General features: G+C 71.2%; 53 protein-coding genes and 1 pseudogene (2 of these 54 running past the window's edge). 39 read left to right on the top strand and 15 right to left on the bottom strand.

The annotated features are described in order from the left end of the window. The 5 genes in view from P9K36_RS12775 to P9K36_RS12755 are tightly spaced (at most 37 nt apart) and all read right to left on the bottom strand, a layout consistent with a single transcriptional unit that may run on beyond the window. A protein-coding gene (locus tag P9K36_RS12775) for a response regulator (protein ID WP_043757440.1) crosses the window boundary here: on the bottom strand, positions 1 to 1,873 show its 5' portion. Its footprint begins 368 nt before the window's first position; the window shows 1,873 of its 2,241 coding nt (coding positions 1-1,873); the start codon lies at positions 1,871 to 1,873; its stop codon lies beyond the left edge, outside the window. Between the two features lie 13 nt (positions 1,874 to 1,886). Continuing rightward, on the bottom strand, positions 1,887 to 3,560 hold the full coding sequence (locus P9K36_RS12770) for a methyl-accepting chemotaxis protein (RefSeq protein ID WP_043757437.1): 1,674 nt from the start codon (positions 3,558 to 3,560) through the stop codon (positions 1,887 to 1,889). Between the two features lie 37 nt (positions 3,561 to 3,597). Beyond that, the gene (locus P9K36_RS12765; protein WP_043352543.1) at positions 3,598 to 4,170 is read right to left on the bottom strand and encodes a chemotaxis protein CheW; all 573 of its coding nucleotides are present in this window, start codon (positions 4,168 to 4,170) and stop codon (positions 3,598 to 3,600) included. Beyond that, entirely contained in the window at positions 4,170 to 5,720 is a 1,551-nt protein-coding gene (locus tag P9K36_RS12760; protein WP_111473918.1) for a protein-glutamate O-methyltransferase CheR, read from the bottom strand. The genes P9K36_RS12765 and P9K36_RS12760 overlap by 1 nt, the downstream gene beginning before the upstream one ends. 7 nt (positions 5,721 to 5,727) lie before the next feature. Then, positions 5,728 to 6,222, bottom strand: a complete 495-nt coding sequence (locus tag P9K36_RS12755) for a chemotaxis protein CheW (RefSeq protein ID WP_043352540.1) — start codon at positions 6,220 to 6,222, stop codon at positions 5,728 to 5,730. A gap of 206 nt (positions 6,223 to 6,428) precedes the next feature. On the opposite strand from P9K36_RS12755, the gene P9K36_RS12750 reads away from it, so the two are divergent. From P9K36_RS12750 to P9K36_RS12720, 7 genes are all read left to right on the top strand, one after another. Then, the gene (locus P9K36_RS12750) at positions 6,429 to 6,674 is read left to right on the top strand and encodes a hypothetical protein (protein ID WP_051044842.1); all 246 of its coding nucleotides are present in this window, start codon (positions 6,429 to 6,431) and stop codon (positions 6,672 to 6,674) included. A 269-nt stretch (positions 6,675 to 6,943) separates the two neighbouring features. Next, a complete protein-coding gene (locus P9K36_RS12745; RefSeq protein ID WP_043352536.1) occupies positions 6,944 to 7,765 on the top strand; it encodes a DeoR family transcriptional regulator in 822 nt (273 codons plus the stop codon). Positions 7,766 to 7,849: 84 nt separating this feature from the next. Next, positions 7,850 to 9,382 carry a glycerol-3-phosphate dehydrogenase gene (gene glpD, locus P9K36_RS12740; protein WP_043352535.1) on the top strand — a complete coding sequence of 511 codons (1,533 nt, stop codon included), beginning with the start codon at positions 7,850 to 7,852 and terminating at the stop codon, positions 9,380 to 9,382. 55 nt (positions 9,383 to 9,437) lie between these two features. Further along, complete coding sequence (glpK, locus tag P9K36_RS12735; RefSeq protein WP_043757431.1) at positions 9,438 to 10,943, top strand: glycerol kinase GlpK; 1,506 nt, start codon at positions 9,438 to 9,440, stop codon at positions 10,941 to 10,943. A 280-nt stretch (positions 10,944 to 11,223) separates the two neighbouring features. Then, the gene (locus P9K36_RS12730) at positions 11,224 to 11,955 is read left to right on the top strand and encodes an MIP/aquaporin family protein (protein ID WP_043352530.1); all 732 of its coding nucleotides are present in this window, start codon (positions 11,224 to 11,226) and stop codon (positions 11,953 to 11,955) included. Positions 11,956 to 12,092: 137 nt separating this feature from the next. Continuing rightward, positions 12,093 to 13,076 (top strand): lipoyl synthase, encoded by a 984-nt coding sequence (gene lipA / locus P9K36_RS12725; protein WP_043757429.1) that lies wholly within the window; start codon positions 12,093 to 12,095, stop codon positions 13,074 to 13,076. A 15-nt stretch (positions 13,077 to 13,091) separates the two neighbouring features. After that, positions 13,092 to 13,550, top strand: coding sequence for a type II toxin-antitoxin system RatA family toxin (locus tag P9K36_RS12720; RefSeq protein WP_043352527.1), 459 nt, complete (start codon positions 13,092 to 13,094; stop codon positions 13,548 to 13,550). A gap of 73 nt (positions 13,551 to 13,623) precedes the next feature. Here the strand turns inward: P9K36_RS12720 and P9K36_RS12715 are convergent, their stop codons facing one another. Together P9K36_RS12715 and P9K36_RS12710 are read right to left on the bottom strand one after the other, a co-directional pair. After that, entirely contained in the window at positions 13,624 to 14,841 is a 1,218-nt protein-coding gene (locus P9K36_RS12715; RefSeq protein ID WP_043757428.1) for an FAD-dependent oxidoreductase, read from the bottom strand. Between the two features lie 22 nt (positions 14,842 to 14,863). Then, positions 14,864 to 15,361 (bottom strand): nicotinamide-nucleotide amidohydrolase family protein, encoded by a 498-nt coding sequence (locus tag P9K36_RS12710; protein ID WP_043757425.1) that lies wholly within the window; start codon positions 15,359 to 15,361, stop codon positions 14,864 to 14,866. A gap of 101 nt (positions 15,362 to 15,462) precedes the next feature. Between P9K36_RS12710 and P9K36_RS12705 the strand changes: the two genes are divergently transcribed. The 4 genes from P9K36_RS12705 to P9K36_RS12690 all read left to right on the top strand — a co-directional run bounded on the left by P9K36_RS12705 (position 15,463) and on the right by P9K36_RS12690 (position 18,178). Continuing rightward, complete coding sequence (locus P9K36_RS12705) at positions 15,463 to 15,861, top strand: MAPEG family protein (protein WP_043757423.1); 399 nt, start codon at positions 15,463 to 15,465, stop codon at positions 15,859 to 15,861. 105 nt (positions 15,862 to 15,966) lie between these two features. Continuing rightward, positions 15,967 to 16,881 (top strand): LysR family transcriptional regulator, encoded by a 915-nt coding sequence (locus P9K36_RS12700; RefSeq protein ID WP_043757421.1) that lies wholly within the window; start codon positions 15,967 to 15,969, stop codon positions 16,879 to 16,881. A 120-nt stretch (positions 16,882 to 17,001) separates the two neighbouring features. Next, entirely contained in the window at positions 17,002 to 17,748 is a 747-nt protein-coding gene (locus tag P9K36_RS12695) for a glucose 1-dehydrogenase (RefSeq protein WP_043757417.1), read from the top strand. Positions 17,749 to 17,779: 31 nt separating this feature from the next. Beyond that, the gene (locus tag P9K36_RS12690; RefSeq protein WP_043757415.1) at positions 17,780 to 18,178 is read left to right on the top strand and encodes a cupin domain-containing protein; all 399 of its coding nucleotides are present in this window, start codon (positions 17,780 to 17,782) and stop codon (positions 18,176 to 18,178) included. 144 nt (positions 18,179 to 18,322) lie between these two features. Here the strand turns inward: P9K36_RS12690 and P9K36_RS12685 are convergent, their stop codons facing one another. After that, on the bottom strand, positions 18,323 to 19,654 hold the full coding sequence (locus P9K36_RS12685) for a bifunctional 2-C-methyl-D-erythritol 4-phosphate cytidylyltransferase/2-C-methyl-D-erythritol 2,4-cyclodiphosphate synthase (protein ID WP_043757413.1): 1,332 nt from the start codon (positions 19,652 to 19,654) through the stop codon (positions 18,323 to 18,325). A gap of 171 nt (positions 19,655 to 19,825) precedes the next feature. On the opposite strand from P9K36_RS12685, the gene dusB reads away from it, so the two are divergent. From dusB to ntrC, 3 genes are read left to right on the top strand one after another with little or no spacing between them, the layout of a single operon-like run. Then, positions 19,826 to 20,851 (top strand): tRNA dihydrouridine synthase DusB, encoded by a 1,026-nt coding sequence (dusB, locus tag P9K36_RS12680; protein WP_043757410.1) that lies wholly within the window; start codon positions 19,826 to 19,828, stop codon positions 20,849 to 20,851. Beyond that, complete coding sequence (locus tag P9K36_RS12675) at positions 20,848 to 21,990, top strand: ATP-binding protein (protein ID WP_043384443.1); 1,143 nt, start codon at positions 20,848 to 20,850, stop codon at positions 21,988 to 21,990. Before dusB ends, P9K36_RS12675 begins: the two co-directional genes overlap by 4 nt. A gap of 48 nt (positions 21,991 to 22,038) precedes the next feature. After that, positions 22,039 to 23,505: a nitrogen regulation protein NR(I) gene (ntrC, locus tag P9K36_RS12670; RefSeq protein WP_043384440.1), complete on the top strand. Its 1,467-nt coding sequence runs from the start codon at positions 22,039 to 22,041 to the stop codon at positions 23,503 to 23,505. Positions 23,506 to 23,593: 88 nt separating this feature from the next. On the opposite strand, the gene P9K36_RS12665 is transcribed toward ntrC, so the two are convergent. Next, positions 23,594 to 23,863 (bottom strand): hypothetical protein, encoded by a 270-nt coding sequence (locus P9K36_RS12665; protein ID WP_043757407.1) that lies wholly within the window; start codon positions 23,861 to 23,863, stop codon positions 23,594 to 23,596. Positions 23,864 to 23,952: 89 nt separating this feature from the next. Between P9K36_RS12665 and P9K36_RS12660 the strand changes: the two genes are divergently transcribed. The 11 genes from P9K36_RS12660 (at position 23,953) to P9K36_RS12610 (ending at position 37,826) form a co-directional block, all read left to right on the top strand. Further along, a complete protein-coding gene (locus P9K36_RS12660; RefSeq protein ID WP_164706383.1) occupies positions 23,953 to 24,126 on the top strand; it encodes an Rmf/CrpP family protein in 174 nt (57 codons plus the stop codon). A gap of 107 nt (positions 24,127 to 24,233) precedes the next feature. Beyond that, positions 24,234 to 25,424 (top strand): cystathionine beta-lyase, encoded by a 1,191-nt coding sequence (gene metC / locus P9K36_RS12655; protein WP_043757405.1) that lies wholly within the window; start codon positions 24,234 to 24,236, stop codon positions 25,422 to 25,424. Between the two features lie 88 nt (positions 25,425 to 25,512). Further along, a complete protein-coding gene (locus P9K36_RS12650; RefSeq protein WP_043757402.1) occupies positions 25,513 to 27,246 on the top strand; it encodes a glycosyl transferase in 1,734 nt (577 codons plus the stop codon). Next, entirely contained in the window at positions 27,243 to 28,010 is a 768-nt protein-coding gene (locus P9K36_RS12645) for a glycosyltransferase (RefSeq protein ID WP_043757399.1), read from the top strand. The genes P9K36_RS12650 and P9K36_RS12645 overlap by 4 nt, the downstream gene beginning before the upstream one ends. Beyond that, positions 28,004 to 28,336, top strand: a complete 333-nt coding sequence (locus P9K36_RS12640) for a lipid-A-disaccharide synthase N-terminal domain-containing protein (protein ID WP_043349371.1) — start codon at positions 28,004 to 28,006, stop codon at positions 28,334 to 28,336. Before P9K36_RS12645 ends, P9K36_RS12640 begins: the two co-directional genes overlap by 7 nt. Further along, positions 28,333 to 28,935, top strand: coding sequence for a pyridoxamine 5'-phosphate oxidase family protein (locus tag P9K36_RS12635; protein ID WP_043349369.1), 603 nt, complete (start codon positions 28,333 to 28,335; stop codon positions 28,933 to 28,935). The genes P9K36_RS12640 and P9K36_RS12635 overlap by 4 nt, the downstream gene beginning before the upstream one ends. Positions 28,936 to 29,179: 244 nt before the next feature. Then, entirely contained in the window at positions 29,180 to 30,871 is a 1,692-nt protein-coding gene (locus P9K36_RS12630; protein WP_043757397.1) for a methyl-accepting chemotaxis protein, read from the top strand. A gap of 116 nt (positions 30,872 to 30,987) precedes the next feature. Next, positions 30,988 to 31,884, top strand: a complete 897-nt coding sequence (rarD, locus tag P9K36_RS12625) for an EamA family transporter RarD (protein WP_278307131.1) — start codon at positions 30,988 to 30,990, stop codon at positions 31,882 to 31,884. Between the two features lie 53 nt (positions 31,885 to 31,937). Further along, positions 31,938 to 34,328 (top strand): PAS domain-containing hybrid sensor histidine kinase/response regulator, encoded by a 2,391-nt coding sequence (locus tag P9K36_RS12620; protein ID WP_043757393.1) that lies wholly within the window; start codon positions 31,938 to 31,940, stop codon positions 34,326 to 34,328. Further along, positions 34,325 to 34,606: a hypothetical protein gene (locus P9K36_RS12615; protein ID WP_043757390.1), complete on the top strand. Its 282-nt coding sequence runs from the start codon at positions 34,325 to 34,327 to the stop codon at positions 34,604 to 34,606. The genes P9K36_RS12620 and P9K36_RS12615 overlap by 4 nt, the downstream gene beginning before the upstream one ends. 859 nt (positions 34,607 to 35,465) lie before the next feature. Then, entirely contained in the window at positions 35,466 to 37,826 is a 2,361-nt protein-coding gene (locus P9K36_RS12610; RefSeq protein WP_111473921.1) for an EAL domain-containing protein, read from the top strand. A gap of 342 nt (positions 37,827 to 38,168) precedes the next feature. On the opposite strand, the gene P9K36_RS12605 is transcribed toward P9K36_RS12610, so the two are convergent. Continuing rightward, entirely contained in the window at positions 38,169 to 38,435 is a 267-nt protein-coding gene (locus P9K36_RS12605) for a hypothetical protein (RefSeq protein WP_051044832.1), read from the bottom strand. Positions 38,436 to 38,553: 118 nt separating this feature from the next. Further along, the gene (locus P9K36_RS12600; protein WP_053609792.1) at positions 38,554 to 39,576 is read right to left on the bottom strand and encodes a P1 family peptidase; all 1,023 of its coding nucleotides are present in this window, start codon (positions 39,574 to 39,576) and stop codon (positions 38,554 to 38,556) included. Between the two features lie 110 nt (positions 39,577 to 39,686). Between P9K36_RS12600 and P9K36_RS12595 the strand changes: the two genes are divergently transcribed. Beyond that, on the top strand, positions 39,687 to 40,553 hold the full coding sequence (locus P9K36_RS12595; RefSeq protein WP_043352276.1) for an NAD(P)-dependent oxidoreductase: 867 nt from the start codon (positions 39,687 to 39,689) through the stop codon (positions 40,551 to 40,553). A 45-nt stretch (positions 40,554 to 40,598) separates the two neighbouring features. On the opposite strand, the gene P9K36_RS12590 is transcribed toward P9K36_RS12595, so the two are convergent. Next, positions 40,599 to 41,456, bottom strand: a complete 858-nt coding sequence (locus P9K36_RS12590) for a S49 family peptidase (protein ID WP_043757384.1) — start codon at positions 41,454 to 41,456, stop codon at positions 40,599 to 40,601. A gap of 219 nt (positions 41,457 to 41,675) precedes the next feature. On the opposite strand from P9K36_RS12590, the gene P9K36_RS12585 reads away from it, so the two are divergent. From P9K36_RS12585 to P9K36_RS12550, 8 genes and pseudogenes are all read left to right on the top strand, one after another. Beyond that, positions 41,676 to 41,993, top strand: coding sequence for a hypothetical protein (locus tag P9K36_RS12585; RefSeq protein ID WP_078947154.1), 318 nt, complete (start codon positions 41,676 to 41,678; stop codon positions 41,991 to 41,993). A 187-nt stretch (positions 41,994 to 42,180) separates the two neighbouring features. Continuing rightward, positions 42,181 to 44,943, top strand: a complete 2,763-nt coding sequence (gene gyrA, locus P9K36_RS12580; protein WP_043384503.1) for a DNA gyrase subunit A — start codon at positions 42,181 to 42,183, stop codon at positions 44,941 to 44,943. A 61-nt stretch (positions 44,944 to 45,004) separates the two neighbouring features. After that, positions 45,005 to 45,508 carry a pantetheine-phosphate adenylyltransferase gene (gene coaD, locus P9K36_RS12575; protein ID WP_043352282.1) on the top strand — a complete coding sequence of 168 codons (504 nt, stop codon included), beginning with the start codon at positions 45,005 to 45,007 and terminating at the stop codon, positions 45,506 to 45,508. Positions 45,509 to 45,524: 16 nt separating this feature from the next. Next, positions 45,525 to 46,073, top strand: a complete 549-nt coding sequence (locus tag P9K36_RS12570) for a peptidylprolyl isomerase (protein ID WP_043757382.1) — start codon at positions 45,525 to 45,527, stop codon at positions 46,071 to 46,073. A gap of 7 nt (positions 46,074 to 46,080) precedes the next feature. Next, positions 46,081 to 46,578: a hypothetical protein gene (locus P9K36_RS12565; RefSeq protein WP_043757380.1), complete on the top strand. Its 498-nt coding sequence runs from the start codon at positions 46,081 to 46,083 to the stop codon at positions 46,576 to 46,578. Between the two features lie 77 nt (positions 46,579 to 46,655). Continuing rightward, complete coding sequence (locus tag P9K36_RS12560; protein WP_043352288.1) at positions 46,656 to 47,114, top strand: peptidylprolyl isomerase; 459 nt, start codon at positions 46,656 to 46,658, stop codon at positions 47,112 to 47,114. A 94-nt stretch (positions 47,115 to 47,208) separates the two neighbouring features. Then, positions 47,209 to 47,574 carry a type II toxin-antitoxin system RelE/ParE family toxin gene (locus P9K36_RS12555; RefSeq protein WP_193376724.1) on the top strand — a complete coding sequence of 122 codons (366 nt, stop codon included), beginning with the start codon at positions 47,209 to 47,211 and terminating at the stop codon, positions 47,572 to 47,574. After that, positions 47,552 to 47,875, top strand: a pseudogene (locus P9K36_RS12550) (DNA-binding transcriptional regulator). Before P9K36_RS12555 ends, P9K36_RS12550 begins: the two are co-directional and overlap by 23 nt. On the opposite strand, the gene mobA reads toward P9K36_RS12550, so the two are convergent. The 3 genes from mobA to P9K36_RS12535 form a co-directional block, all read right to left on the bottom strand. Continuing rightward, positions 47,826 to 48,416, bottom strand: a complete 591-nt coding sequence (gene mobA, locus P9K36_RS12545; protein ID WP_236952986.1) for a molybdenum cofactor guanylyltransferase MobA — start codon at positions 48,414 to 48,416, stop codon at positions 47,826 to 47,828. The pseudogene P9K36_RS12550 and the gene mobA overlap by 50 nt on opposite strands. Positions 48,417 to 48,474: 58 nt before the next feature. Then, a complete protein-coding gene (apbC, locus tag P9K36_RS12540; protein WP_043757376.1) occupies positions 48,475 to 49,623 on the bottom strand; it encodes an iron-sulfur cluster carrier protein ApbC in 1,149 nt (382 codons plus the stop codon). Positions 49,624 to 49,781: 158 nt separating this feature from the next. Further along, on the bottom strand, positions 49,782 to 50,054 hold the full coding sequence (locus P9K36_RS12535) for a hypothetical protein (protein WP_043757373.1): 273 nt from the start codon (positions 50,052 to 50,054) through the stop codon (positions 49,782 to 49,784). Between the two features lie 143 nt (positions 50,055 to 50,197). Here P9K36_RS12535 and P9K36_RS12530 point away from each other — a divergent pair, with 143 nt between their 5' ends. The 5 genes from P9K36_RS12530 to hisN all read left to right on the top strand — a co-directional run. After that, positions 50,198 to 50,701, top strand: a complete 504-nt coding sequence (locus P9K36_RS12530) for a pyridoxamine 5'-phosphate oxidase family protein (RefSeq protein ID WP_043352302.1) — start codon at positions 50,198 to 50,200, stop codon at positions 50,699 to 50,701. Positions 50,702 to 50,823: 122 nt separating this feature from the next. After that, entirely contained in the window at positions 50,824 to 52,116 is a 1,293-nt protein-coding gene (locus tag P9K36_RS12525) for a nicotinate phosphoribosyltransferase (protein WP_278307130.1), read from the top strand. 113 nt (positions 52,117 to 52,229) lie between these two features. Continuing rightward, positions 52,230 to 53,684 carry an MmgE/PrpD family protein gene (locus P9K36_RS12520; protein ID WP_278307129.1) on the top strand — a complete coding sequence of 485 codons (1,455 nt, stop codon included), beginning with the start codon at positions 52,230 to 52,232 and terminating at the stop codon, positions 53,682 to 53,684. Between the two features lie 114 nt (positions 53,685 to 53,798). Continuing rightward, positions 53,799 to 55,853 carry an AI-2E family transporter gene (locus P9K36_RS12515; RefSeq protein ID WP_278307128.1) on the top strand — a complete coding sequence of 685 codons (2,055 nt, stop codon included), beginning with the start codon at positions 53,799 to 53,801 and terminating at the stop codon, positions 55,851 to 55,853. A gap of 106 nt (positions 55,854 to 55,959) precedes the next feature. After that, on the top strand, positions 55,960 to 56,460 hold the 5' portion of the coding sequence (gene hisN / locus P9K36_RS12510) for a histidinol-phosphatase (protein ID WP_043384389.1). It continues 288 nt past the right edge of the window; only the first 501 of its 789 coding nucleotides appear in the window; its start codon is at positions 55,960 to 55,962; its stop codon lies beyond the right edge, outside the window.

The following is a 56,460-nucleotide window of genomic DNA, read 5'->3' as shown; positions in this document are numbered from 1 at the left end:
GGGCGGATGCGCGCGGCGACACGGGAGTCGTCGAACGTTGAGCCGGCCCCATCGTTCCGAGCGACCCGCCCGGCGCCCCGGCCAGGGCGCGAACCGCGATCCCCTCGGGATCGAGGACCAGGACCGGCACGTCCCCGTGCAGGACCGCCGTGCCGGCGATCAGGCCCGGATCGGCCCCGAAGGCGGGCGCGGGCAGGACCAGGAACGGACGGACGTCGTGCAGACGATCGACCGAAAGGGCCAGACGGCCGCCGCGGGTCCGCAGCACCACGGCGGTCAGCATGCCGGGATCGGCGGGATCGGCCGACTGTCCGAGGATCGCGGCGAGGTCCGTGACCGGGTGGCTCGTCGCCGCATCCCCCTCACCGAGCCGCAGGATCGTCCGCCCCATCGCGACCGGGAGTTCGCCGCGCTTGAGGCGCAGGAGGCGCTCCACGGCGCCCCCCGGCAGCGCGTAGCTGCGCCCGGCCGCCTCGACCAGCAGCAGGCTGCGCCGGGCCGCCGAGAGCGGCAGGCTGAAGATCAGGGCGGTGCCGGCCGGATCGCGCGGCTCCAGGCGGACGCTGCCCATGAGCTGGCGGGCGGCGTCCGCGGCGACCGAGAGGCCGTAGCCGCGCCCCGACAGGGTATCGACCGCCTCGGCGGTGGAGAAGCCGGGCTCGAAGACGAGGCGCAGCAGGGTCTCCGGGTCGGCGGCGGCCGCGGGGCCGAGGAGGCCGCGGGCCCGGGCCGCCGCCTCGATCCGGGCGAGGTCCGGCCCGGGCCCATCGTCGAAGACGGTGACCTGAAGGCGGGAGCCCTGCACTGCGACCGCGAGCCCGAGGCCCAGGGCCTCCGGCTTGCCGGCCGCGCGCCGCACCTCCGGCGCCTCCCAGCCGTGGCTGAGGGCGTTGCGGAGGGCGTGGAGCAGCGGATCCTTCAGGGCCTGCAGCGTGCCACGCTCCACCGGCAGGTCGAGGCCCCGCAGGTCGATATCGACCTCGCGGCCCTGCTCCCGGGCCGTCTCGCGCAGCGACCGGGCCAGCGGCGCCAGCACGGTCTCGGCCGGCACCAGGGCGAGGCGCTCGGCGGCGGCCCGGACGCGGGTCGCCGCCCCCTCGACCGCGCTGGTCGCAGAAGCTTGGCGCCGCGACAGATCCGCGGCCTCCCGGGCGAAAGCGTCGGCGCGGGCCGCGAAGGCGCGCCATTCGGGCCGCTCCGCGCCGGCCCCGGCGGCGATGGTCTCCGCGCCGAGGCGCAGGTCGCGGGCGAGGCGGGCGAGGCGGGCGAGGCCGTCGGCTGCGGGCGCTTGGCCCGCCAGGGTGCTGGCCAGATCGTGGCTCGCCCGGGCCAGCGCCTCGACGGCGTCCGCCGGCACCCGCAGGATGGCGGCGGAGGCTTCGGCCGGCTCGGGGGCCGGCTTCGGCGCAGGCGCGGCCGGTGACGGGGTCGGTGACGGGGCCGATGGCATGGCGGGCGGGCTCGGGGCCGGAGCCGACGCCGGGCCGGGCGGCGGCGTTTCCCCGGGCAGATCGAGGAGGCGCCCGAGCGCCGCCAGGGCATCGGGCGGCATCTCCGGGCCGGCCCCGTCCGTGAGGCCGGCGACGTAGGACTCGATCCGGTCGAGGACGAGGTGGACGGCGTTGGCCGCCTCGCGGTCGAGGGCGGTGGCGCCGGTGCGCACGCCCTCGAACAGGGTCTCGAGGCGGTGGGCGACCGCCTCGACCGCGGGGAGGTCGACGGCGCGCGCCGCCCCCTTCAGGCTGTGGGCCCGGCGGAAGACGTCGTTCCAATCCGGCGTGGCGCTGCCGAGCGCCCCGCGGATCGCCGTGACGTGCTCCCGATGCTCCACATCGAAGGCGGCGAGCAGGAGCTTGCGGATGTCCTCGGCCAAGGGGCGCGCCGCCTCAGTTCCGGTAGCGTTCGGCGAGGGCCATGAGGGCCTGGGCGAGCTCGGTGAGGTTCGCGGAGGCGGCCTCGACCTGCCGGGTGCCGGCCGCGGTCTGCTGGCTGGCCTGGCGGATGTTCTGGAGCGCGCCCATCACCTGCTCGATGCCGAGCTGCTGCTGGTTGGTCGAGGCGACGATCTGCTGGAAGGTCTGGACGTTCTCCTCCACCCGGGCGGTGATCTCCTCGATGGTCCGCTGCGTCGTGTCCGAGCGCGTCTTGCCGGCGGCGGCGCGCTTGACCGCCTCCTCGGTGAGCATCACCGAGGTGTTGATGCCCCGCTGGATCTCGCCCAGGATCCCCCGCACCTGGCCGGTGGCCGCCTTGGCCTGATCGGCCAGGAGCTTCATCTCGGAGGCGACCACCGCGAAGCTGCGCCCGCTCTCGCCGGCCGCCGCCGCCTCGATGGCGGCGTTGAGCGCCAGCAGGTGCGTGCGCTCCGAGATGTCGTTGACCGTCTCGATGATGTCGCCGATCGTCTGGGTCTTCTCCGACAGGCTGACGATGTTGCCGGCCACCGCCTCCGCCTGCTCGCGGATCGCCTCCATGGCCTTGGCGGTGTCGGACACGGCGCGCAGGCCCTGGCGGGAGGTCTGCGCGGTCGCCTGGGCGGTGGCGATCACCTCGGTGGCCCGCTTGCTGATCTGCGCGCCCGAATGGGTGATCTCGTCGACCGTGGCCGCCGTCTCCTGCACCGCCGCGAATTGCTGCTCCACCGAGGCCGCCTGCTCCTGCGCCGAGGCGCGGATCTCCGCCGCCGCCGCGTTCAGATCCGCCGTCGCCGCCCGGTTGGTCCGCGCCAGATCCGACAGACCCGCAACCATCGTGTTGAGACGCGCGGAGAGCTGACCGATCTCGTCGCGGCCGCCCGCCGTCAGCTGGCCGGACAGGTCGCCCTCGCCGACGCGGGCGACGAAGGCCATGACCGATTCGAGGGGGCGCACCACCGCGCGGCTGATCAGCCACGTGATCAGGAGCGCCAGCAGCACCGAGGCGCCCAGGGTCAGGTAGATCGAGAGGCGCGAGCGCTCGTAGACCGCCTGCGCGGCGCGCTGGCCCAGGGCCATGCTGCCGTCGAGTTGCGACCGGAGGTTCTTGATCCCGTCGAGGAAGGGCGCCTGCAGGCGGCTGATCTCCGCGTTGCGGGCCTCGACCGCCGCGACATCCTGCTGGGCGATGGCGGCGAACTGCGCTTCGCCCTGGGCCTTGACCTCGCGGAAGAAGCCCTGGACCGTGTTCGCCGCGGCGGCGATGCGGTCCCAGGCCGCGATGCGCTCGGCGGAAATCCCCTGCGCCCGGTACTCGCCGGCGAGCTGGATCGTCGTGGCGAGCCGGTTCTCCACCTGGGCCGCGGTCTGGCGCCAGGCCGTGAGGGTCTCGCCGGTCTGGGCCGGGCGGCCCTGAGCCTGCATCAGCATCCCGATCACGGCGGTGCGGCGCAGGAGACCGAGATCGCGCGCCTCGTTCCCGAGATCGTCGAGCTGGCGCAGGACCGTCATGTCCCGCCGGACGATCGCGTCGGTCGTGTCGCGCACCGCTCCGATCTGCTCAAGGGCGTAGAGCCCGAGCGCCACCACCACGGCGGTGATGGCGAAGAAGCCGAGAAGGATGCGTTTTCCGATCGAGAGCGACACGGGCGGGGAGGGCTCCGGTTGGGGCAGGCGGCCCGTTTCAGGGCAGGGCGCGGCGCAGGAGACGGGGGAGGTCGATGACGACGAAGTCGGGGCGGCCGTCGCCGACCGCTCCGGAGGCGGAGCCCGGCGCATAGACCGAAGCGGCCTCGTTGCCCAAGCCGTCGGGATCGACCGCGGCCTCGCCGGAGGCGGCGACCCGGGCGATGCCGAGCACGCGGTCCACCGCGAGGGCGAGGGGCTGCGGATGGGGCCCGCGCAGCACGATCAGATGACCCTCCGACCCCGCATCCGATGCCGCGTCGGGCCGGCCGAGAGCCCGGGCGAGGCTGAGGACCCCGACGATCCGCCCGGACAGGGCGATGAGGCCGTCCAGCGCCGGCACCGCGCCGGGCATCGGCGTGCAGGGGCGTGACGGGAGGACCTGCGCGACGGCTGCCAGGGGCAGGCCATAACGCTCGCTGCCGCAGGCGCAGACGAGCTGGTCGATGTCCAGGCCGGCGGCCGCCGCGACCGCACCGCGGCGGGCGAGGGCGACCGCGCGCTCGGCGCGCAGATCCCGCTCCGGCCGCGTCCGCGGCCGGGCCTCCTGCGCACTCGGGCGTGCCCCCATCAGGACCTCCTGCTGTCGGTGACGCCGAGCGCGGCGCGGGCCGCGGCCGCACTGGCCGCGATCTCGCCGGCGGAGGCGCCGTCGCCCTCGGGCAGCGCCGTGTCCGGCCCGAGGGCTTGACTCAAGGCGACGGCATTGTCGAGGGCGCGAACGGCCTCGTGCGGGCGCTGCAGCGCGATCAGCAGCAGGCCGAGGTGATAGTGCGCCATCACGAAGCCCCGGTCGAGGTAGAGCGCGGCCCGAAGCGCCCGCTCGGCCTCGGCGTCGCGCCCGAGGGTATGGGCCAGCAGCCCCTCGTAGAAGCGCAGGGCCGTGTCGGTCGGATCTCGATCCAGCGCGGTCCGCAGGGCCCGCCAGGCCGCGCCGGTCTCCCCGGCATCGGCGAGCGTGCGGATGCGGTCGAGCCCTCCCGCCTCCTCCTCGGCCGACCAAGCGTCCGGGGGCCCCGTCTCGGCGGAGATCGTCTCGGCGGAGATCGTCCCGGCTGCGGCATCGGCAGCCGGGTTCGGGGCGGGATCGGCAGCAGCGTCGACGGCCGCGTCGACGGCCGCGGCGGACGGGGTCGGAATCCGGCTGGGCTTCTGGCCGCACGGCTCCGCCCCCTGTGGCGCCGGACGGGGCGGATCCGCCGCCGGCACGGCGGCCAGGGCGAGCGGCGGCGCCTCGGGGCGAGGGCGGTAGGCCACGGTGCCGGGCAGGCTGACGGCGTCGAGGAAGCTCGCGAAGGCGGGACTCGGCTCGGCGTGGCCGAGCAGCAGCCACCCGTCCGGCCGCAGCCTGCGGCCCAGACCGCGCACCACGGCGGCCACCGTCCGGGCCTCGAAGTAGATCAGCACGTTCCGGCAGAGGATCAGGTCGAACGGCTCGCCCTGCGACGGAACGGGGGCGGCAAGGGTGAGCAGGTTGCCCCGCTCGAACCGGACCGGTCCGCGGAATTCCGGCCGCAGGGCGTAGCCGCCCTCGCGCCGGATGCCCGGAGCGGCCGGCAGACGGGTGAAGTAGCGCAGCCGGTCCTCCGGCGGCATCGTCCGCAGGGCCCATCGGCCGTACTCGGCGGCGCGGGCGGTGGCCAGCGCCTCGGTGCTGATATCGGTTCCGAGGATCGAGACCCGCCAGTCGGGCAGGGCATCGCCGAGCAGTTCGTGCACCAGGATCGCCAGGGAATAGGGCTCGGCCCCCGTGGAGCAGCCCGCACTCCAGATGCGCAGGACGCGTTCGGAGCCCCGGGCGGCGATCAGCGCCGGCAGGATCGTCTCGCGCAGCGCCTGGAACTGCTCGGCGTAGCGGAAGAAGAACGTCTCGCCGACGGTGATCTCGGCCTCGAGCCGGGCCCATTCCGCCTCTCCCGACGCGCCGTCAGACAGGAGACCCGCGTAAGCGGCGCAGTCGGCCACGGCCGCGGCGCGGAAGCGGCGGTGCAGCCGCTCGATCAGCAATTCGTCCTTGTCGATGTAGTAATGATGGCCGGTGCGCGCGATGATCCGCGCCTTGAGGGGCGCGTAGGCGGGATCGGCACCCAGATCGGGACGGGGACTACCCGGACGGGCCATCGCGCGGTCAGACGGAGTGCGGCAGCGCGGCGAGACGTTCGGCGGCGGCCCGCGTCAGGGCGTCGACGCGGATGCGTTCCTGCGCGGTCAGGAGACGCTCCGGCGCCAGCGCGTGGACGAGGCGCTCGCCGAGGACCAGCTCGGCGGCGACGCAGCCGTTGAGGGTATCGGCCTCCTCGGCCTGCCGGATCGCGGAGTCCGGGACGGTCATGAGATCCGCGACGCGATCGACGAGATAGGCGACGGCCTCGCCCTGCATCAGCGCGAGGTGGGCGTAGAGGCCGGGCGCCGCGACCGCCGGGCGCAGGCCCAGCAGGGTCGCCAGATCGATCACCGGAACCGGCGCGCCGCCGAGATTGAGGAAGCCGAGGAGCCAGCCTCCGGCCGCGGGGGGCGTGTGGAGATCCGGGAGCGGCAGGATCTCGGCGACCGCGCTGCGGGGCAGGGCGCAGGCCGTGCCGGCGACATCCAGCAGGAGATAGGCCGAACCGCTGCTGGCCACCGCCACCCGCTCCCCTCGTGCTCGGTCGCGGCCGGGCCGGGACGGGACGCGACATAGGCCGAGTTAACGCTCCCGGCAATTGTGCGCTGCAAGGGCGGGGACTGCGGAACCAAGTCTCGTCTGGGCCGCTTATTTTCCGACGCAGCGGCAACGCGCCTGACGAGGTGCGACGCTTTGCCTGCGCCGGTCTACGCCAGGGATTGATGATGAGGAAACTTCTGTTGGCCGCCGCGTCGCTGACGCTCCTCGCGGGCTCCGCCTACGCCCAGGGTAACTCGCCCTACAACGCCTCTGGCGCGCAGGCCGGTGGCCCGCGCGGCGGCATGGAGCGCGCCGGCGAGGCCGCCGCGATGGAGCAGGGCGCCGCTCCGGCCCAGCGTCCGATGATGCGCAAGCGCATGAAGCACAAGAAGATGATGAAGCATCACCGCCGGATGCGCCACAACATGTGATCGAAGGGCCCCAGGGCGTGCCGAAGACGGCACCGCCCGGGTGGCTTGGCCTGTCGCATGCGCGGCAGGCCTTTTTTGTGCCCGCTCGCCGGCGGGCCGGGCGTCCGCGCACCCTTGAATCATAGTTCGGACCGACGGCGGTTGCGGGCCGGCCACAGGCGGTCCAAGCTTGCGCGGCGGCCTTCGACAACGAAAAATGTTCGCAAACGAACATCGGCCGAGCACCGTTACAGCGGTGCGGCGGCCGGAGGCAACGCGAGGGAGTATCGATGTCACGACCGCTCGACCGGAGATCCGACGACAGGGTCGAGGCGACCGGCGTCGAGGGGCGACGCAGCGCCATCGTCACGGCGGTGCGGCAGCGCGGCTTCGTCACCATTGAGGCCCTGGCGACGCAGTTCGGCGTCACCGTCCAGACGATCCGCCGCGACCTCAACGAATTGAGCGCCGAGGGCCGCCTGGAGCGCTATCGCGGCGGCGGCGGCCTGCCGTCGAGCGTCGAGAACATCGACTACGCCGACCGCCGCGTCACCCTGCTGCCGGAGAAGAGCCGGATCGGCCGCCTCGCGGCGAGCCGCATCCCATCGCATTGCTCGGTCTTCATAAACATCGGCACGACCCCGGAGGCCGTCGCCCGGGAGCTGACCCGGCACGACGATCTCAGCATCATCACCAACAACCTCAACGTCGCGATCTCCCTGGCCGAGGCCACCGAGTTCCGCATCGTCGTGGCCGGCGGGACCGTGCGCAACCGCGACGGCGCCGTGCTGGGCCAGCTCACCTGCGACACCCTCAGCCAGTTCCGCGTCGACGTGGCGGTGATCGGCATCAGCGGCATCGACGCCGACGGGGCGCTCCTCGACTACGATTACGAGGAAGTCCGGGCGACGCAGACCATCCTGGCCCATGCCCGCAAGACCTTCCTGGTGGCCGACCACACCAAGTTCGGTCGTCGGCCGATGGTCCAGGTCGGGCGTCTGGAGCAGGTGGACACCTTCTTCACGGACCGGATGCCGCCGGCCGAGGTGGTCGCGCTCATGGAGCGCCAGGGTGTCACCCTCGCGGTGGCCGACAGCGCGGACGAACCGTAACGAACATCCATTTTTTCGCTTGCGAAAACACACGGCCGTGTCAATATTATGCCAATCCGCCATCAGGGCGGCCTTGGAGGAACCATGGCGGCAGCAACGCGCCAGCGCGAGCCGTCCGACGCCTACGATCTCCTGATCGTCGGCGGCGGCATCAACGGCACCGGCATCGCCCGGGACGCAGCCGGCCGGGGCCTGTCGGTCCTGCTGGCCGAGCGCGGGGATCTCGCGGGATTCACGTCGTCCTCCTCGACGAAGCTGATCCATGGCGGCCTGCGCTACCTCGAATATTACGAGTTCCGTCTCGTCCGGGAGGCGCTGGCGGAGCGCGAACGGCTGCTGCGGCTCGCGCCGCACGTGATCTGGCCGCTGCGCTTCGTGCTGCCCCACGACGAGGGCCTGCGCCCGGCCTGGATGCTGCGGCTCGGCCTGTTCCTCTACGATCATCTGGCGCGGCTGCGGACGCTGCCGGGCTCCCACGGCGTCGACCTGCGCAGCTCCGATTACGGCGCGCCGCTGCAGAAGCGCCTCAAGCGCGGCTTCGTCTATTCCGACTGCTGGGTCGAGGACAGCCGCCTCGTCGTGCTCAACGCCATGGATGCCCGCGAGCGCGGCGCCACGGTGCTGACCCGCACCGGCGTCGTCTCGGCCCGGCGCGAGGGCGACGGCTGGGTCGCGACGCTGCGCGACGAGCGCGGCGGGACCGAGCGCACCGTCCGGGCCAGGGCGGTGGTGAATGCCGCCGGCCCCTGGGTCAGCGAGACGCTCGGCGGCACGCTGGGCATCAACAGCCGCGCGGCGGTCCGCCTGATCAAGGGCAGCCACATCGTGGTCAAGCGCCTGTTCGCGGGCGATCAGGCCTACATCCTGCAGCAGCCCGACAAGCGCATCATCTTCGCGATTCCCTACGAACGGGACTTCACGCTGATCGGCACCACCGACGTCCCCTACGAAGGCGAGCCCGGCCCGGTCTCGATCTCGCCGGAAGAGACCGACTACCTGTGCGGCTGCATCAACCGCTCCTTCGACACCAAGATCACCCCGGCCGATGTGGTCTGGAGCTATTCGGGCGTGCGCCCGCTCTACGACGACGCGGCCGAGAACGCCTCGGCGGTGACCCGCGACTACGTCCTTGACGTCGAGGACCAGGGCGGACGGGCGGCGGTGCTCTCGGTCTTCGGCGGCAAGATCACCACCTACCGGCGGCTCGCCGAGCACGCGCTGGAGAAGCTGAAGCCGTACTTCCCGGCGCTCAGGAAGACCTGGACCGGCGACGCGGTCCTGCCCGGGGGCGCCATGAAGGATGCCGATTTCGACCAGTTCCTCGCCAAGCTGAGGGCCGAGAAGCCGTTCCTGCCCGACGAGACCGCCCGGCGCCTCGCCCGCGCCTACGGCACCCGGGCCCGGGACATCGTCGGGACCGCGCAATCCATGGCCGATCTCGGCGAGGTCTTCGACGGCGGGCTCACGGCGGCCGAGGTCGATTACCTGCGCACCGAGGAATGGGCCGTGACCGCCGAGGATATCCTCTGGCGGCGCTCCAAGCTCGGCCTGCGCACCAGCGCGGACAGCGCGGCGCGCCTGACCGCCTACCTCGACCGCAAGGCCGAGGCAGCCTGATCTTTTCGGCCTCGATCCGGCGCCAGACCGGTCGGGCATCACAGGGGAGGGAACGATGAGCCGTTACGTCGGGGCCATCGACCAGGGCACCACGAGCAGCCGCTTCATCGTGTTCGACCGCGAGGGCAGCGTGATCGCGCTGGCCCAGGCCGAGCATGCGCAGATCTACCCGGCCCCGGGCCATGTCGAGCATGACGCCGGCGAGATCTGGACCAAGACGCAGGCGGTGATGCGCGAGGCGCTGGAGAAAGGCGGGCTCCAGCCCTCCGATCTGGCGGCCGTGGGCATCACCAACCAGCGCGAGACCACGCTGATCTGGGACCGGACGACCGGCAAGCCCCTGCACAATGCCCTGGTCTGGCAGGACACCCGCAACGACCGGCTGGTGGGCGAGTTTGCCCGCGACGGCGGCCGCGACCGGTTCCGGGATCTCACCGGCCTGCCGCTGGCGAGCTATTTCTCCGGACTCAAACTCCGCTGGCTCCTCGACCACGTCGCGGGGGCCCGGGAGAAGGCCGAAGCCGGCGACGTGCTGTTCGGCAACATCGACACCTGGCTCGTCTGGAACCTGACCGGCGGGACGGAGGGCGGCCTTCACGTCACCGACGTGACCAATGCCAGCCGCACGCAGCTCATGTCGCTCAAGACCCTCGACTGGGACGACGGCATGCTTGAGACCTTCGGCATCCCGCGGGCGATGCTGCCGAAGATCGTCTCGTCGAGCGAGGTCTACGGGGAGACCAAGGCGCCCTTCGCCGGCGTGCCGATCGCCGGCATCCTGGGCGACCAGCAGGCGGCGCTGTTCGGCCAGACCTGCTTCGCGCCGGGCGAGGCCAAGAACACCTACGGCACCGGCTGCTTCGCGCTGATGAACACCGGCACCGAGCCGGTCCCGTCGAAGGCCGGCCTCGTCACCACGCTGGCCTACCGCCTCGACGGGCAGAAGCCGGCCTACGCCCTCGAAGGCTCGATCGCCATCACGGGCGCCCTGGTGCAGTGGCTGCGCGACAACCTGCACATGATCAAGGATTCCGCCGAGGTCGAGACGCTCGCCACGACGGTCGAGGACAACGGCGGCGTCTACTTCGTGCCGGCCTTCTCGGGGCTCTACGCCCCGCACTGGAACGAGGGTGCCCGCGGCCTGATCATCGGGCTTACCCGCTACGTCAACCGCGGCCACATCGCCCGCTCGGTGCTGGAGGCGACCGCCTTCCAGACCCGCGAGGTGCTGCAGGCGATGGCCAAGGATTCCGGCATCCCGGTGAAGGAGTTGCGGGCCGATGGCGGCATGGTCGCCAACAACACGCTCATGCAGTTCCAGTCCGACCTGCTCGACGTGCCGGTGGTGCGCCCGAAGGTGGCCGAGACCACCGCGCTCGGCGCCGCCTACGCGGCGGGCCTCGCGGTCGGCTACTGGAAGGGGCTCGACGATCTCAAGCGCAACTGGGGCGTCGACAAGCGCTGGACGCCGAAGATGGATGCCGGCCAGCGCGAGAAGATCGCCGCGGCCTGGGGCCGGGCGGTGCAGCGCTCCTTCGACTGGAAGACCGACGAGGATTGACGAACGGCTCTCGGGCCCGTGCGCGGGCTCGGGGTCCGTCGTGATCCGATCCCGCCCGCCGCGACCTCATCCTGAGGTGGGGCGCAGCCGCCTCGAAGGAGGCCTCCACAGATCGCGCGGCCGGCTGGAGGCTCTTTCCAGGCGGCCGCTCCGCGCCCGCATCTCAGGATGCGGGTGAAGACCGGAAACGGTCGGACATTCGGTGACCGCCTTCGGCGGCCACACGCTCGCACAAGCTTTTAACTCTTACAAAAAAGCAGCGAACGGGGGAGACAAGACTATGACATCACCATTCCTGGGCGAATTTCTGGGTACGATGACCTTGATCGTGCTCGGCGACGGCGTGGTCGCGGGCGCCCTGCTCAAGCACTCCAAGGGCGAGAATGCCGGCTGGATCGCCATCACGGCAGGCTGGGCCTTCGCGGTCCTCGCCGGGGTGTTCGTGGCCAACGCCACCGGCAGCGCCGACGCCCACATCAACCCCGCGGTCACGGTGGCGGGCGCCGTCAGTTCCGGCGATTTCAGCAAGCTTGCCACCTACATTCCCGCCCAGATGCTCGGCGCCTTCGTGGGCGCCGTGATCGTCTGGCTCCACTATCTGCCGCATTGGGGCGCGACCCAGGATACCGGCCTCAAGCTCGCCTGCTTCTGCACCGGTCCGGCGATCCGCGACGCCAAGGCCAACTGGCTCTCCGAGATCATCGCGACCTTCTTCCTGATCCTGACGATCTCCGCCCTCGTGACCACCACGCTAGGTTCCGCGGGGGCGATCCCGCGGGGCGTCGCACCCTACATGGTCGGCATGCTGGTCTGGGGCATCGGCCTGTCGCTCGGCGGCACCACCGGCTACGCCATCAACCCGGCCCGCGACCTCGGGCCGCGCATCGCCCACGCGGTCCTGCCCATCGCCGGCAAGGGCTCCTCCGACTGGGGCTACGCGCTGATTCCCGTGGCCGGCCCCGTGGTCGGGGCCGTGCTGGCCGGGCTGTTCGTACGCCTGCTCGGGATCTGACGGAAATCCCGCACCCTCAACCGCCGCGGGGCGGCCCGGCGTCGCGGCGGTTTGCGGCGCGACGCCTTGGGCCTTAAGTCAGGGCGATCCCGACCGCGCCCACGGGCGCCTCCCCGCGGTGTGGCAGCCCCCGACCCATGGCCGTCGTCCTCGACATCCTGAAGAACGATCCGCGCACCGCGCGCCTGCGCCATCCCGAGAAGGCGCACCGGCCCGACCAGCCCGTCCAGGCCAAGAAGCCGGACTGGATCCGCGTGAAGGCGCCCGGCTCCAAGGCCTGGACCGAGACGCAGAAGATCGTGCGCGAGCACGGCCTCGTCACGGTCTGCGAGGAGGCCGGCTGCCCCAATATCGGCGAGTGCTGGGAGAAGCGGCACGCCACCTTCATGATCATGGGCGACACCTGCACGCGGGCCTGCGCCTTCTGCAACGTCCGCACCGGGCTGCCCGACGCCCTCGACGCCGGGGAGCCCGAGAAGATCGCCGATTCGGTGGCGAAGCTCGGCCTGCACCACGTGGTGATCACCTCGGTGGACCGGGACGACCTGAAGGACGGCGGCGCCGAGCACTTCGCCCGCACCATCGCGGCGATCCGCCGGGCGAGCCCCGGCACGACCGTCGAGATCCTGACCCCCGACTTCCTGCGCAAGGACGGGGCTCTGGAGGTCGTCGTCGCCGCCAAGCCCGACGTGTTCAACCACAACCTCGAGACGGTCCCGGCCAAGTACCTGACGGTGCGGCCCGGCGCCCGCTACTTCCACTCGGTGCGCCTGCTCCAGCGGGTGAAGGAGCTCGACCCGACGATCTTCACCAAGTCCGGCATCATGGTCGGGCTCGGCGAGGAGCGGAACGAGGTGCTCCAGCTGATGGACGACCTGCGCTCGGCCGACGTCGACTTCCTGACCATCGGCCAGTATCTACAGCCGTCGAAGAAGCACCACGAGGTCGTGCGCTTCGTGCCGCCCGACGAATTCAAGGCCTACGAGACCACCGCTTACGCCAAGGGCTTCCTGCTGGTCTCGGCCACACCGCTCACCCGCTCGTCGCACCACGCCGGCGAGGACTTTTCGCGCCTTCAGGCGGCCCGCCTCGCGAAACTGTCGCCCGCGCTCTCGGCCTGAGGAAATCCCAACACCATGCCGTCCTTCCGGGTCACCCGCGCGGTGAAGCACACGCCGCAGCAGATGTACGACCTCGTCGCCGACGTGGAGCGCTATCCCGAGTTCCTGCCGCTCTGCGAATCCCTGCGGATCATCCGCCGCCAGGACATGCCCGACGGCGGCCAAGTGCTGATCGCCGAGATGGGCGTGGGCTACAAGGCGATCCGCGAGCGATTCACCACCCGGGTCACCCTCGATCCCGCGAACCTCAAGATCGTGGCCGAGTATATCGACGGTCCGTTCCGGCATCTGGAAAACCGCTGGCTCTTCAAGGATGCGCCGAACGGGGGGTGCAACGTCGACTTCTTCATCACCTACGAGTTCAAGAGCCGCACCCTGGGGCTCCTCATGGGCACGATGTTCGACCGGGCCTTCCGCAAGTTCACCGACGCCTTCGAGGGGCGCGCCAACCGGATGTACGGCGCCGGAGCATAGGCCGCACCGTCAACGCGCCGCGAAGCCCGCAGGGCCGGCCCTGGATGGCTCCGCCGCGTTCGGGGAAGGGGCGTCAGGCGCGCAGCGGCGCACGCACGTGCTCGGGCCGCACGCCCATGCCGATCATCCGCGCCGGCAGGACCTGCAGTCGCGGCAGGGCATCGAGGAGGCGCAGCGCCAGGGGCGCCCGGAACGGCGCATCGGCCGCGAGGGACGCGGCGATCACCCGGGACTGGATCATCCGCTGGAGCGCCTGGGTCGCCCGGACCGGGAACATCCGCCGGGCCTGGACCCGGGCGAGATCGGCCTCCGAGAGCCGGCCGGCCCGCAGGGGCTCGACCAGGAGGTTGGCCGCCGCCACCGCATCCTGGATCGCCAGGTTGATCCCGACGCCGCCCACGGGCGACATCGCGTGCGCGGCATCGCCGATACAGAGCAGCCCGGGTCGGTACCAGCGGTCGAGCCGGTCGACGGTGACGGTCAGGAGCTTGACGTCGTCCCAATCGGCGATGGCCGCGGTGCGGTCGGCCAGGAACGGCGCGATCGCCGCCACCGCCGCGCGGAAGGCCGGCAGGCCCTTCGCGCGGAGCTCCGCGTCGCCGCCCTTCGGCACCACGTAGGCGCATTGCCATAGGTCGCCCCGGTCGAGGGTGATCAGGATCCGCCCCGGACCGAACCGTCCGGCCGCCGCCTCCGGGTCGCCATCCCGGCGCGGCAGGCGGAACCACAGCACGTCGATCGGCGCCCCGAAGGCCCGGGGCGTAAAGCCCGCGCGCGCGCGCATCCGCGAGTGACGGCCATCCGCACAGAGCACGAGATCGGACCGGATCTCCACCGGCCTATCCGGCCCATCGGCCCGCACGCCCGCGATCCGACCATCCGCCTCGATGAGATCGCGGGCCTCGGTCCGGCGGAGCAGCCGGAACCCCGAATACTGGGCCGCCGCGCCGGCCAGAAAATCCAAAAAGTCCCATTGCGGCATGAAGGACAGGAAGCGGTTCCGGGTCGGCAGCCGGCTGAAATCGGCGACCCGGTAGCTGCGTCCGTCGACGACGCCCGAAAAGGTCTCGACGCGCCGCTGGGGGAGGGCGCGGAAGCGCTCCGTGAAGCCCAGCTCGTCCATCAGGTCGAGGGTCGAGGGGTGGATCGTGTCGCCGCGGAAGTCGCGCAGGAAATCCGCGTGCTTCTCCAGGACGGTCACGTCGATCCCGGCGCGGGCGAAGAGCAGTCCGGCCATCATCCCGGCCGGGCCGCCGCCGACGATGCAGAGGCGCGTCGTCACCCTGTCCATGGACGTCCCTCCCGGGTTGCGGTCAGCCGCGAATGGCCTCCTCCAGAAGGCCGAGGGCGTCGGCGACCGCGGCGCAGCGGATGCCCGCGCGTCCGAGATCGCCGTAGCGACGCTCCAGAAGGCGGATGCCGCCCTCCCGCTGGGCGAGGCCGAAATGCACGAGTCCGACCGGTTTCTCGGCGCTGCCGCCGCCGGGTCCGGCAATGCCGGTGATCGCCACCGCGACGGAGGCCCGCGATGCGGCGAGTGCGCCCGCGGCCATCGCTCCCGCCACCGGCGCGCTCACGGCACCGTGCTGGCGGATCAGATCCATCGGCACGCCGATGGCTTCGGCCTTGGCCTCGTTCGAGTAGGTGACGAACCCGCGCTCCACGACGGCCGAGGAACCCGGTACCGCGGTCAGCAGGCCCGCCACGAGCCCGCCCGTGCAGGATTCGGCCGTGGCGATGGTGCGCCGGGCCGCCGTGAAGGCCGCCACCAGCGCCTCGGCCCGCGCGAGAAGCTCTGCGTCTTCGATCATCGCGAACGGGCTCCCGTCGGGCGGCCGCGCCCTATCTCGTGTTGTGACCCAAGGCCGAGCCCGGCTCAAGGACCGGCGGCCGCCATCGGAGACACCCATCCATGATCTTCCCCGCGACCACGGCCGTCTTTGCCGGGCTGCTCGCCCTCGTGTACCTCGGCCTCTCGGGCTGGGTGATGGCGAGCCGCGTCTCCGGCAACGTGCTGTTCGGGGACGGGGGCGACGAGACGATGCTCAAGCGCGTCCGCTCGCACGCCAATTTCGCGGAATACGTGCCCCTGGCGCTCATCGTCATCGGCCTTCTGGAGGCGGGCGGCGGCGGGCACACTCTGGTCCAGGCCCTGCTGATCGCCCTGCTGGTCGGCCGGATCCTGCACCCGATCGGGATGTTCGCGCCCCCGAACTCCCCGCGGCAGTTCGCCTGCCGAGGCGGCGGCATCCTGCTGACGATGGCGGCTTTGGCCATCGCGGCAATCGCGCTGCTGCTGCGGGTGGCCTAGGGCCGGCGGTCGCGCGGCTCGGCAGCCTCGGAGGCCGCTTTCGACACGGCGCAGTCGGGATGCGGCACGACTTGCTTTCCCGCGCGCCGGCCTTCCACTGCCTCGATGCGCATCAATCGGACCGAGCTCGCCGATCTCGGAACCTTCCTCGCCATCGCGCGCCATCGCAACTTTCGGCGTGCGGGCCTGGAGCTTGGCGTCAGCGCCTCCGCGTTGAGCCACGCGCTCAAATCGATGGAGGCGCGCCTCGGCGTGCGGCTGGTCAACCGCACCAGCCGCAGCGTCACCCTTACCGCGGCAGGGGAAGATCTGCTCGCGTCCCTGGATGCGCCTTTCGCAGCGATCGGCTGCGCACTCGACCTGCTCAATCAGCACCGCGAGCCGGCCAAAGCCACAGGCCGGATCCGCCTCAATGTGCTCGAACATGCGAGCACGCTGCTGCTCGCCCCTGTGCTGCCCCTCTTCCACGTACGCCATCCGCGGGTCGAGATCGACGTCCGGGTGTCCAACGACCTGCTCGACGTGGTGGACGCCGGAGCCGATGCGGGCATTCGGTATGGCGGAACGGTTCCCCAGGACATGGTGGCACAGCGCCTGTCGGCCGATCTGCGCTGGGTCGTGGTCGGTCGGCCGTCCTACCTTGAGCGCCACGGGACGCCCGATCATCCCCGCGACCTCGCGGCTCACCGATGCCTGCGCATCCGCCTCGGCGACGACAGCCTCTACCGATGGGAGTTCGAGAGGGAGGGCGAGACGATCGCGCTCGACGTTCCAGGGGCGGTCACGCTCGACAACACGCAATTCGCCCTGACCCTGGCGGCGGCGGGCGGCGGGCTTGCCTATCTTCCGGAACCCTGCGTCGGACCGTCAGTCGCCCGCGGCGAGCTACGCATCGTGCTGGCAGACTGGGTCGTCGCGGGGGCCGGCTTCCACCTCTACTATCCCGGACGTCGCCAGTTGCCGACGGGATTGCGGCTCCTCGTCGACCTGATCCGCGAGGTGAGACCGCTTGGCCTGTAAGGCCAATGCCATTCGGCGATGAACTCCGCTCATCGCCTCATTGAAGGGGACACGGCTGACCCGAACGCTGCGCGATGTCTACGTCAGGCCCCTCATCGAGGTCAGCGAGGACATCAGGACATGCGCCGTTTCCCAGGAAAGGTCGCTTTCGTCACGGGCGCCGCCAGCGGCATCGGCCGGGCTACCGCCATCGCCTTCGCGAGGGAGGGGGCTCAGGTCGCGATCACGGACCGCACCGAGGCGCCGCTGGAGGAGCTGCGGGCCGAGATCGAAGCGGACGGCGGCGCGGTGCTGGCGATCCGCTGCGACGTGTCGGTCCCGGCGGACGTGGAAGCAGCGGTGGCTAGCACCGTCGCGCAGTTCGGCCGCCTCGACTGCGCCTTCAACAATGCAGGCATCGAGAACAAGGCCGCTCCGGTCCACGAGATCGCTCTGGATGAGTGGGACCGGATCCTCGACGTCAACCTGCGCGGCACATTCCTGTGCATGAAGCAGGAGATCGCTCAGATGCTGCGCCAGGGCAGCGGCGTGGTGGTGAACACCGCGTCCGGTGCGGCCATCAGGGGCGTGGCGGGAGGGGCGAGCTATGCCGCCTCCAAGCACGCGCTCATCGGCCTCACCAAGTCCGCCGCCCTCGACTATGCGAAGTCGAACATCCGGGTGAACGCCGTCCTGCCGGGGAACATCGAGACGTCGATGATGGACCGCTTCACCGGCGGCGACATCCAGAAAGCCATCGCTCTTGAGCCGGTCGGGCGACTGGGCAAGCCCGAGGAGATCGCGGACGCCGTCCTATGGATGTGTTCGGACCTCGGTTCGTTTGTGACCGGCGCGTCGATCTCGGTCGATGGAGGCTGGTCGCTCTAGGCGACGTCCGGAACGCAGGAGAATCGATTCGATGGACATCAAGCGCAGCGGAAGCCAGCCGTCGGGTCAGGGACCGTCCGCGTGGTTCACCGGCACGGTCCGGATCGACCCACTTCACAGCGCCCCCGATCCGGCCCGGGTTGCCATGGCGAGCGTGACCTTCGAGCCGGGTGCGCGCACGGCGTGGCACACACACCCGCTCGGCCAGACGCTGATCGTCACGTTCGGGCGCGGGTGGGTCCAACGTGAAGGCGGCCCCATCGAGGAGATCGCACCGGGCGACGTCGTCTGGTTCGAGCCGAACGAGCGACACTGGCACGGAGCGACCGCGTCCACGGCGATGACACATATCGCCATCCAGGAGCGCCTGGACGGCGAGGCGGTGACGTGGATGGAACAGGTCACGGACGGGGCGTACGACGGTCCCTGAGCCCGTGATGCGAAGTCCGCCTTTGACGTTCGGCCGCCGACGGCAGACCGTCGCAACGCCACCCAGGGCAGCGCCTCCGAGGGTCGCGCCGCCGATCCACACCCGAGGCTTCGGGCTCGATGGGCCGCCGGCGCGCCGACGACGTCAGCCCTGCCGCATCGCGGTCTCGGCCTGCGCATCGAGGGCGGGACCGTCCTCCTCGGGCAGCCGCACGGTCGCGGCGGCCTGGGCGGCGAGGCCTTCGGCCCGGCCGACGAAGCCGAGCTTCTCGGTGGTCGTCGCCTTGATGGAGACCGCCGAGAGCGGCACGCCCGCGATGGCGGCGATGCGCGCGCGGATCTCCTCGCGGTGCTTCCCGATGCGCGGCGCCTCGGCCAGCACGGTGATGTCGAGGTGGTCGATGCGGCCGCCGCGGGCACGGACCAGCCCGCAGGCATGGGCCAGGAACTGGTCCGAGGACGCCCCGCGCCAGCGCTCGTCGGAGGGCGGGAAATGGGTGCCGATGTCGCCGTCCGCGATGGCGCCGAGCAGCGCATCGGTCAGGGCGTGCAGCGCCACGTCGCCGTCGGAATGGGCGAGGACGCCCCGATCCGCGGGGATCTTCACGCCGCCCAGCCAGACATGGTCGCCGGTGGTGAAGGCGTGCACGTCGAAGCCGGTGCCGAGGCGGGTCACGTAGGTGGTCATGGCGCGGGCTCCCGGCGCTGGCAATTCGGTGGTCTCGGTCGCGAAGGCGCGGTCCGCCTCGATCAGGTCGGCGGGCTGGGTGATCTTGCGGTTGGCGACGTCGCCCGCAAAGACCACCACCGGCAGGCCGGCCCATTCGGCGAGCGCGCCGTCGTCGGTGAAGCCGTCGAGGCCCTGCGCGGCGGCGTCCCGGTGGGCGGCGAGCAGCGGACCGAAGGTGAAGGCCTGGGGCGTCTGCACCGCGCGGAGGTGCTCCCGGGGCGGCGTCTCGTGCACCCGGCCGATGCCGGGCGCGATATCGACGACGCGCTTGACCGTGTCGGTCACCGGGACGCCGGGTACGGCCGCGCCGTGATCCCGCCCCGCCGCGATCGCCCGGGCGATGAGCGCGGCGTCCACATAGGGGCGCGCCGCGTCGTGGACCAGAACGATCTCGGGCGCCGACCCGACCGCCAGGGCTTCGAGCCCGGCGCGCACGGAGAGCTGGCGGGTCGCCCCGCCCGCCACCGGCGCCGTGATCTTCGCGCGGATTGCGGGTGGAAGTTCGTCCAGGCAGTTCCGGAAGAAGTCCGCCGCGTCGGCGGCGATCACCGGCTGGATGCGCGCGATCCCGTCATCCGCGGCGAGGGCCGCCAGGGTGCGGGTGAGGACCGCCTGTCCGCCGACCCGGCGGTACTGCTTGGGCGTGCCGCCGCCGATGCGGATACCGCGGCCCGCGGCCACCACCACCGCGGCGACGCCGGCTCCCGCGCTGGCGGGTCCGATGGCTGGCGTGCCGGTGGCGGACATGGGCGACGAACTCGTGAGGGCCTGAGGAGCGGAGGGGCGGCCGGCGCGCGGGCCAGCGCTGCCGCCGGAAGCCTGCCGCAGAGGGTGCCCGTCGTTTAAGCGGGGGAGGGCCCGAAATCAACGCGCGGTCCCGCTTGCCAGCGGGCCGGGCTTGCCTCATTGTTGTGCAGAATGACGACTGACCATTATTTGAGCGCGCTGCGCCGCGAAGGTGCGAAGGCAGGAGCGGCAGACGCCGCCCCGCTCTGCCTGCTTGCCCCGCTTTCGGGCGTCACCGACCTGCACATGCGCCGCATCGCCCGCCGCTGCGGCGCCGACGCGGTCATCTCCGAGATGGTGGCGGCGCGGGAACTCACCCGCGGCTCCGGCGAGGCCACCCTGCGCGCGGAAGGCTCCGGCGTCGACCTGCACGTGGTCCAGCTCGCGGGCTGCGAGGCCGCCCCGATGGCGGAGGCGGCCCGTCTGGCGGAGGCCGGGGGCGCCCACGTGATCGACGTGAACATGGGCTGCCCGGCCAAGATCGTCACGGGGATCGCGTCAGGCTCGGCGCTGATGCGCGACCTCGACCACGCCGAGCGCCTGCTCGCGGCCGTGCGGGGCGCGGTGTCGGTCCCGGTGACCGTGAAGATGCGCCTCGGCTGGGACGACGCGAACCGCAACGCCGCCGATCTCGCCGCCCGCGCCGAGCGGCTGGGCCTCAACGCCGTGACCGTCCACGGGCGGACCCGGCAGCAATTCTACAAGGGCCGCGCCGACTGGGCGGCGATCCGCTCGGTGGTCGCGGCGGTGTCGATCCCGGTGATCGCCAACGGCGACGTGACCGACCTCGCCAGCGCCCGGGCCTGCCTCGCGGCGTCCGGGGCGGCGGGGGTGATGATCGGCCGGGCGGCGACCGGCCGGCCCTGGCTGGTCGGGCACATCGCGTCGGCCCTGGCCGGGCGGCCGATGCCCCAACCGGCGCGGGCCGATCAGGCCTCCCTGGCCGCCGAGCACTATGCGGGGCTCCTGTCGCTCTACGGCCGGGACATGGGCGTGCGGCACGCGCGCAAGCACCTCGCCGCCTATGCCGAGACCGGAGGGGCGCTGGACCCGGCCGAGCGCGCGGCGCTGCTCACCACCACCGATCCGGCGACGGCCCAGGCCCTGCTGGCCCGCGCCTTTGCAGGCTCGGCGGATCCTGTCCAGGAGGCCGCGTGAGCGACGATTCCCTCCCGCAGGCGACCGGCAGCCGGCGCGACACCGCCGCCGAGGCCGTGCTCAACGCCCTGCCGCTGCCGGTCCTGACCATCGGCGGCGACGAGCAGATCCTCCACTGCAACCACGCCGCGGAGGCCTTCTTCGACTATTCGGCGCGGCTGATGCAGCGCCGGCGGCTCCGCGACATCATCCCCTTCGCCTCGCCGATCATCGCCCTGGTGGCCGAGGTCCGGCGGCGGCGCGCCAGCGTCAGCGAGTACCGGGTCGAGCTGACCCAGCCCCGCCTCGGCCTGGAGCGCAGCGTCGACGTGTTCGCGACGCCGCTCGGCGACGACGGCGACGCCGTGGTGATGATGCTCCAGGAGCGGACCATCGCCGACAAGATGAACCGCCAGCTCACCCATCGCGGGGCGGCGCGCTCGATGGTGGCGCTGGGCGCGATGCTGGCCCACGAGATCAAGAACCCGCTCGCCGGCATCCGCGGCGCGGCGCAGCTCCTGGAGAGCACCGGCGCCGAGGAGGACCGGCTGCTCACCCGCCTGATCTGCGACGAATCCGACCGGATCGTCCGCATCGTCGAGCGCATGGAGCTGTTCGGCGACGAGCGCCCCTCGGATCGCGGTGCCGTCAACGTTCACGGGGTGCTCGATCAGGTGAAGCGCTCGGCGCAGTCGGGCTTCGCACGGCATATCCGCTTCATCGAGACCTACGACCCGTCGCTGCCGCCGGTTCTCGGCAACCGCGACCAGCTGATCCAGGTGATCCTGAACCTCGTGAAGAACGCCGCGGAGGCGATCGGCCCGGACGCGGTCGAGGGCGAGATCACCCTGTCGACCGCCTTCCGCACCGGCCTGCGCCTGCAGGTACCGGGCTCCCGCGAGCGGGTCAGCCTGCCGATCGAGGTGGCCGTGCGCGACAACGGCCCGGGCATCTCGGCCGACCTGCTGCCGGACCTGTTCGATCCGTTCGTCACCACCAAGGCACAAGGCTCCGGCCTCGGTCTTGCATTGGTGGCCAAGATCGTCGGCGATCACGGTGGGATCGTCGAATGCGATCCTGCCCCGCGCCGCACGGCGTTCCGCATCCTTCTGCCGATGTCGAGTGCCCGGGACGGGCGCGAATCGGCGGTCGATCCGTGATGTCGATCCCCGAATCCGGCCCCCCGTCGGAGGTCTGAGTAGAGAGTCATGCCGAACGGCCACATCATCGTCGCCGACGACGACGCCGCAATCCGCACCGTGCTCAACCAAGCGCTGTCACGGGCGGGCTACGAGGTTCGCTCGACGGGCAATTGCGCCACCCTCTGGCGCTGGGTCGCGCAGGGGGAGGGCGACCTCGTCATCACCGACGTGGTGATGCCCGACGAGAACGTGTTCGACCTGCTGCCGCGCATCAAGCGCGTGCGGCCGGAGCTGCCGATCATCGTCATGAGCGCGCAGAACACCTTCATGACGGCGATCCGCGCCTCGGAGCGGGGTGCCTACGAGTACCTGCCCAAGCCCTTCGACCTGAAGGAGCTGATCGCCATCGTCGGCCGGGCGCTCTCGCGTCCCCGCGGCGCGGCGCCGGCCGGGGCGCCCCCCGAGAACGAGGACATCCCGCTGGTCGGGCGCTCGCCCGCCATGCAGGAGATCTACCGGGCGCTGGCCCGGCTGATGCCGACCGACCTCACCGTGATGATCACCGGCGAGTCCGGCACCGGCAAGGAGCTGGTCGCCCGGGCGCTGCACGATTACGGCCGCCGCCGCACCGGCCCGTTCGTGCCGGTCAACATGGCGGCGATCCCGCGCGACCTGATCGAATCCGAGCTGTTCGGCCACGAGAAGGGCGCCTTCACGGGGGCCCTACAGCGCTCCGCGGGCCGGTTCGAGCAGGCCGAGGGCGGGACGCTGTTCCTCGACGAGATCGGCGACATGCCCATGGAGGCGCAGACCCGGCTGCTGCGCGTCCTCCAGCAGGGCGAGTACACGACCGTGGGCGGGCGCGTCCCGATCCGCACCAACGTCCGGATCATCGCGGCCACCAACAAGGACCTGCGGGTCTCGATCCAGCAGGGCATCTTCCGCGAGGACCTGTTCTTCCGCCTCAACGTCGTGCCCCTGCGGCTGCCGGCCCTGCGCGAGCGCTCCGAGGACGTGCCGGACCTCGTCCGCCACTTCTTCGTGCTGGTCGAGCGCGAGGGCCTGACCCGGAAGACCCTCGACGGGGACGCCATGGAGCGTCTCAAGCGCTACCGCTGGCCGGGCAACGTCCGCGAGTTGGAGAACCTCGTCCGCCGGCTGGCCGCCCTCTACCCGCAGGAGACGATCACCGGCCCGGTGATCGAGGCCGAGCTCGACACCCTTCCGCTGGCGACGCCCGCGGCCCCGGCCGCCAACGGCGCGGCCCGCAAGGCCAACGGGGAGTCCGAGAGCCTGTCCAGCGCGGTGGAGCGCCACCTCTCGGATTATTTCTCCGGCTATCGGGACACCCTGCCACCCCCCGGGCTGTATCACCGGATCCTGCGGGAGATCGAAGGCCCGCTGATCGGCGCGGCGCTCGCCGCCACCCGCGGCAACCAGATCCGCGCGGCGGAACTGCTCGGCGTCAACCGCAACACCCTGCGCAAGAAGGTCCGCGACCTCGACCTGCAGGTGTTCCGCACGGCGCGTTAGCGGCGGCCGGCCGGACGGCTGCTTCGCGGCCGCCGCCGCGCTCCGGCGCCTCGGGATGCGATCCGGGGCGGGACAGGCGTGACGGTGCTCAGCGGCCCGTCAGGATCGGGTCGCCGCGCATCAGCGCGTGGAGCCGCTCGGTGTCGAACCCGTTCGGGATGCTGGGCACGGCCGGCTTCGGCGCGGGCGGGGCCTTGACCGGAGCCGGGATCGACCCCGTCGCCGACGGCTCGGCCTGGGCGGCGCGGACCACGGGCGCCGGCGCCAGATGGGCGAGCCGATCGGCGCTGACGAGGGCGACGGTCGCCGTCGAGACGAGGACGAGGACGGCGCCGAGGAGGGAACGCAGGATACGCACGCAACGACCCGGGACGCGACTTGAGACGGCAACAGATTTACGGCGCGGCCGTTAACGAAGCCCCACCCTCAAGTCTTCGGGAGGCGATATTGACCAACGTCCAGGCCACCGCGAGCGACAGCCCGTTCATCCAGGGCCGCAACGCGCGCCTCTACGGAAAACCCGTGAGCGAATGCCCCTATCCGGAAGGCTCCCAGGAGCGTGCCGCCTGGATGGAGGCCTACGAGGAGGCCGCCGTCTCCGATTCGCCCGAGACCCCGTGAGCGCGGCAAACACAACGTCTCAGGGCTGCGGAACGCCGCGTCCGGCTTGACCTCGCCGGATGCGGCGCGCTTCGTGCGGTGCACCGCAACGCGATCACCGAGCCTCGATGTCCCTGAAGCCTTCGCCCGACGCCCAGCAGACCTTCGCGCCCGCGACGCGCCTCGTGCATGCGGGCCGCGATCCGGGCGAGCAGCACGGCTTCGTGAACACGCCGATCTATCGGGGCTCGACGGTCCTCTATCCGACCTACGACGCGATCAAGAACCGGCGCGGGCGCTACAATTACGGCACCTCGGCGACGCCCACCATGGACGCGCTGACGACCGCCTGGACGGAACTCGCCGGCGCCGCCGGCACCGTCGTGACGCCCTCGGGCCTCGCGGCGCTCACCGTCGCGCTGATGGCCGCGGTCTCGGCGGGCGACCATCTCCTCGTCACCGATTCCGCCTACCGGCCGACCCGCCAGTTCTGCGACGGCGTGCTGGCGCGCTACGGCGTCGAGGTCACCTATTACGACCCGATCATCGGGGCCGGCATCGCGGACCTGATGCGCCCGAACACCCGGGCCGTGCTGGTCGAGGCCCCCGGCTCGCAGAGCTTCGAGATGCAGGACGTTCCCGCGATCGCCGAGGTCGCGCACGCCCGCGACGCCTGCGTGATCATGGACAACACCTGGGCGACGCCGCTGCTGTTCCCGCCGCATGAGCGCGGGGTCGACATCGCCGTGGAGGCCGGAACCAAGTACCTGAGCGGCGGCTCGGACCTGCTGATCGGCCTGACCTCCGCCAACGCGCGCTACTACCCGGCCGTGCGCCGCACCTTCGACCATTTCGCCATGTGCGCCGGCGCCGAGGACATCTTCCTGGCGCTGCGCGGCCTGCGCACCATGAACCTGCGCCTGCGCGAGCACGGCCGCGCCGGGCTGGAGATGGCCCGATGGTTCCAGGCGCGGCCCGAGGTGCTGCGGGTGCTCCATCCCGGCCTGCCCGAGGATCCCGGCCACGCGATCTGGACGCGCGACTTCGCGGGCGCCTCGGGCCTGTTCGGCGTGATCCTCAAGCCGGTGCCCGAGGTGGCTTTGGCCGCCATGCTGGACGGGCTGCAGCTGTTCGGGATGGGCTTCTCCTGGGGCGGCTTCGAGAGCCTCGTGATCCCGTTCGACTGTGCCGGCTACAGGACCGCCACGAAGTGGGCGCCCGGCGGACCGGCCCTGCGCTTCCATATCGGCCTCGAGGACACCGCCGACCTCAAGGCCGACCTCGATGCCGGCTTCGCGCGCCTGCGGGCCGCCACGTAGGCGGATCGGGGCGCCGACGGCGGGGGGCGACCGGCGACGACGCGGCTGCATTTGACCTTCCCGCCCGATCCTGATTGACCGGCCCGGCATGACCACGAGCCTCTCCGCCGACGGCGCTCCGCGCCTCGCCCCAGTCGACCGGATCGGCCGCGGACTCGACGCGCTGAGCCTCACCCATGGCCGGGCCGTCGCCGCCCTGCTGGCGCTGTGCCTGATCCTGTTCCTGCCGGGCCAGATCTCCCTGCAGCCGATGGATCGGGACGAGCCGCGCTTCGCCCAGGCCTCGAAGCAGATGCTGGAGAGCGGCGACCTCGTGGATATCCGCTTCCAGGGCGAGGCGCGACACAAGAAGCCGGTGGGGATCTACTGGGCCCAGGCCGCCGCCGTGGCGGCCGGCGAGGCGCTGGGCGTGCCCGGGGCCCGCACCCAGATCGCCCTGTACCGCATCCCCTCGCTGATCGGCGCCATCGCCTCGGTGCTGCTCGCCTACTGGGGGGCGCTGGCCTTCTTGCCCCGCCGGCCCGCACTGCTGGCGGCCGCCCTCTACGGCGCCTGCCTGATGCTCTCGGCCGAGGCACACCTCGCCAAGACCGACGCCCTGCTCGCCGCCTGCGCCACCGCGAGCCTCGCCGCACTCGCCCGCGCGTGGCTGGCGCCGCGGGACGGCACACCGACCTCAGGGCCGACCTCCGGATCAACCTTTGCGGCATTCTGGCTCGGGATGGCGGTCGGGATCCTGGTGAAGGGGCCGATGGTGCCGCTCTTCGTCGCGCTGCCGGCGCTCGGCCTGTCGCTTCGGGCGCGATCCGCCCGCTGGCTGCTGCCCCTCCGGCCCTGGCCGGGCCTCGCCCTCACGCTCCTGCTGGTGGCGCCCTGGTTCGCGGCGATCACCTGGAAGAGCGGCGGTGCCTTCTACGCCGAGGCCGTCGGGCACGACATGCTCGGCAAGGTCGGCGGGGCGGCGGAGCGGCACTGGGGGCCACCCGGAGCCTACGCGCTCGTGTTCTTCGCCACCTTCTGGCCCGGGGCGGCCTTCGCGGCCATGAGCCTGCCCTTCGCGTGGCGGGCGCGGCGGGAGCCCGCCGTGGCCTTCCTCATCGCCGCGGTGCTGCCGGCATGGCTGATCTTCGAGGCGGTGCCCACCAAGCTGCCCCACTACGTGCTGCCGCTGATGCCCTGGCTCGCGATCCTCACCGTGCTGGCGTTGTCCCGCGGAGCGCTGGATCCGCGCCTGCGGGGCGCGCGCCTGACGGCCCTGCTGGTGCCGGCGATCCCGGTCGCGCTCAGCCTCGGCCTCTGCCTCGCGGGCTGGCGCCTCGACGCCCACACCATCCCGTGGCCGGCTCTGCCCCTGCTCGCCGCCGCCTGCGCGGTCGCGATCCTGGCCTGGCTCGCCTTCGCGCAGGGATCCGCCGAGCGCGCCCTCGCGCTCGGGGTCCTGGCCTCGGCCCTGCTCGGTCCGGCGGTGCTCGGCGTGGCGCAGCGTTCGCTGCCGGCTTTGAAGGTCTCGCCCCGGCTCGCGGCCCTGCGCGACCGGGTGCCTTGCCCGAACCCACAGGTAGCGAGCCTGGGCTACCGCGAGCCGAGCCTCGTGTTCCTGATCGGCACCGGCCTCGCCCTGCCGCCCGACGGCGCCGCGGCGCGATCCTTCCTGGAAGGCGGCGGCTGCCGCCTGCTCTTCGTGGAATCCCGGGACCGCGACGACTTCAACGCGGCCTGGCCGGTGGGGCGCGGCGCACCCGCCCCCCTGGCGGAGGTCGAGGGTTTCAACCTCAATACCGGCCGCCGGGTCTTCGTGACGGCCTACGCGGTGGCCCCGTGAACGCGAATCCCCATCTCAGCGTCGTCGTGCCGGTCAAGAACGAGGCCGGCAACATCGCGCCCCTGGTGGCCGAGATCGAGGCCGCCTGCGCGGGGCTGGCCTTCGAGCTGATCTACGTGGATGACGGCTCCACCGACGGCACCCCGGCGGCCCTCGCGGCGGCCCGGGCCGGGCGCCCCTGGCTGCGGGCGCTGCGCCACGCCCGGAGCGGCGGCCAGTCGGCGGCGGTGCGCAGCGGCGTTCTCGCGGCCCGCGGCGCGATCGTCGCGACCCTCGATGGCGACGGCCAGAACGATCCGGCCTTCATCCCCGCCCTGCTGGAAGCCCTGGAGGCGGCGGGGCCCGGCGCCGGCCTCGCCCAGGGTCAGCGGCGCGGCCGCAAGGATGGCCCGTTCAAGATGCTCCAGTCCCGGATCGCCAACGGCGTCCGCGGGCGGATCCTCAACGACGCCACCCGCGATACCGGCTGCGGCCTGAAGGTGTTCCGGCGCGCCGTGTATCTCAGGCTGCCGTATTTCGACGCCCTCCACCGGTTCATGCCGGCCCTGGTGGCCCGGGAGGGCTTTTCGGTGGTCCACCGCGACGTGGTCGACCGGCCGCGGATGACGGGGGTGTCCAATTACGGCCTGTTCGACCGCCTCTGGGTCGGGCTCCTCGATCTCGCCGGGGTCTGGTGGCTGATCCGGCGCAAGCGTGCCGATCCGCGGCCCGAGGAGATCGTCGACCCGGCCGGCCAACCCGCAGACCAGGACGTCGGATGCTGATCCAGCTCGCCCACGATCTGCCGGCCTATTTCTACGACGTGTTCGTCACCCGGCTCGACTTCTGGCTGGTCTTCGGCATCGTCGCACAGGTGGTGTTCGGCTCGCGCTTCATCCTGCAATGGATCGCCAGCGAGCGGGCCGGGCGGAGCGTGATGCCGCTGTCGTTCTGGTTCCTGTCGATCCTCGGCGGGCTGATGACCCTGGTCTACGGGTTCGTGCGCCGCGAGCCGGTGATCATCATCGGCCAGGGGCTCTCCACCGGGATCTACCTGCGCAACCTCGCGCTGATCTTCCGCGAGCGGCGGCGGAGGCGCGGCAGCCCATGAGCCGCGCGCCGCTGCCCGCCTATTACGACGACCTGGACGCGACGTTCGCGGCGCTTTGGGGCCATCTGGCGGACGGCGCCGCGCACGGCCGCAGCGGGTTCCACCTGCCGGTGGTGGCGACGCTCGGCGCGGCGGGCGGCCCGCGGCTGCGCACGGTGGTGCTGCGCGCCGCCGACCGGGATGCCGGAACCCTCCGGTTCCACTGCGACCGCCGCTCCGACAAGGCCGCCGAGATCCTGGCGAACCCGGCCTGCGCGCTCACGGCCTACGACGAGGCGACGAAGATCCAGATCCGCATCGAGGGGCGCGCCGCGCTGCACGTCGACGACGCGGTGGCCGAGGCGGCCTGGGCCGGGTCCCGGGCGATGAGCCGGGTCTGTTACGGGAGCGAACCCGGCCCGGGCACGGCCCTGCCGGCGGGGGACGCCTACGCCCTGCCGGACGAGGCCGCGGCCGGGGCGCTGGGACGGCCGCATTTCGCCGCCGTGCTGGTCCGGGTGGAGCGCCTGGATTTCCTCTACCTCGACCGCCGCGGTCACCGGCGGGCCGCCTGGCACCGGTGCGGGTCGGCATGGCAGGGCGGCTGGCTGGCCCCCTGAAAGAGTGCCGCCGCGCGGGGAAGATGTCGCGCGCGCGACGGCCCGCCGGGGCGCACTCGTCCGAACACGCGGAACGTGCCGCGATTCGACGCGCCGACGGTTGAACGCGAAATCAATCCACACGTCCCGGATGAAAGATTGCGCGACAATCCCATTCGATGTCCGATCCGTCCCAAGCCCCGCGTTCGCAATCGACTTCGCCATCCGCTAACACATAAGCAGCGGCAGCGCGGAGTTTTTCCCAGTGCGTCGCCACTTCAAGTTCCCCATTGCCGTCAAGATCGCCTTCGCGTTCGCCTTCATCGCGGTGAATGCGGTCGGCTTTCTATGGTACATCTCCAAACGGATGACCGTGGCCGATGCGGCCTACAGCGCCTATCTCGGCAACGACGCCACGGCGGCCACGATGGCGGCACGCCTCGGACGCGTGGTCTATCAGATGAGCTACGTGGCCTTCCGCACCCTCGGCGAGGCCGATCCGGACGCGTCGGACCGCATCGGCGCCGCGTTCGAGCCCCTTCCGGCCGAAGCCGCACGCCTCCTCGACGGCGTGCGCCGGAACGCCCCGACATTTGACGCTCGGACCGACCGGATCGCGACGCTCCTGGGCACCTACATCGCACTCACCGGCGAGATGTGCGCCATGGCCAAGAAGGGCATGAGCGCCCAGGCCCTGACGCTGGCGCACACGCAGGTGGATCCGCTCCAGAAGACGCTGTTTGCCGCCCTCGACGCCTTCGTGGACGATCTGAGCACGTCGATCCGCACGGGTTCCGCGGCCCTCAGCGCGGACACCCGCACGACCTTGTCCTGGGCGATCAGCCTGTCGGCGGGCGGCATCGCCGCCAGCATCCTGATCGGTGTTCTGGTGGTGCATGTCGGCGTCGCCCGCCCCCTCGGCCGGTTGACGGCCGCTCTGAAAGCCATGTCGGCCGGGCGGCTCGACGCGGAGGTCCCGGAAGCGCGGCGCAGCGACGAGATCGGTGCCATCGGCAGCGCCGTCGCGGGCATCAAGGCCCTCGTCGCGCGGAAGGCCGTCGAGCAGGCAGAGGCCGCGCGGCGGCAGGCCGAGGACGCCGCCGCCGACCGCAGCCGGACCCTCCTGCGGCTCGCCGAGGGCTTCGAGCTGACGGTGGGACGCATCATCGGCTTGGTGTCGGAGTCGATCGCCGCCCTCCAGACCACCGCCCGGACCATGACCGTCACGGCGACGCGGACCGTCGGCGAATCCACGGCGGTCGCGGGTGCCGCCGAGACGGCCGCGCGCGACGTCGGCACGGTGGCGGCCGCCGCCGAGGAACTCGAAACCACCGTGGCGGAGATCGGCCGGCAGATCGGCGGCTCGGCCATCCTCGCTCAGAGCGCCGTCGTCGAAGCGGATCGGACCGCGACCCTCGTGCAGGATCTCAGCGCCGCCGCCGCCAAGGTCGGCGCGGTGGTGGAGCTGATCGGGGCCATCGCGCGTCAGACCAACCTGCTGGCGCTCAACGCCACCATCGAGGCGGCCCGCGCCGGAGCGGCGGGACGGGGCTTCGCGATCGTGGCGAGCGAGGTGAAGGACCTCGCCGCGCAGGCGGCCCAGGCGACGGGCGACGTCTCGGGACAGATCGGCCGCATCCAGGGCGTGACCGATCAGGCGGTCGCGGTGATCGCCGCGATCACCGCACGGATCCGCGAGATCGACGGGGTCGCCGCCAGCGTCGCGGCCTCGGTGACGCAGCAGGAGGCGGCCACCCGGGCGATCGCCCGCAACGTCGTGCAGGCCTCCACCGGCACCCGCGCGGTGACCACCACCATGGCGGCCGTTGCCGCGGCTGCCGGAGAGACCGGGACGGCCGCCGATCGGGTGCAGGCCTGCGCCGCCGCGCTGGCCCGCCAATCCGCGGACCTCGGCGGTGAGGTTCGGCGCTTCCTCGCCACGATCCGCGCGGCGTGAAGACCCGACCGCGACCGCCGGATGGCTGCCCTGCGCGGCACCCCCTGACAGGGACTGGCCCGGCACGCTAAAGCCCGCCGACCCGGCCGCCCATCCGGGTCGACCGGGAGGACGCCGTGGGCCTCGTCTACGCGCTCGCCGCCTATCTGAGCTGGGGCCTCCTGGTTCCGGTGCATTTCCGGATGCTCGGGGCCTACACCCCGTATCATATCCTGGCGGAGCGCATCGTCTGGTCGAGCCTGTTCGCCGGCGCGTTGGCGCTGGTCCTCGCGGCGCGCCACCGCCTGAACCTGCCGTTCCCGCTGCGCAAGCGGCACGCGCTCCTGCTGCTCTCGGCGGCCATGATCGGCGTGAACTGGCTGCTCTACCTCTACGCGGTCAGCAGCGGGCACCTGCTCGACGCGAGCCTCGGCTACTACATCAATCCCCTGGTCAGCGTGGCGTTCGGGCGGGTGGTGCTGGGCGAGCGGCTGCGGCCGGCGCAGGCGCTGGCCATCGGCATCGCCGCGACGGGCGTCGCCGTCGCGGTGGTCTGGGCCGGTGAGCTGCCCCTCATGTCGCTGTCGCTGGCGGTGAGCTTCGCGCTCTACGGGCTCGCCCGGAAGATCGTCGCCGTCGACGCGCTGGTCGGATTCCTGGCCGAGACCCTCCTGCTCCTGCCGGCCGCCATCGTCTGGCTCGTCCTCTCGCCCGAGCCGTTCCTGCCGTCCGCGCCGGGCGACCGCGCGCTCCTGATGCTCACGGGCCTGACCACCGCGCTGCCGCTGATCTGGTTCGCCGCCGCGGCGGTGCGCCTGCGGCTCACCACCCTCGGCCTGCTGCAATACGTGGCGCCCACCTGCCTGCTTCTCCTCAGCGTCCTCGTCTACGGCGAGCACGTCGAGCCGCACCGGGCGCTCATGCTGGCGCTGATCTGGGTGGCGCTCGCGCTCTACACGGTGGACGCCCTGCGGTTTCGCCGCCTGCCGGCCGCGGCGTCGCCGCGGTCGGATCCGGGCGCGATGCGTGTATAAGGAATACTGGTATAGGCCGCCGCTGGGGCGGATGACGGGACAGCGTCGGGTCGATGAGCGAGACTGAGAGCGGCCCAGGATCCGTCACGGATGCCGATTACCGCAACCTCGCCGAGACGCTGCCGCAGCTCGCCTGGATCGCCGAGGCTGACGGCACGATCATCTGGTACAATCAGCGCTGGTACGATTTCACCGGCACGTCCCTCGAGGACATGCGGGGATGGGGCTGGCGCACGGTCCATCACCCGGATCACGTCGAGGCGGTGACCGAGCGCTACCGGGCCGCGATCACCCTGGGCCGGTCCTGGGAGGACACGTTCCCCCTGCGCGGGCGGGACGGGACCTATCGCTGGTTCCTGTCGAAGGCGCTGCCGCACCGGGACGAATCCGGGCGGATCCTGCGCTGGTACGGGACCAACACCGACATCACCGGCCGCCGCGCCATCGAGGAGCGCCTGCGCCATTCCGAGCAGCGGTTCCGGGCGCTGGTCGACGCCTCGGCGGCGGTGATCTGGAACACCAACGCGGCGGGCGAGCTGATGCCGCCGCAGGTCCGCTGGAGCATCTATACCGGCCAGACCGAGGAGGCCTACCAGGGCTGGGGCTGGCTGGATGCCGTCCATCCCGAGGACCGGGGTCACGCGGCCGATGCCTGGGCCGCCTCCGTGGAGGCGCGGGCGCTCTACGAGGTCGAGTACCGGCTGCGCCGCCACGACGGGGCCTGGCGCACCATGGAGGTGCGCGGCGTGCCGGTCCTCGCCGAGGACGGTTCCCTCCGGGAATGGGTCGGCACCTGCGTCGACGTCACCGACCGGAAGGAGGCCGAGGAGGCCGTGGAGCGCGCCCGCCAGGCCGCCGAGGCGGCCAACCGGGCGAAAAGCCAGTTCATCGCCAACATGAGCCACGAGCTGCGCACGCCGCTCTCGGCGGTGATCGGCTATTCCGAGATGCTCGGCGAGGAGCTGGAGGATATCGGCCAGGCCGCCCTCCTGCCCGACCTGCGCAAGATCGAGGCGGCCGCGCGCCACCTGCTGTCGCTGATCAACGACGTCCTCGACATCTCGAAGATCGAGGCCGGCCGCATGACCGCCTCGGCCGAGACCTTCGCGGTGGCGGACCTGCTCCGCGATGTCGGCGATTCCACCGGTTCACTGATGGAGAAGAAGGGCAACCGCTTCGTCCTCGATGCCGGCGAAGGGGCGGGCGCCGATCTCGGGTCCATGCACCAGGATCAGACCAAGATCCGCCAGTGCCTCGTGAACCTGCTCGGCAACGCCGCCAAGTTCACCGAGAAGGGGACGATCACCCTGACGGTGCGGCGGCACCGGGAAGAGGGGGCGGACTGGCTGTCCTTCGCGGTCGCCGATACCGGGATCGGCATGACCGAGACCCAGATCGGGCGGCTGTTCGAGCGCTTCGTCCAGGCCGACGACTCGACCACCCGCCAGTTCGGCGGCACGGGTCTCGGACTCGCCATCACCCGCGCCTTCTGCGAGGCGATGGGCGGCGACATCGGCGTCACCAGCGTTCCGGGGGCGGGGGCGACCTTCACGGTCCGCCTGCCCGCGATCCTGAGCCCCGAGGATGCGCCGACGGCCGAGGCCGAGGCTCTCACGCCGGTGGAGCCGCACGAGGAGCACGAGACGGTGCTGCTGGTCGACGACGATCCGGCCGCCCGGGAGCTGCTCCAGCGCTTCCTGGAGCGCGAGGGCTTCCACGTCCGCAGCGCCAATGACGGCCGCGCCGGCCTGACGCTCGCCCGGGCGCTCCGGCCGCGGGCGATCCTGCTCGACGTCGAGATGCCCCGCATGGACGGCTGGGCGGTGCTTCACGCCGTGCGCAACGATCCCGAACTGGCCGGGACCCCGGTGATCATGACCTCGGTGGTGGCCGAGCAGGGGCTCGGCCAGGCGCTCGGCGCCACCGACTATTTCGTCAAGCCGATCGACTGGGACCGGCTCAAGGGCCTGATGGAGCGCTACCGGCCCGAGGCGCCGAACGAGGCACGGGTCCTCGTGGTGGATGACGATGCGGATGCCCGGGAGCGCCTGCGCCGCTCCCTCGGCCGGGAGGGCTGGACCGTCGACGAGGCGGAGAACGGCCGGATCGCCCTGGAACGCTTCAGCCAGGCCCGGCCGAGCCTGATCCTGCTCGACCTGATGATGCCCGAGATGGACGGGTTCGGCTTCCTGCGGGCGCTCCGCTCGCGGCCCGATGGCGACGTGCCCGTGGTGGTGCTGACCGCCAAGGAGATCACCACCGCCGAGAAGGAGAGCCTGAACCGGCAGGCCGACCGGGTGATCGCCAAGGGCTCCATGAGCCTCGCGGAGATCGGCCGGCAACTGCGCGTCCTCTACGCGCGTTCGGCGAACGAGCCGGTTCCGGGACAGCTTCAGGGCCTGCTCGCGCAGCTCGCGGAGCAGGAGGGCGGAGAGAGACCATGAGCGATTCCGGGATCGATGCGGACAAGGCGGTGTCCATCCGCCTGCGGGCACGGCTGGCGGTGGTGGAGCGGGCGGCGTGGTTCGGCCTCGTCCACGCCATGAAGACGCGGCCGGCCGAGACCGAAGCCTATTTCGCCTCCGAGCGGGCGCGCTGCACGGAGGGGTTCGGCAGCGGGGCCTGGGCCAAGGATCTCACCGACGCCGAGCGCCGGATGCTGGCCGCGGAGGTGGATGCCGGGCTGGCGCAGTTGCTGGAGGAGGCCCGCGCCGAGGTGTGAGACGCCGCCGCCCCCTCGCGGGCGCGGCGAAGTCCTCCGGTTGCGCGACACCGGGAGGCCGCATTCGGTCGTGGTTCGCTTGGCCGCGCGCGAGGACGGCGCGGGCAGCATCGACCGGGATGCCGTGACACTGCCCCGTGCGGGACGACCCGCAGGCGGAAGCAGGATCACGCCTGCGCCGGTCAGCCCCGGAGCAGGGTGGGGACGGCGAAGATCTTTTGTAGATCCGGGCCAATCACACGCCATAGCGCACCGGCGCGATTGGCGTCCCGGCAAGGATCCGGCCCGCGCATCAACGTCGCCGTTCCAGCCGCATGCGCGGCGATCACATCCATCCGACGAATGCCCGACATTCAATACAACGACTAGGCTTAATTACTATAATTTCGGCCAATAAATGCGTTAGATAGCGACAGGAAAAAGAGCCAGGCCGTCGCGAGACTCCATGGTCCGGCCAAACCTGCCGGATCCGGCGCGGCATTCGCTATGTCACAGGCGGCGCGATAGGCCTTCTCACGAAAATTGAGACCGATCATTTCTTCGAGAACAATTCGAGACATCGCGAAGCGCGAAAACATTCTTTCGGCCTTTTACCGACGGTATGGGCGGCTGGCTGTAGTCCTCAGTATTCCGGAACAGCGAATCGGCCGCGTTCACGCCCGGAGCTTCGACGTCGTGGAGACTCGGAGCTCCGGCGGTCGAAACCGGCAGATTTTGACGCCGTTCGGCAAGACATCCGAGCTTGCCCGACACCTTCAATTTTTAGTTGTTACACCCGGCCGTCTGTGGGGGTACGCCCAGAGAATTCTTCACGATGATGATTTAGTTTGCGCACATCTTTGTGGTGCATGATGATCCTATGGATCTCTTCGTCGCAGCCCTTCTGGACAGTCAGGCGGCCGGTTTCGCCCTGGCGGCGATGGTCATCTGCTTTTTCAGTGCGTGGCTGCTCGTCCACTTCATCCGGCAAGCGGAGAGCGCTTCGGCGCGTGTCAGGAGGCGCTGGCAACTCGGAACGGCCGTGGTTGCCGGGACCGGCGTTTGGACCACCCACTTCGTCGCGATGCTCGGGTACCGGACCGACCTCCTTCTGAATTACGAGGCAGCGACGACCCTGGGCTCCGCGGCCGTGGCCATTGTCGCGGTCGGCGGGCCGCTGGCCCTGTCGACGCAATGCGCGCGGACATGGACGCGCGCAGCAGCCGGCGCGGCGGCGGGCTTGGGGATCGGCGGCATGCACCTCATCGGCATGGCCGCGTTGAGGGGCTGCAGCCAAACGCAATCGCCCGACCTCGACATCCTGGCGAGCCTCATCGGCGGCATCTGTATGGCGTTGGCTCGGACCGTGGCGCGACATGCCCGTCCACCGCTCGTCACCCTGTTTCTCATCGTGTCCGCGGTCTGCGGCACGCACTTCATCTCCATCGCCGGCACCACCCTGGTCGGAGCGCGGTCCGATCAGCTCCTGCCGATCATGCAGGTCCAACTCGCTGCCCTCGCCGCGGCGGGCGCCGCCATCCTCCTGCTCGGCACATTGCTCGCCCTGCTGGTTGCCAAGCGCTTCGAGGGGCAGGAGGCCACGCACGCGCGAATCCTGGCGACGACATTGCAGAACATGTCGAACGGGATCCTGAAGGTTTCCGGCGCCGAAGTCGTCGAGTTGTACAACGAGAAACTGTGCACGATGCTCAACCTGCCGCCGGGAAGCATGGCCCGAGGCATGAGCTTATCGACGTTTCTGGATGTGACCGGCCGCGCCAATGCTTGGGACGAAACCCGCATCGCGCGGGTGCTGGCGAATCATCGGACCTGGATGGCCCGGAGCGAGGAGACGCTCGTCGAGCATACGTTCGACGACGGCCGGATCCTGTCCATCGCCTGTCAGCCCATCGACGATGGCGCGGTGCTGACCTTCGACGATGTTTCGCGGGAGAAGCAGGCGCAGCGAGAGATCCTGCACCTCGCCTACCGTGATCCCCTCACGGGTCTGGCGAATCGCCGCTCGCTCATCGAACACATGGCGCTCGTTCATGAGACCGGACAGGCCTTCACGCTCCTGCTGATCGATCTCGATCGGTTCAAGGCGGTCAACGACACGTTCGGTCACGGCGTCGGCGATCGCCTGCTCGTCACCGTTGCCGCGCGCCTTCGCGCCCTAGCGGGCGCGTCAGGGTTCGTGGCGCGCCTGGGCGGCGACGAGATGGCCGTGGTCACACAGGCGGATGCCGATGCAGCGAGCCGCCTGGCCGAAGACATCATCGTGGACGTCGAGAAGCCCTACGCCTTCAACGACCTCACGGTCATGGTCGGTTGCAGCATCGGCTTGAGCGACAACGCGGATCGGTCGAGTCCGGAAGAGCTGCTGCAGCGCGCCGACATCGCTCTGTACGAGGCGAAGCGTCACGGACGAGGACGCGCAGCGCATTACGCATCGGGCATGATGGAGGCCGTCGCCGAGCGCCACACCCTGGAGAACGACATCCGGATCGCCTTGACGGAGGGGCAGTTTCATCTCGCCTACCAGCCCATCATGGCCCTCGCCGATGACGCTGTCGTCGGCTTCGAGGCGCTGATCCGGTGGCAGCATCCGACGCGGGGTCTCGTCGCGCCGGCAAGCTTCATCCCGGTGGCGGAGGAGACGGGGCTGATTGTGCCGATCGGGACCTGGGTGCTGGGCGAGGCGTGCCGCCAAGCCACCCGCTGGCAGCCGCATCAGCATGTCGCCGTGAACGTGTCGGCCGTCCAGTTCCGCTCGCCGATGCTTCTCGCCCACATCACCGCAGCTCTGGCCGAGAGCGGGTTGCCGCCGCACCGATTGGAGATCGAGTTGACGGAGACGGCGCTGGTCGAGGACGGGCGTCAGATCGCCCACACCCTCTCCGCCCTGCGCCAGCTCGGTCTGAAGATCGCGATGGATGATTTCGGGACCGGCTACTCGTCCCTCGCTCACCTGCGCGATCTGCCTCTGGACCGGATCAAGATCGATCGCAGCTTCGTAGCGGCCGCACTGACGGACAACCACTCGATGGCGGTGATCAAGGCGATCACCCAGATGGGCCGCGACATGAACATCCTCACCCTTGCCGAAGGGGTCGAGGATGCGGATCAGCTGGCGCTTCTCAGGCGACTGGGCTGCGATGCCGTCCAGGGCTACCTGATCGGGCGCCCGGAACGACCAGCGTCATCGCCGCCGCCCGCAAGGGCGAGCGGCGCTCTCTGAAGTCGGTCGGACCGTCGGTCCCGCTCGGCTCCTCCGAAGGCGGGCCACCGATCCGCAGAAGATGCCCGAGCCGGCCTCCACGCAGACGCGCCGCCTCGAGACCGAAACGACCGGCCTGAGCGCGGGGACCGGCACCGCCGCCGACATGGCACGCGGGGCGCAAGACACCGGTCCCGCAGTAAGCCCGGGGCTCGGGGCCGCGTCCGAGCCGCCACGCGGGTCCGAGCCTCCCGGCGTCTCGCCAGCGTGCGGTTCCGTTCCGCTCGCCCCGGGGGCACTCCAGTCGGACCCGACGCCGTCGTGCGTCGGCGCCGCCCCGGCGGGCGGCACCGACGCCATCGCTCAGCGGTGGCAGAAGCCCCGCGGGCCGCGGTAGAGGCCGGGCGGGCAGCCGCGGGGCGCGCCGGTCATGGCGCGGCGCATCGCACCACGCGGACCGCGGTTCAGGCGGCAGCCGCCATACGGCCCGCGATGCGCGCCGAACCCGCACCCGCCGCGCACGAGGGTGACCGAGGCGTCGCCGCCGGACAGCGGCGCCACGGGCATCGCCTGGGCGCCGCCGGCGAACAGTGCGACGGACGCGGCGATGATCAGGCCGGTCATTTTCATGAGGACTCCTCCCGTTTGGCACAGGTCGCGGCCCGGCGCGATCCGAGCCACGACACGGCCTTCGGCCGCGCCCTGTAACCCCGGTCCTGCCGCTTCGTTCCGGAGCGGGCATGGCGGATCAGGCGCCGTAGAGGTCGCGCCAGGCCGGCGGAAGCCCCGCACCCGCCAGGGGCGGCGACGGCGCGAGCCCCGGCAGGCTCGTCGCGGCGAACACCCCGCGCGCCACGGTCCGGGCCAGGACCCGCGCGGCGACATCTCCGAGGCGAGCGAGGTCCACCACCGGGTCGGCGAGGGGCACGGCGCCGGTCGCCACGGCGAAGACCAGATCGCCGTCGAGCGGCGTATGGGCCGGCACGAGGGCGCGGGCGAGGCCGTCCTGCGCCGCCACCGCGAGGCGCCGGCACTGCGCCTTGGTCAGCGCCGCGTCGGTCGCCACCACGGCGAGCGTCGTGGCGGCGCCGGGCAGCGCGCGCATCGGGAAGGCGTGGGCTTCGGCGGGAACGTGGGCCGGCGCGCCCAGGCCGCCGAACTCGTCACCCTCCTCGAAGGGCGCGGCCCAGAAATGCGGGCCGTCGCCGACGGTCGCGTTGCCGAAGGCGTTCACGGCGGCGAGGGCCCCGACCCGGAAGTCCGTGCCCGGTACCCGCGTCGAGGCGGATCCGATCCCGCCCTTGAGCCGACCCGTGCGCGCGCCGGTCCCGGCCCCGACGGAGCCCAGGGCGAAGTCCGCGGCCGCAGCCGCGGCGGCCGCGAAGCCCAGTTCGCGGTAGGGCGGGTAGCGCCCCCAGGCCTTGTCGCCGCCGTTGGGCAGATCGAACAGGATCGCGCCGGGAACGATCGGCACCCGCATGCCGCCGACCGGGAAGCCGCGCCCGGCCTCGGCGAGCCACGCCGTCACCCCGGCCGCCGCGTCGAGACCGAAGGCCGAGCCCCCGGACAGGACGAGGGCGTCGATCCGTTCCACGGTGCGTTCGGGATCGAGCAGGTCGGTCTCGCGGGTGCCCGGCCCGCCGCCGCGCACGTCGACGGAGGCGACCACCGGATCATCGAACAGGATCGCCGTGACGCCGCTCGCAAGCCGCAGATCGGTGGCGTGACCGACCCGCAGGCCGGGGATGTCGGTGATGCGATTCTGCAGCATGGGTCGAGCTTGCCACGGCCGGCGATCGGCGCAAATCCGGCCGGGCGCCGTTGACCGCCGCGCGGGGTTACCCAGGTTGGCAGGCGGCAGAGCGCGTCGAGGAGCACGGCATGGACGTTGGATTCATCGGATTGGGGCGGATGGGTCGCGCCATGGCCGCCAACCTCGCGCGGGCGGGTCACACGGTCCGCGCCTGGAACCGCTCGCCCGAGGCCGCGCGCGGCATCGACGGCGTCACCCCGGTGGCGAGCGCCGCCGAAGCCTTCGCCGGCGACGCGGTCATCACCATGCTGGCCGACGACGCGGCGCTCGAAGCCGTGATCGTGGCCGGCGGCCTGCTCGACCGGCCGGAGCGCCCGGGCCTGCACATCGGCATGAGCACGATCTCGGTGGCGCTCGCCCGGCAGCTCGCCGCCGTGCACGAGCGGGCGGGCGTCCCCTACATCGCCGCGCCGGTCTTCGGGCGGCCGGACGTGGCGGAGGCCGGCAAGCTCAACATCGTGACGGCGGGGGCGGCGGCCCTGATCGACCGCGCGGGCCCGCTCCTCGACGCCATGGGTGCCAGGACCTGGCGTTTCGGCGACGACCCGGCGCGGGCGAACGCCGTCAAGCTCGCCGGCAACTTCATGCTGATCTCGGCGATCGAGGCCATGGCGGAGGCCTGTGCCCTCACGGAGGGCCACGGCGTCCCGGGCGCCGACTTCCTCGACCTGATGACCAACACGCTGTTCGCCTCGCCGGTCTACAAGGGCTACGGCGCCTCGATCGCGCAGAACCGCTACGAGCCGCCGGGCTTCCTCCTCAAGCTCGGGGCCAAGGACATGCGGCTCGCCCTCCAGGCCGCCGAGGGCGCGGGGGTGCCGATGCCCTTCGCGAGCGTGCTGCGCGACGGCCTCATCGAGGCGATCAGCCACGGCGACGGCGAGAAGGATCTCGCGGCGCTCGCCCGCGTCTCCGCACGGCGTGCCGGGCGGTAGCGGATCTCCGAAGGGCACCGAAGCGCGAAGCCCTCCGGCCCCGTCTCAGAGCCCGTAACGGGCGAAGGCTGCGCGCTCCGCGACGGCGGCCATCGCCCCCTCGGCGAGTTCGATCCCGCCCGGCGCGCCGCCCCGGCGCAGCAGGCGGGAGACGAGGCCGCCCCGGGCCTCGGCCACGAGGCGCAGGTCGACCGTCTCGCCGAAGCGGGCGCGCATCGCGGTGCGCAGGTCGCCGAGCGCATCGACGAGACCGAGGGGCAGCGCCTGCCGCCCGGTCCAGACCGCGCCGGTGAACAGGTTCTCGGTGCGGGCCAGGGTCGGGCGCCGGGCGGTGACGAGGCCGGTGAACAGGTCCTGCACGTCGGCCTGGATGCGCTTCAGGCGCTCCACGTCGGCGGGATCCTCCGGGCGGAACGGGTCGAGCATCGACTTCGCCTCGCCCTGCGTATGAACGCGACGCTCGACACCGAGCTTCTCCAGCAGGCCATGGAAGCCGAACCCCGACGAGACGACGCCGATGGAGCCGACGATCGAGGTCGGATCGGCGACGATCTCGTCGGCCGCGCAGGCGATCATGTAGCCGCCGGAGGCCGCGACATCCTCCACGAAGGCGATGACCGGCAGACGCTTCTCCTCGGCGAGGGCCCGGATGCGGCGGTGGATCAGGTGCGACTGCGCCGGTGAACCGCCCGGCGAGTTGATCAGCAGCGCCACCGCCTTGACCCCCGGCATCCCGAAGGCCCGCTCGAGGCTGCCCGCCACGCCGCCGATCGAGAGGCCCGGACGGATCGGAGACACCGCCCCGATGGTGCCGGAGAGCCGGACCACGGCGACCCGCGGACGGCGATCCCTGAAGCGGCGCGGCAGGAGGGCGCGGACGGAGTCGGGGAACGCGAACGCCATGGGAGTCTTACGCGGCTCGTCGAAGGACCGGGCGGGGGACGGCCCGGATGCGCCTGTCCGGAAACTGGGCGCTTTGCCGCCGCACGCAAGGGCGGCGCATCTGCGCAGTCAGAACGGATCGAACCGTTTGCCGACCTTGGCCGTTTCCGGCGACGGCGCGAGCCTCGTGCCGGCCCGGATCCGCTGGACTCGGACGGGTGCTCACACGGGAGAGAAACGATGCGACCCTGGCCAATCCTGGTCCTCCTCGCCGCCCTGCTCGGCGGGCTGGCGAGTGCGCCTGCGCGCGCGGCGCCCCTGCCGGTCCCGGCGAGCGCCGAGGCCGCAGCGCCCGCCCCCGCCGTGCAGCAGGCCCGCTGGCACTACCGGCGCCACTGGCACCGGCACCATCATTGGCGCCGCCACTGGCATCATCGCCGCCACCATTGGCACCGCCGTCACCATTGGCACCGGCACCACCATTTCCGCCGTCACTGGCACCGCCACCACGTCTGGCACGGCCGCCGTTTCGGTCCCCGGCACGTGACGTTCTACTGAGCGAAGCCCTCCGCGTCCCTGCCCGATCCGGCCGGGACGCGGCCTCGCGGGCGACCTTGCGGGCGGCCTCGGAAAACCTTATTTAACCGTCTGATATCACTGCTCTTCCGTAAGGCCGTTGCGGCGCATCGCGCGCCGCCTGGCCGCCGCGAGCACCGCCCGTCCGGGCCTCAGAACGGAAATCGACTTGGCCGAGAACGATCCGACTGGCGCCGCCCCGCCCGCCAGCGACATCCGCCCCGTCTCCATCACCGACGAGATGCGCCGCTCCTACCTCGATTACGCGATGAGCGTGATCGTGAGCCGGGCGCTTCCCGACGCCCGGGACGGTCTCAAGCCGGTCCACCGGCGCATCCTCTACTCCGCCTTCGAATCCGGGCACCTGCCCGAGCGGAAATACGTCAAGTCGGCGCGCATCGTCGGCGACGTGATCGGTCTCTACCACCCGCACGGCGACCAATCGATCTACGACGCCCTCGTGCGGATGGCGCAGGACTTCTCCATGCGCCTCATGCTCATCGACGGGCAGGGCAATTTCGGCTCGGTGGACGGCGATCCGCCGGCCGCCATGCGCTACACCGAATCGCGGCTGGCCAAGCCCGCCACCGCACTGCTTACCGACATCGACAAGAACACCGTCGATTTCGGACCGAACTACGACGAGTCGCGCGAGGAGCCGACCGTCCTCCCGGCCCGCTTCCCGAATCTCCTCGTCAACGGCGCCGGCGGCATCGCGGTCGGCATGGCCACCAACATCCCGCCGCACAATCTCGGCGAGCTGATCGACGCCTGCGTGGCCCTGATCGACGATCCGGGCCTGACCATCGAGCAGCTCACCGAGATCGTGCCCGGCCCGGACTTCCCCACCGGCGGCATGATCCTCGGCCGCGCCGGCACGCGCCAGGCCTACGCGACGGGGCGCGGCTCGGTGATCATGCGCGCCAAGTCGCATGTCGAGGAGCTGCGCAAGGAGCGCGAGGCGCTGATCTTCACCGAGATCCCGTATCAGGTGAACAAGGCGACGCTCGTCGAGAAGATTGCCGAGCTGGTGAAGGAAAAGCGCGTCGAGGGCATCTCGGACCTGCGCGACGAATCCGACCGGACGGGCATGCGCATCGTCGTCGAGATCAAGCGCGACGCCATGGCCGACGTGGTGCTGAACCAGCTCTATCGGTTCACGCCGCTGCAATCCTCCTTCGGCTGCAACATGGTGGCGCTGAATGGCGGCCGCCCCGAGCTGATGAACCTGAAGGACCTGCTCGAGGCCTTCGTGGATTTCCGCGAGGAGGTCGTCTCCCGCCGGACCAAGTTCCTCCTCGGCAAGGCCCGCGAGCGGGCGCACGTCTTGTGCGGCCTCGCCATCGCGGTGGCCAACATCGACGAGGTGATCCGCCTGATCCGGACCTCGCCGGACCCGAACACGGCCCGCGAGGCCCTGATGGGCCGCGACTGGCCGGCCCACGACATCGCGCCGCTGATCGCCCTGGTGGACGATCCGCGCCACCGGGTCGCCGAGGACGGCACCTACCGCCTGTCCGAGACCCAGGCCCGCGCCATCCTCGACCTGCGCCTTCAGCGCCTTACGGCTCTGGGCCGCGACGAGGTGGGCGACGAGTTGAAGACGCTCGCCGACGAGATCGCCGACTATCTCGACATCCTGCGCTCGCGGGTGCGCATCCAGACCATCGTGAAGCAGGAGCTGATCGAGGTCCGCGAGCAATTCGCTACCCCGCGCCGGACCGAGATCGTCGACTTCGACGGCAGCGTCGAGGACGAGGACCTGATCGCCCGCGAGGACATGGTGGTGACCGTGTCGCATGCCGGCTACGTCAAGCGCGTGCCGCTCTCGACCTACCGGGCCCAGCGCCGCGGCGGCAAGGGCCGCTCCGGCATGGCGACCCGCGACGAGGATTTCGTCACCCGCCTGTTCGTGGCCAACACCCACACGCCGGTGCTGTTCTTCTCCAGCCAGGGCCAGGCCTACAAGGAGAAGGTCTGGCGCCTGCCGATGGCCGCCCCGAACGCCCGCGGCAAGGCGCTGGTGAACATCCTGCAGCTGCAGGACACCTCCGAGCGCATCACCACGATCATGCCGCTGCCCGAGGACGAGGCGTCCTGGGAGACGCTGGACGTGATGTTCGCGACCGCGAGCGGAAACGTCCGGCGCAACAAGCTGTCGGACTTCACCACGGTGAACCGCAACGGCAAGATCGCCATGAAGCTCGATCCGGGCGACCACATCGTCCATGTCGAGATCTGCCGTCCGGACCAGAACGTGCTGCTGACCACGGCGCTCGGCCAGTGCATCCGCTTCCCCGTCGAGGACGTGCGCGTCTTCAAGGGCCGCGATTCGACCGGCGTGCGCGGCATCCAGCTCGCCAAGGACGACCGGGTCATCTCGATGACGATCCTGAACGCCTTCGACGCCACCGCGGAGGAGCGGGCCGGCTACCTGAAGATGCGTCGCGCCGTGACCGGCGAGGCGGAGGAGAACGGCGAGGCGGAGGCCGAGGACGGCGCCGAGGCCGCGGCGATCTCGCTGGACCGCTACAACGAGATGGGGGCGGCCGAGCAATACGTGCTCACCCTGTCGGAGCGGGGCTACGGCAAGCGCTCCTCGTCGTTCGAATACCGGACCTCGGGACGCGGCGGAAAGGGCATCACGGCGATGCGGGTCAATGCCCGCAACGGCAGCCTCGTGGCGTCCTTCCCGGTGGAGGCCTCGGACCAGATCATGCTGGTCACCGATGGCGGCCAGCTGATCCGCGTGCCGGTGGACGACATCCGCATCGTCGGCCGCGCCTCGCAGGGCGTGACGGTGTTCAACACCGCCAAGGACGAGAAGGTCGTCTCGGTGGAGCATATCGAGGGCGAGGACGAAACCAACGGCGAAGCCGGGCAGGAGCCCGGCATCGAGGGCAGCATCGAGGGCGGTCCCGAGGAGGCATGAGGCTCCGGCCGTCCCGCCCCGAGGTTCCGTCCCGCGCAAAAATGCTCTAGGTCGGGTCGCGATGACCCGCACCGCCCTCTATGCCGGCTCGTTCGACCCGGTCACGAACGGCCATCTCGACGTGGTCCGCCAAGCCTGCCGGCTGGTGGACCGCCTCGTGATCGCCATCGGCGTGCATCCCGGCAAGGCGCCGCTGTTCTCCGCCGAGGAGCGGGCGGCGCTCCTGACCGAGACCTGCGGGCCGGTGGCGCAGGAGGAGGGCGCGACGCTGGAGATCGTGACCTTCAACGATCTCGCCGTCTCGGCCGCCCGGCGCTGCGGTGCCGCGCTGTTCATCCGCGGCCTGCGCGACGGCACCGACCTCGACTACGAGATGCAGCTCGCCGGCATGAACGGCGCCATGGCGCCGGAGGTGCAGACCGTGTTCCTGCCGGCCTCGATCCAGGTGCGCCCGATCACCGCGACGCTGGTGCGCCAGATCGCCGGCATGGGGGGCGACGTCTCGCCCTTCGTGCCCGCCGCCGTGGCCGCGCGCCTCCGGCAGCGCTTCGCCGCCCATTCCTGAGACTGGAAGGACTTCGATGAACCGACGCCACGCCCTCCTCGCGCTCGCCCTCACGCTCGGCACGGCCCCGGCGGCCTGGGCTGCCGACGCCAACACCGTCTACCTCCAGACCAAGGACGGGCGGATCACCATCGAGCTGCGGCCGGACCTGGCGCCCAAGCACGTCAAGCAGATCAAGACGCTGGTCTCGCAGGGCTTCTACAACGGCCTCAAGTTCCACCGGGTGATCGACGGCTTCATGGCCCAGACCGGCGATCCGAAGGGCAACGGCACCGGCGGCTCCAGCCTGCCGAACATCCCGGCGGAATTCACGCAATCGGCCCAGTTCCGCCGCGGCACCGTGGGCATGGCCCGCTCGCAGGATCCGAACTCGGCGAACTCGCAGTTCTTCATCTGCCTCGGCGACGCGGCGTTCCTGAACGGCCAGTACACGATCGTCGGCAACGTCACGGACGGGCTCGACGTGCTCGACAAGATCAAGAAGGCCGCCCCCGGCGCGCCCGGGGGCGCCGTGCAGGACCCCGACAAGATCGTCAGCATGACCCTCGCCGAGAAGGCCAAGTAGCGGCCGCATGCCGGGTCGGCGCGCCGCCTCGCTCCTCTTGGTGAGCTTGATCCCGGCGGCCGCCGCGGCCTATGACGGCGCCCCCTTCTACGGCTACGCCGACGAGCCGGGGGGCGGCTATCCGCTGAGCCTACCCCAGACCCTGCGCGCGACGATCGCGGTGCCGGTGTCGCGGATGGCGACGCGGCCCGCCGACACCCTGGCCGAGCTCTATCCGGCGCTCGCCGCCTGCTGGCAGGCGCCGGGCGGCCTCGCCCGCCCGGGCGACGGGGCCGGCGATATCGAGATCACCGTGCGGCTCGCGCTGCGGCGCGACGGGAGCCTGATCGGCCCGCCGCGCGTCACATACGCGGCGGGCACCGCGGGCGATCAGCGGACCGCTCTGGTGCGCGGCACCCTCGACGCCCTGGCGCGCTGCACCCCGGTCCACATCACGGCGGGCCTGGGCCGGGCCATCGCGGGCCGGCCGGTGGCGCTCCGCTTCGTCTACCGCCCGCCGGCCTGAGGGCCGTCGCACCCGTTACGGGCGCTGGCCGGATCCGGCGCGCGCCGATACAGTTCCCCCAACCGGAAGGAAAGACTATGGCCGACAACGAGACCATCGTACTGGAGACCACCAAGGGCCGCGTCGTCATCGCGCTGCGTCCCGACCTCGCCCCGGGCCATGTCGAGCGGATCAAGACGCTCGCCGCCCAGGGCTTCTACGACGGCGTGCCGTTCCACCGGGTGATCGACGGGTTCATGGCCCAGACGGGCGACCCGACGGGCACCGGCTCGGGCGGTTCGGACCTGCCGGACCTGAAGGCCGAGTTCAACGCCGAGCCGCACGTGCGCGGCACCTGCTCCATGGCGCGGACCAACTTCCCGCACTCGGCGAACTCGCAGTTCTTCATCTGCTTCGACGACGCCCGCTTCCTCGACAAGCAGTACACGGTGTGGGGCAAGGTCGTGGAAGGCATGGACGTGGTCGACACGATCAACAAGGGCGAGCCGCCGCGCTCGCCGGACAAGATCGTGAAGGCGACCGTCGGCGCCGCCTGATCGTCCCTCACCCGCGCGCCCCGCAAGGCGCGCGGGTGAGCCCCGCGCAAGACCCGGATGCCAGCCTCGCGCGGTGTCCGAGTCCGATACCGGAATGCGCACCTTCAAGCCGGCCTGGTTTGCCAAGGCGACACGAAAGGCCGGCATTGCCGACCGGGAATTGTGCGCGGCAATCAAAGACGTCGTGAAGGGCCAAGCCGACAACCGGGGCGGCGGTGTCTTCAAGAAGCGCCTGAACCGGAACCGACACCGGAGCATCATCCTGACCAAGGTCGGCTCCTATTGGCTGTCTCAGTACCTCTTCGCCAAGAAAGATCGCGCCAACATCGATGACGATGAGCTGAGAGCCTTCCGTCAGCTAGCCAAGGCACTTGAGAAGACTTCGGAGGCGGATATCGCCCGCCTCGTCTCGACCGGGCACATCACGGAGATCTGCGATGGTGGGGAAGCGGACATTTAAAAGTGACGCCCTCGAGTCGATTCACGCGACCGCCGCAGCCCTCCATGAGGCTGGTGTGACCGACATGGCGACGATGCGCTGATTCGACGAAGCATGCCTCACCGCGCCGCCCGCGATCGAGCCAGCTCAGATCAAGCGGCTTCGCGAAAGCCTCAACGTGAGTCAGCCGGTCTTCGCCCGCTATCTCAACACGAGCGAGAGCACGGTCGAGAAGTGGGAGACGGGCGCCAAGAAGCCCAGCGGCATGGCGCTCAAGCTCCTGACGATCGTCCAGAAACATGGCCTTCAGATCCTGACCTGAGTCCGAGCGCTTCCGCCGCGGCCAGATCCTCTGGCGTGTTGACGTTAAGGAACGGGTCCACCGGCTCGACCGGCCAGGACGCCACCGCTGCGCCATGGCGGTCGATGAAGGCGCCGACGCGGCGCTCGCCGCGCCCCAGATAGTCCCGCAGGTCGTCGCGCAGAATCGTTGGCCAGAGGGCGATCGTGAAGTGCCGCCGCGCGCCCGAGGCCGCCAGGGCAATGCCCGATTCAGGGCCGGCCGCGCATAGCCGCGCCACCAGATCCTCCGGCAGGAAGGGCGCGTCGCCCGACACGCTCACCACCCGCGCCATCCCATGTCCTGCGGCGTGTTCCAGCCCGGCGAGGATGCCGGCGAGCGGGCCCGGCTGATCCGGCAGCGGATCCGGCAGGACCGGCCCGGGAAACCCGGAAAACCGGGCCGGGTCGCCGTTGGCGCTGAGGGCGAGCCCCGCCCCGCATTGCGGCCCGAGCCGTTCGACCACCCGCTCCAGCAGGGTCCGCCCGTCGAGGCGCAGCAGCGGCTTGTCGCCCCCGCCCATCCGCCGCGCCTGCCCGCCGGCCAGGATCAGGCCCAGGACCGGAGGGGCGGGCACGGTCTCACTCGAAGACGATCTTCGGCGCCGTCCGCCCGGCCGGCGCACCGGACAGGTTCGCCCAGAGCTGGGCGGCGATCTCCCGATAGACCTTCGCGTGCGGCCCGTCCGGGTCGGTGGCCACCACGGGCCGGCCGGAATCCGAGGTCTCCCGGATGGTCATGTCGAGGGGCACCTCGCCGAGGAACGGCACGCCGAGACGCTGCGCCTCGATGCGCGCGCCACCATGTCCGAAGATGTGCGAGGCGTGGCCGCAATTCGGGCAGACGAAGGTCGCCATGTTCTCGATCACGCCGAGGATCGGCACCGCGACCTTCTTGAACATGGTGACGCCGCGCCGGGCATCGATCAGCGCGAGGTCCTGGGGTGTGGAGACGATCACGGCGCCCGAGAGCGGCGTCGCCTGCGCCATGGTGAGCTGCGCGTCACCGGTACCGGGCGGCATGTCGACGAAGAGCACGTCGAGTTCGCCCCAGAGCACGTCCCGCAGCATCTGGGTGATGGCCGACTGGACCATCGGGCCGCGCCAGATCATGGCCGTCTCGGGCTCGATCAGGAAGCCGATCGACATGACCTTGAGCCCGTAGCCGACCATCGGCTCCATGGCCTTGTTGTCCACGACGGTGGGCTTGCCCGAGAGGCCGAACAGCTTGGGCACCGACGGGCCGTAGATGTCGGCGTCGAGGAGGCCGACCTTCAGCCCCTGGGCCTGGAGCGCCAGGGCGAGGTTGCAGGCGGTGGTGGACTTGCCGACGCCGCCCTTGCCGGAGGCCACCGCCACGATGTGGCGCACGCCCGCGATCTGCGGACCCTGGTTCGGCGGCGCGCCGGGCCGCGGCGGGGCGACCGGCGGCGGCGTCACGGGGCGCGGGGCGGCGCTGCTCTGCGCCGGATGGCTCTGGCTCCGCTCGGAGGTGAGGCTCGCGAACACGCCCGAGACGCCCGGCATCTGCAGGACGCGCCCTTCCGCCTGCCGCCGCACCGGCTCGAACCGCTCGGCCTCGCTGGGATCGACCAGGATCGAGAACATCACCCGGTTGTTCGGATCGACCACGACCTGGGAGAGCCGGCCGGAGCCCGGCAGGGTGGTGCCGGCGGCATCGACGGTGACGCTGGCGAGCGCCTTCAGCACGTCGTCGCGGGTAATCGCCAAGATGTCCTCCAGCGGGCAAACAAGTATGCCCGTGCATGTAACCGAGCGGGCCGAGAACACCAGACCCCGCGTCCTCAATCGACGACCGGCCCGATCGCCTGCGTCCCGACGCCCGTCCCGGCCGGATCGGCCTCACGCCGCTCCGCGGTCGTCTTCGGTCATCGCGGTCGAGCGATGAGGTTACAGTCTTCCATGGGTCCGCGCACCACGGTCCCGTCGCCGCGCCGGTAGACGCCGTGACGCAGGCGGCGGCAGCCGAGGGGGCCACGCAGGCGCTTCACGCGCTCGATATGGACGCTGCCATAGCGCCGGTGCGAGAAGTCATGCCCGCCGATGCGCACGCCCGGGCCGAAGCGCACCTCGGCCGCGGCCGGCCGCAGGCTGAGGCCGAGGGTGACCCGCACCAGCGGCACCGCCGCACGGACGATCATCCGAACGCGTTTCATCCGAACCTCCGTCACCGCACGGGCAAGCTGAACCAACGGGAGATTGATCCGTTGTCGGGGCAGCCTTCGGCGGCCCCCCTCTCGGTGAGGCCCGCCGGGACCGACACGACGCGTAGGAGACCATTTTCATGCATCAGGGCAACCACCGCGACCACGAAGGCGCGAAGAAGCTGTTCGAGCTCATCAAGGACGTGAAGATCGCCATGATGACCACCGTCGATTCCGACGGCACGCTCAACAGCCGCCCGATGTGGAACAACGATGCCGACGAGAACGGCGACCTGTGGTTCTTCACCAAGCTGCACTCGCCCAAGACGACGGAGATCAGCCGCGACAACCAGATCAACCTCGCCTATTCCGACCCGTCGAGCCAGAACTACGTCTCGGTGGCCGGCAAGGCCGAGATCGTCCGCGATCAGGCGATCATCGACGCCAAGTGGAATGAGAGCCTGAAGACGTGGTTCCCCAACGGCAAGAATGATCCCGAGGTGGCGCTGATCCGCGTCCATCCGGAGAAGGGCGAGTACTGGGACAGCCCCAACAGCACGATGCTGCACCTCTACGGCTACGTGAAGGCCTCCCTCACCGGCGAGAGCCCCAAGACCGAGACCAAGAAGGTCGACCTCGCCTGAGGATCGGTCTTCAGGACAGGCGTTCGCACGGGCGGCTTCCGGGAGGAGGCCGCCCGTCTTCTTGACGGGCGCGGGCTCGGCATGCGCTCTGCGCCATCGAAGCGCGGCAGAGTGCGAAAAGAATGCTCGATCTGGCGAAGCGGGTCTACGATCACAGTTTCCGCATCGACCCGATCGTGCGGTCGCTGCTCGACACCGATTTCTACAAGCTGCTGATGGCGCAGACGATCCTGCGCCGGCACCCCGCGATCGAGACCACCTTCGGCATCACCAACCGCACGCGGCGCATCCGCATCGCCGATGAGGTCGATGCCGGCCTGCTGCGCGAACAGCTCGATCACGCCCGGACGTTGCGGCTGAGCAAGAGCGAGATCACCTGGCTGCGCGGCAACGTCTTCCGCGGCCAGGGGCGCATCCTCGGGCCGGAATTCGTGGCGTGGTTCGAGACCTTCCGGCTCCCCGACTACGAGCTCGCCGTCCATGACGGCCAGTACGAGCTGACCTTCCACGGTCCCTGGATCGAGACCACGATGTGGGAGGTCCCGGCGCTCGCGATCCTCAACGAGCTGCGGGCGCGCGCCGTGCTGCGGGGCCTCGGCAAGCTCGACCTTCAGGTGCTCTACGCCCGGGCCATGACGCGGGTCTGGGAGAAGATCGAGCGGCTGCAGAAGCTGCCGGACCTGTCGGTGGCGGATTTCGGCACGCGCCGCCGCCACGGCTTCCTCTGGCAAGACTGGTGCGTGCAGGCCATGGCCGAAGGCTTGGGCGGCGCGTTCCTCGGCACCTCGAACTGCCTGATCGCCGCGCGGCAGGAGGTCGAGCCGGTGGGCACCAACGCCCACGAGTTGCCGATGGTCTACGCCGCCCTCGCCGAGGAGGACGGGGCGCTCTCCGCCGCGCCCTACGCGGTGCTGGCCGACTGGCAGGAGGATTACGGCGGCAACCTGCTGGTGATCCTGCCCGACACCTACGGGACCACCGGATTCCTGGCCAATGCTCCCGACTGGGTCAGCGACTGGACCGGCATCCGCATCGATTCGAAGGATCCGATCGAGGGCGGCGAGGAGGTGATCCGGTTCTGGCAGGCGCGCGGGCACGATCCGCGGGACAAGCTCGCGATCTTCTCCGACGGGCTCGACATCGACGAGATCGAGCGCATCCACGCCCGGTTCCACGGGCGCATGCGCATCGGCTACGGCTGGGGCACGCTGCTCACCAACGATTTCCGCGGCCTCCTGCCGGACGGCAAGCTCGATCCGGTCTCCATCGTCTGCAAGGTCACGGAGGCGAAGGGCCGACCCACCGTGAAACTCTCCGACAATCCCACCAAGGCGCAGGGCCCGGCCGACGAGGTCGCCCGCTACCGGCGGGTCTTCGGCGTGGGCGAGCAGGAGGCGCTGCCGGTGCTGGTCTGAGAGCGGTGTCAGACCGGGCGCGATGAAACGCCCCGGCTGACCGGACACAATCGAATTCATTATCATGTCGACCAACCGGAGCCGCCGGGAGCGGCCCTGCCTGGGAGAACGCCATGTCGATGAATCGCCGCTCGCTCATCGGGGCCGCGGGGCTCGCCCTCGCGACGCCCGCGCTGCAGGCCGGAGAGGCCGCCGAGGCGGCAAAGCCCGCCGCCAAGACGCCGCCGCCGCACGTCACGAAGATCCTCGCCCAATGGATCCTGGGGTCGTCCTACGACACGCTGCCCGATCCGGTCCGCCGCGAGAGCGTGCGCAGCGTCCTCAACTGGGTGGGGGTGGCGATCGGCGGCTCGCACCATGAGACCGTGGACGTGGCGGTCTCGGCGCTGCAGCCCTTCTCGGGTCCGCCCCAGGCCGGGCTGTTCGGCCGGACCGAGCGGTTCGACATCCTGAACGCCGCCTTCCTCAACGGCGTGTCGAGCCACATCTTCGACTTCGACGACACCCACCTGAAGACGATCATCCACCCCGCCGGCCCGGTCGCCTCGGCGATCCTGGCCTATGCGGAGATGAAGCCGGTCACCGGCAGGGCCTTCCTCGACGCCCTCGTGGTCGGGATCGAGACCGAGTGCCGGATCGGCAATGCCGTCTACCCGAACCATTACGATGCGGGCTGGCACATCACCGGCACCTGCGGGCCGTTCGGCGCCGCGGCGGCCGCCGGGAAACTGATGGGCCTCACCGAGCAGCAGATGGTCTACGCGCTGGGGCTCGCCGCCTCGCAGCCCGTGGGCCTGCGCGAATCGTTCGGCTCGATGAACAAGAGCTTCAACCCGGGCCGGGCAGCCTCCAACGGCCTGTTCGCCGCGATCCTGGCGGCGAAGGGCTTCACCTCGTCGGACGGGATGATCGAGGCGAAGCGCGGCTGGGCGAACACGATCTCCACCAAGCAGGACTGGTCGGAGATCACCGACGGCCTCGGCAGCCGCTACGAGGCGCAGCTGAACACCTACAAGCCCTTCGCCTGCGGCATCGTCATGCACCCGACGATCGACGCGGCGATCCAGATCCGCGACGCCGACCACGTCCGGCCGGAGGACATCAAGCGCGTCGACCTGAAGGTCCATCCGCTGGTGCTGGAGCTGACCGGCAAGACCGCGCCGAAGACAGGCCTGGAGGGCAAGTTCAGCATCTACCACGCGGCGGCGGTGGCCTTCGTGGAGGGCGCGGGCGGCGAGAAGCAGTTCAGCGACCGGGCGGTGAACGATCCGCGCGTGGTGGCGCTGCGCCAGAAGGTGGTCCCGGTGATCACCCCCGGCATCGAGCCCGCGCAGGTCGACATGACCGTGACGCTGAACGACGGGCGGACCGTCCACCGGTACATCGAGCATGCCATCGGCAGCGTCGAGAAACCGATGTCCGATGCGCAGCTGGACGCGAAGTTCGCCGATCTCGCCGCCGGAATCCTCCCGGAGGCGCAGGCCAAGCGGGTGATGCAGCTGTGCCGGTCGCTGCCCGAACTGAAGGATGCGGGCGACGTGGCGCGGGCCGGCGTGTCGGGGGCGTAGACGGCCGGCGCAGCCCGCGGGATCATTTTCAGCCCCCGTGCCGTTCCCCGTGCGCGTGGCTTCCGTTGCTCCCGGCGGAGGCCCGCACGTCGCGTACGGGATGCGGATCAGCGGATGGGTACCAAAACCCCGGTCGGGGTCGAACCGGCAGCCCGATCCAGGGCGCCTCTGCTTCCGCCGCGGCCGACCCGCGTCGCCGCGGCCGAGACGCCGCGGGCCGCCATGGCGTCGCCCGTGGTGGTCGGGGCGACCATCATCGCGGCTCTGTATTTCGGTCGCGAGATCTTCATCCCCATCGCGATCGCGTTGCTCCTGTCGTTCGTGCTCACCCCGCTGGTGAACCGCCTGCGGCGGCTGCGGCTGCCCCGGCTGGTGGCGGTCGGCGTCAGCGTGGGTCTGACCCTGGGCATCGTGGCCGCCCTGGCGACCCTGATCGGCATCCAGGCGGCGGATCTCGCGGGCGACGTCCCGCGCTACCGGGCCACCATCGAGCGCAAGATCAACGGGCTGCGCGACTCGCCCGTCGGACACGCCACGGAATACGTCGCCAATATCGGGCGGGCGCTTCATGGCGGCGCCAAGGAGGTGAACAACCCGGAGGGCCAGCAGCCCGCGCCGCCGACACCGCCGCCGACGCCGCCGGGTCCCGAGCAGCCCCAGGCCGCGCCGAAACCCGTCCTGGTCGAGGTCGCCGCGAGCCCGCCGGGCCCGATCGAGATGCTGTCCACCGTGCTCTCGCCGGTGATGCATCCGCTGGCGACGGTCGGCATCGTCTTCGTGGTGCTGCTGTTCGTGCTGATGCAGCGCGAGGATCTGCGCGACCGCATGATCCGGCTGGCGGGATCGAGCGACCTGCACCGGACCACCGTGGCGATCGACGACGCCGCCAAGCGGCTCAGCCGCTACTTCGTGGTGCAGCTCGCCCTCAACGCCGCCTTCGGGATCGTGATCGGCATCGGCCTCTACGTGATCGGCGTGCCGAATCCGGTGCTCTGGGCGATCTTCGCGGCCCTGATGCGCTTCGTGCCGTATCTGGGGGCCGTCCTGTCGGCCCTCCTGCCGATGGCGCTCGCCGCCGCGGTCGATCCCGGCTGGAACATGATGATCGCCGTGGCGATCCTGTTCGTCGTGCTGGAGCCGCTCACCGGCCAGGTCTTCGAGCCGATCGTCTACGGGCAATCCACCGGGCTCTCACCCTTCGCGGTCCTGGTCTCGGCGCTGTTCTGGACCTGGCTGTGGGGACCGGTCGGCCTGCTGCTCTCGACGCCGCTCACCGTCTGCCTCGTCGTGCTCGGCCGCTACGTGGAGCGTCTGGAATTCCTGGACGTGCTGTTCGGCGACCGGCCGGCCCTGACCCCCGTCCAGAATTTCTATCAGCGGGTCCTGGCGGGCGATGCCGAGGAGGTGCTGGGCCATGCCGAGCTGATCCTGCAGCAATGCTCGCTCTCGTCCTATTACGACGACGTGGTGCTCAAGGCCCTCGAACTCGCCGCCCAGGACGCGGCCCGGGGGGTGCTGACCGCCCAGCAGAAGGCGGCGATGCGCGCGGCCCTCGCCGAGCTGATCGCCGACCTCTCCGACCGGAGCGACGCCGTCGCGGCCGCGTCCGGCGACGGGGAGGAGGGCGCCTGCAGCGCGCTGCCGATGGGTCCGACCCCAGAGGCGCTCTCCGAGGACTGGACCCGCGCGGGCGCGGTCCTGTGCGTCGCGGGCCGCGGCTTCCTGGACGAGGCCGCGGCTGCGATCCTCGCACAGATCCTGGAGAAGCGCGGCCTCGGCGTCCGCACGATCCCCTTCGCCGAGACGGCTTCCGCGCGGATCGGGCGATTCGATCCGGGGACGGCGCGCATGGTCTGCGTGGTCTCCCTCGCCCTCGACGGCGAGCCGACCCATCTGCGCCGGCTGATCCGCCGGCTGAAGGGTCGGTTGCCCGGGGTGCCGATCCTGCTCGGCCTGTGGCTCGCCCAGGATGACGGGGCGAGCCGCCTCGCCGGCGGACCGGGGGGCGCCGCGGAGGCCGATGGGCAGGTGGGGTCGCTGCGCGAGGCCGTCGAGGCGGTCCTGGCGCAGGCGGACGCCACCGGTGCAGCCGGAACCGGCGCGGCGCCGGACGGCGCCCCGGACCCGGAACGCGGGGCGCCGCGTCTGCCGGCCTCGGCCGACGCATGAGCCCGGGGGGCTTGACGGGCGGGGGGGCGCCCCGGTTTCGTCGGGATCGGGCAGTCGATCGGGCAGTCGGTCGGGCGGCCTTCGGGCACAGCAGGGAACGGAACGGATGAGCGTCGTCGAACTCGGACGGTTCATGGACGACCTCGCGGACGCGTCCGGCAAGGCGATCCTGCCTTTCTTCCGCGCCCAGTTCGGCCTCGACGACAAGGCCCGCGGCGGAGCGCCGTTCGACCCGGTCACCGAGGCCGACCGGGCCGCCGAGGTCGTGCTCCGGGCGATGATCGGCCAGACCTTTCCGGGCCACGGCATCCTCGGCGAGGAATTCGGCTCGGAGCGCACCGACGCCGAATGCGTCTGGGTCCTCGACCCGATCGACGGCACCCGGGCCTTCATCGGAGGCCTGCCGACCTGGGGCACGCTGATCGGGCTGAGCCGCAACGGCGTCCCGGTGCGCGGAATGATGCACCAACCCTATCTGGCGGAGCGCTTCACCGGGGACGGGCGCAGCGCGCGCCTGCGTGCGCCGTCGGGCGAGCGGACACTGCGGACACGGCGCTGCGCGGACCTCGCCCAGGCGATCCTGGCCACCACGGATCCGCGCCTGTTC

Origin of the sequence: Methylobacterium sp. 391_Methyba4 (assembly GCF_029691625.1) — a bacterium.
Taxonomy (GTDB): domain Bacteria; phylum Pseudomonadota; class Alphaproteobacteria; order Rhizobiales; family Beijerinckiaceae; genus Methylobacterium; species Methylobacterium fujisawaense.
This window is presented reverse-complemented; position numbering and strand designations above follow the sequence as displayed.

Bases quoted from the DNA above. Each gene is read 5' to 3' on its own strand.
- P9K36_RS12600 (WP_053609792.1), bottom strand. From the start codon at position 39,576: ATGCTGCAGAATCGCATCACCGACATCCCCGGCCTGCGGGTCGGTCAC.
- P9K36_RS12520 (WP_278307129.1), top strand. From the start codon at position 52,230: ATGTCGATGAATCGCCGCTCGCTCATCGGGGCCGCGGGGCTCGCCCTC.
- P9K36_RS12690 (WP_043757415.1), top strand. From the start codon at position 17,780: ATGGACATCAAGCGCAGCGGAAGCCAGCCGTCGGGTCAGGGACCGTCC.
- P9K36_RS12585 (WP_078947154.1), top strand. From the start codon at position 41,676: ATGCGACCCTGGCCAATCCTGGTCCTCCTCGCCGCCCTGCTCGGCGGG.
- P9K36_RS12705 (WP_043757423.1), top strand. From the start codon at position 15,463: ATGATCTTCCCCGCGACCACGGCCGTCTTTGCCGGGCTGCTCGCCCTC.
- P9K36_RS12565 (WP_043757380.1), top strand. From the start codon at position 46,081: ATGCCGGGTCGGCGCGCCGCCTCGCTCCTCTTGGTGAGCTTGATCCCG.
- ntrC (WP_043384440.1), top strand. From the start codon at position 22,039: ATGCCGAACGGCCACATCATCGTCGCCGACGACGACGCCGCAATCCGC.
- P9K36_RS12570 (WP_043757382.1), top strand. From the start codon at position 45,525: ATGAACCGACGCCACGCCCTCCTCGCGCTCGCCCTCACGCTCGGCACG.
- P9K36_RS12595 (WP_043352276.1), top strand. From the start codon at position 39,687: ATGGACGTTGGATTCATCGGATTGGGGCGGATGGGTCGCGCCATGGCC.
- P9K36_RS12515 (WP_278307128.1), top strand. From the start codon at position 53,799: ATGGGTACCAAAACCCCGGTCGGGGTCGAACCGGCAGCCCGATCCAGG.
- P9K36_RS12730 (WP_043352530.1), top strand. From the start codon at position 11,224: ATGACATCACCATTCCTGGGCGAATTTCTGGGTACGATGACCTTGATC.
- P9K36_RS12640 (WP_043349371.1), top strand. From the start codon at position 28,004: ATGCTGATCCAGCTCGCCCACGATCTGCCGGCCTATTTCTACGACGTG.
- P9K36_RS12560 (WP_043352288.1), top strand. From the start codon at position 46,656: ATGGCCGACAACGAGACCATCGTACTGGAGACCACCAAGGGCCGCGTC.
- glpD (WP_043352535.1), top strand. From the start codon at position 7,850: ATGGCGGCAGCAACGCGCCAGCGCGAGCCGTCCGACGCCTACGATCTC.
- P9K36_RS12615 (WP_043757390.1), top strand. From the start codon at position 34,325: ATGAGCGATTCCGGGATCGATGCGGACAAGGCGGTGTCCATCCGCCTG.
- P9K36_RS12620 (WP_043757393.1), top strand. From the start codon at position 31,938: ATGAGCGAGACTGAGAGCGGCCCAGGATCCGTCACGGATGCCGATTAC.
- P9K36_RS12720 (WP_043352527.1), top strand. From the start codon at position 13,092: ATGCCGTCCTTCCGGGTCACCCGCGCGGTGAAGCACACGCCGCAGCAG.
- coaD (WP_043352282.1), top strand. From the start codon at position 45,005: ATGACCCGCACCGCCCTCTATGCCGGCTCGTTCGACCCGGTCACGAAC.
- P9K36_RS12685 (WP_043757413.1), bottom strand. From the start codon at position 19,654: ATGTCCGCCACCGGCACGCCAGCCATCGGACCCGCCAGCGCGGGAGCC.
- dusB (WP_043757410.1), top strand. From the start codon at position 19,826: ATGACGACTGACCATTATTTGAGCGCGCTGCGCCGCGAAGGTGCGAAG.
- P9K36_RS12700 (WP_043757421.1), top strand. From the start codon at position 15,967: ATGCGCATCAATCGGACCGAGCTCGCCGATCTCGGAACCTTCCTCGCC.
- P9K36_RS12535 (WP_043757373.1), bottom strand. From the start codon at position 50,054: ATGATCGTCCGTGCGGCGGTGCCGCTGGTGCGGGTCACCCTCGGCCTC.
- P9K36_RS12635 (WP_043349369.1), top strand. From the start codon at position 28,333: ATGAGCCGCGCGCCGCTGCCCGCCTATTACGACGACCTGGACGCGACG.
- glpK (WP_043757431.1), top strand. From the start codon at position 9,438: ATGAGCCGTTACGTCGGGGCCATCGACCAGGGCACCACGAGCAGCCGC.
- P9K36_RS12750 (WP_051044842.1), top strand. From the start codon at position 6,429: ATGAGGAAACTTCTGTTGGCCGCCGCGTCGCTGACGCTCCTCGCGGGC.
- P9K36_RS12650 (WP_043757402.1), top strand. From the start codon at position 25,513: ATGACCACGAGCCTCTCCGCCGACGGCGCTCCGCGCCTCGCCCCAGTC.
- P9K36_RS12765 (WP_043352543.1), bottom strand. From the start codon at position 4,170: ATGGGGGCACGCCCGAGTGCGCAGGAGGCCCGGCCGCGGACGCGGCCG.
- P9K36_RS12590 (WP_043757384.1), bottom strand. From the start codon at position 41,456: ATGGCGTTCGCGTTCCCCGACTCCGTCCGCGCCCTCCTGCCGCGCCGC.
- P9K36_RS12760 (WP_111473918.1), bottom strand. From the start codon at position 5,720: ATGGCCCGTCCGGGTAGTCCCCGTCCCGATCTGGGTGCCGATCCCGCC.
- lipA (WP_043757429.1), top strand. From the start codon at position 12,093: ATGGCCGTCGTCCTCGACATCCTGAAGAACGATCCGCGCACCGCGCGC.
- P9K36_RS12530 (WP_043352302.1), top strand. From the start codon at position 50,198: ATGCATCAGGGCAACCACCGCGACCACGAAGGCGCGAAGAAGCTGTTC.
- P9K36_RS12695 (WP_043757417.1), top strand. From the start codon at position 17,002: ATGCGCCGTTTCCCAGGAAAGGTCGCTTTCGTCACGGGCGCCGCCAGC.
- P9K36_RS12715 (WP_043757428.1), bottom strand. From the start codon at position 14,841: ATGGACAGGGTGACGACGCGCCTCTGCATCGTCGGCGGCGGCCCGGCC.
- P9K36_RS12745 (WP_043352536.1), top strand. From the start codon at position 6,944: ATGTCACGACCGCTCGACCGGAGATCCGACGACAGGGTCGAGGCGACC.
- P9K36_RS12555 (WP_193376724.1), top strand. From the start codon at position 47,209: ATGCGCACCTTCAAGCCGGCCTGGTTTGCCAAGGCGACACGAAAGGCC.
- metC (WP_043757405.1), top strand. From the start codon at position 24,234: ATGTCCCTGAAGCCTTCGCCCGACGCCCAGCAGACCTTCGCGCCCGCG.
- P9K36_RS12525 (WP_278307130.1), top strand. From the start codon at position 50,824: ATGCTCGATCTGGCGAAGCGGGTCTACGATCACAGTTTCCGCATCGAC.
- mobA (WP_236952986.1), bottom strand. From the start codon at position 48,416: ATGGGCGGGGGCGACAAGCCGCTGCTGCGCCTCGACGGGCGGACCCTG.
- P9K36_RS12610 (WP_111473921.1), top strand. From the start codon at position 35,466: ATGGATCTCTTCGTCGCAGCCCTTCTGGACAGTCAGGCGGCCGGTTTC.
- P9K36_RS12605 (WP_051044832.1), bottom strand. From the start codon at position 38,435: ATGAAAATGACCGGCCTGATCATCGCCGCGTCCGTCGCACTGTTCGCC.
- P9K36_RS12710 (WP_043757425.1), bottom strand. From the start codon at position 15,361: ATGATCGAAGACGCAGAGCTTCTCGCGCGGGCCGAGGCGCTGGTGGCG.